The following is a 57,255-nucleotide window of genomic DNA, read 5'->3' on the forward strand; positions in this document are numbered from 1 at the left end:
AACCATGATCCCTGCCATTCACCAGCAGAGATCACGCCCAACTGCGCCAGGCCATCCCCTTCTACCTGGGAAAACAGGATGGAATCCTCTCATTGAGACTCCGCCTCTGACCACAGAGGTGAGCGATTCTGCGGGCGAGTCCATACGGGCAGGTTCATCCTCGCGACCAGGGATGGGTTGCGAAGGGTGGCCATGGGATCGCGCCTGGCCCGGGGACAGTCCGGTGACGGTCAAAGTCGGCGGTGATGCCTGATGACAGCCGTGACGGCGGCGGCACCCTTCAGCTGGTCGGCCTACAGCGTGAGGTCAAACGAGCCCACGGCGACTGGACCGGTACCGGGCTCAAAGGCTGGAAAGATCATTTGCTCGCCGCGCCATGCACATCGACCCCAGCAGGCCGCGAAGCTCAGGGGAGACGCCGCATTAGTGCACCAGCTCCGAAACCCTGTGGAGGCAGCCTCAGAGGGGTCCCGTCACCTGCGCTTCCAGATCGGAGTGTCGTCCTGCCTCCAAGTGATGTGGTCGATCACATCGACCACCCCGTTCACTCGCTCGACCATGCAGACGGCGATCCGGGCGTCGCTGCGCCGCTGCATGAGTCCGGCCAGCGTCACGACGCCCTGGTCCACTGTGGCCCGCACGTCGGAGGTCTCAGCCCACAGCGAGTGGGCCAGGATGTCCTCGCACACCTCACGGGCGATGTCGGCATCGGAGCGCAGGAACACCTGCATCAGATCGCGCCGGCTGACGATGCCCTCCAAACGGCCCTTCTTGGCGACGACTGGCAACCGCTTGACGCCGTGCTCGGCCATGAGCCGCATCGCCGACACGACCGAGGCGTAGGGGCCGATCGTCACCGCAGGGGTGGTCATCAGGTCGGCCGCGGTGTCGGTGCGGGCCCGGTTCCTGGTCTTCGGGCCCTCCTTGCTCAGGCATCGGCGCAATCTGGCACGCAACGGTGGCTGGTAGCCCTCCCTGTAGTACTGCTCCTTGAACTCTTCTTTGCGTAGCAGGTCCGCCTCCGAGATGACGCCGAGGACATGCTCTTCGCCGTCGACCACGGGGACTGCACTGACGTCATGAGCGATCAAGACCTCGGCCACGTCCTTGAACGAGGCGCCGCCGTTCACCGATACGACCTGACGGGTCATCACGTCCTGAACCTTGACTCGCATCGCATATCTCCTTGGATGGCACCCGTACCCGGTTGAGCTGACGGGCTCCAAACCTCCCCCTTCGCGTTGTTACTGCCCATTAATCCCGTCTCGGATTGGTCGTATGGGTAGATATCGGAGGTCGCCGGGCCGTTCAACCCGGGGCGTGGTCCGGGTGAGGTGAGAGGTAAATCGGTCGTTCCCGAGTTCGGCCATAGTCTCCAGTGCGCCAGGGTTACTCGAAGAGTCCAGGCGCGCCGGAGGCACACCAGCGCCTCGTCGGCCTTGACTTCGCCCGCCTCCGCGTCGACACGGAGGTGAAGACCACCGTGGTAGCGCGTGTCGGTGATGGAATCGGTTGGACCTCTCGGGCCGTTATGGAGAGGGAGGCGCATGCGACGTCCTGTCTGGCAGATGCGGAGTATGCGCCTGTCAGGAGGTGTTGCCCATGGCGGCGGTGTCTTCGGTGATGGCCGCCATCGATCGTGGCGGCCACGTGCTGCGTGTGGGTGTGCGGACGGCGATGAGGATCGGTGGCTGGGCGACTTCGATGGAGCCGAATGCCCCAAACGGGTATCGCATCGCTGGTGTAGATGTAACGCCCCTGCCGGATCTGGTGTCATTCGTGGAAGCGCGCGCCGCGGGCCTGCCTACGGTTACGCTGGCTTATGAGCGTTCCGGGGCCGGGGAGCCGCTACTGCTGGTGCACGGTATGGGATTGAGCCGGCGCACATGGGACGCCGTAGTCCCGTACCTGCGTGGCAGGCGCGAGGTGATCGCGATCGATCTGCCGGGTTTCGGACTGTCTCCTGATTGACCGGCGGGCCTGAGACAGGATCTGCCGACCACGGCGAAGGTGCTGGGCGCCGCGTTCACAGCGCTGGGCATCGAGCGCCCGCACGTGGCAGGCCACTCCCTCGGCGGGTTGGTCGCGCTGGGGCAGGGACAGGCGGGCCTGGTCCGGAGCGTGACCGCGCTGACTCCAGCCGGCTTCTGGAACGAAGCCGAACGCAGGTACGCTTTCGCCGTGCTGGCCACGGCGCAGCGCATCTCCCTGACTGTGCCGGACGGCGCTGCAGAGTGGCTGTCCGCAACCGCCGCCGGACGCGCGATCTTGGCAGGCATGCTGTACGCAGACCCCACCGCATGCCCGCCAGGGGCGGTCACGATGTGCCTGCGCTCGCTGCGCGAGTCCGTCGGGTTCGACGCCACACTACGGGCAGGGCGAACACACGGCCTGTTCAGCGGGCAGATACCCGGCGTTCCCATCACGATCGTCTGGGGAACCGCAGACCGGATCCTGCTACCGCGGCAGGCACAGCGGGCCACGGCCGTCCTCCCGCAGGCGCGGCTGATCTGGCTGCCCGGGTGCGGGCACGTACCGATGAACGACGCACCAGGACTGGTCGCCAACGTCATCCTGCAGGCAACTGAGCCGGACATCGCCGTGCCCAGGGCTGATGCCGCAGGGTCGTACGCACAACGTAGTGACTCAGCACGCCACGCGGCGGAGGATTCCGGCCCTGGCGACGACGGCCCTGGCGGCGCGGCCATCTGAGCCGAACGTTCGAGGTAAAGCCACTCACGCGAAGGGGACATGCAGAGGTCAGGCGGTTCTGACCTCGACGTGATGTGGCCTGGCCTTCTCGGCCTTCGGTACGGTCACCGTGAGCACGCCGTCGGACAACGTGGCCGATACCTGTTCGGGGTTGACCTCGCCGGGCAGGAGTACGCGCTGCTCGAAGCGGCCGGTGCTGCGCATGTGGCGGTGCGATCGGCCGGCCGTTTCTTTCTCCTTGATCTCGGCGGTCACCACCAGCTCCCGGTCGCTCATCTCCACGTCGATGTCGTCCTTCTTCACGCCCGGCAGATCGATGTCGGCGACGAAGGCATCGTCGGTCTCGGTCAGGTCGGCCATCGGTGCCCACATCTTCCATCGGGCCGCCGAGGGTCGACTGGATCAGCTGCTCCATCCGTTCGTAGAGATCCTCTACCTGGGCGAACGGGTCAGCGTGGCCAAGTAGCAGGGTGACTTTTGAAAGGTCCGGTCATGCCTCTGCTCGTGCATCGGGGTGCGCAGTGCCGAGTTCGTGGCCGATCTCCGCAGTCGGCAGACCTTCCGACAGCAGGCGTGACCAGCGTCGAGGAGACCCGGCTGATCACCTGCTGGGAGTGATGAGGCCGTAGTGGCCGTCGTAACGGTGATAGAGGAGGCTGCCCCGCCGGTACTGGCGTCGGCGAAGAAGATGAACGGCATACCGGTGGCCTCTAGACATTCCACTGCTTCGCTGACAGAGAGGACGGGTGCTGGAGCGGAGCTGACTGTGAGTGGGATCGACACCGGGCCCAGCCGGTAAGGCGCGGGTTCGACCTGCGCCAGTCGGTAACCGTCCCGGCTGTGGTAGATGACGCTGTCCTGGCCGATCTCCGCCTCGGTGAACAGGTGGAAGTCGTAGTCGAGTTGCTCCATGTCGAAGGCTGCCTCGCCGGGCGTGGCCCAGGCCAGCTCGTAGGCCTTGTGCCGGACGACTTCGCGCTTGCCGACGGGCCGGGGGAAGTAGGGCAGCGGGCGACGGTGCGGGCTGGCATGCCGCCACTCGTGGTCGGCGTCCTCTGGACGTCGCCCGCGCAGGTCCTCCCAGTCCCGGCCGGTGCGGCGCAGCCGGACTCGGAGCCGGTCGCCGAGCAGGCGGATGGCTTGGTGTATCGACTCGGCGACTCCTTGGGCGCGGATGAGCCGCCCGCTGACGTCGATGTTCGCCTGTGCGGTGCACGGACGGGCCACCGCTGGATCGGCCGAGGCGCTGAGCCTGACCCCGCGTGTTTCCACCTGTACCTCGCCGGGGTCAGGTGTGACGACGGCGTGCCTGCGGAAATCGACGGGGGTGGTGCGGATCGGCGGCACGGTCGAGTGGAAATTGCAGGCCATCGCGTTGACGGAGTGGGCCCCTGGTCGAGGATGCCGTGGCCAGGCGATCCGGGGGACCTTCGACAAGGACGACCTCTCAGCGTGCCGTCGGGATGTAGGTGACTGGTGCGGCGGAATCGTGTCGGGCGTCGGGTTTTCGGCCGTGTGTCCTACCGATTGGCGACCGCCAGCGGGAGGGGAGCACGTCAAGAACGCCGGCGGGCACGGGTCGCCGCCGCCGCCGACGCTTCAGTCGGTGTGGAGACGCTACCGCTTGAATCAGCACGCGCCCGCGACGGCCGCTGGCTAGTGACAACTGATGGTGGGCAGTGTGGATGGGTATGGGGGATCGTCCGTCCGTCGAGTCAGCGGCGCGGGTTGCCGGCCAGTTCACTGGTGGAGTTGCTGATCCGCGTGAACCGTTGCCGCTGTTGCGTAAGGAATTGGGGACCGGGCCTGGTGGTTTGTCGGGGCGGGAGGCGGCCCGGCGGTTGGCGGTGTACGGCCTCAATCAGGTGCGGCGGCGCGAGCGCACGTCGCTGGCCGGCGAGTTGACGCGTCAGCTGGCTCACCCGCTGGCGTTGTTGTTGTGGGCGGCGGGTGCGCTGGCGTTCGTGGCGGGCATGCCGGTGCTGGGCTGGGCGATCCTGGCGGTGATCGTGGTGAATGCGGCGTTCGCGCTGTTGCAGGAGCGTCAGGCCGAGCGGGCGGTGGAGGCTTTGGCGGCGTATCTGCCCGAGCGCGCCAAGGTGATCCGCGATGCCCGGCGCCAGTCGGTGGAGGTCGGCCAGTTGGTGCCGGGCGATCTCGTGGTGCTGGAGGAGGGCGACAAGGTGCCCGCTGACGCCCGGCTGGTTGACGGGGCGGTGGAGGTGGACCTGTCCATGCTGACTGGGGAGTCGATGCCGGTGGAACGGGTCGCCGGGCCGGCCCGGGAGGGGGTGGCGTTGCTGAGTGAGCCGAACCTGGTGTTTTCCGGCACGACCTGTGTCGGTGGGCAGGCCACCGGGATCGTGTTCGCCACCGGCGGGCATACCGAATTGGGCCGCATCGCCGCGCTCAGCCAGCGCACCCGCCGCCAGCCCAGTCCGCTGGAGATCCAGGTCAAAAAGGTTGCGTGGCTGATCGCCGCGGTCGCCATCGGCATCGGCGCGGTGTTCCTGCTGGTGGGCATGTGGGTGGGGCTGCCGCTGAGGGACGCGCTGATGTTCGCGATCGGGTTGCTGGTCGCCAACGTCCCTGAAGGGTTGCTGCCTACTATCACCCTGGCGCTGGCGATCGGCGTGCGGGTCCTGGCCCGTCAGGGGGCGGTCGTCAAACGGCTGAGTGCGGTGGAGACTTTGGGGTCCACGAACGTGATCTGCACCGACAAGACGGGCACTCTTACCCAGAACCGGATGCACCTGGAGGCGATCTGGACCCCTGAAACCGGTGTCGTGACAAATGGGGACCGGCTGCCGTTGCCCGGCGAGCTGGTCCGGGTGATGACCGACTGCAGCACCGCCGCCTACGACGAGGACGGCCGGTTGCAGGGAGACCCGACCGAGACCGCCCTGATCGAGGCCGCGGACGGCGCGAAGGTGAACGCCGGGACCGATGGTGCCGCCTCCGGGCTCGCGCACCGGCTGGCCGACAGGGACGCCCGGCTTGTTGCGGTGTTCCGTTTCGATCCTCGGCTGCGGCTGATGTCGACCATCACCCGGGACGCTCCTGCCGGTGGGCAGGGCATGCGCATCAATGTCAAGGGCGCGCCCGAAGCGGTCCTCGCGCGCAGTACCCTGCCTGAGGACGAGCGCGCGAGCGTGCTGGCGGCCGTCGACCGGCTTGCCCGCGGCGGACTACGGGTGCTGGCGATCGCCACCCGCCACATACCCGCCGGTGCCGCGCCACCCGCACGGCGTGAGGACGCCGAAACCGGGCTGCGGCTGATCGGGCTGGCAGGCTTGTACGACCCTCCGCGCCCGGAGGTGGCAGAGGCGGTGGGCCGCTGCCACACCGCTGGGCTGCGGGTCCACATCGTGACCGGTGACAACGGCGCCACCGCCGCCGCCGTCGCGGCGCAGGTCGGTATCGGTGTCCCACGCCAGCACGTGGTCGCGGAAGCCGAGCGGCTCACCGACCGCCACCTGGACGAGTTGCTGACCGGCGATGCTGAGATCGTGTTCGCCCGGTCCTCTCCGGAGACGAAGCTGAAGATCGCTGACGCGCTGCGCGCGCACGGGCAGGTCGTGGCGATGACCGGGGACGGCGTCAACGACGCCCCAGCCCTGCACCAGGCACACATCGGCGTGGCGATGGGCCGGTCCGGCACCGACGTGGCCCGGGAAGCCTCCACCATGGTGCTCACCGACGACAACTTCGCCACCATCGTCACCGCGATCGAATCGGGCCGCCGCGTCTATGACAACGTGCGCAAGTTCATCTTGTACATCTTCGCCCACGCCGTCCCCGAGGTCGTCCCGTTCCTGATCTTCGCGCTCAGCGGCGGGCTGATACCTTTGCCGCTGACCGTGCTGCAGATCTTGGCCATCGACCTGGGCACCGAGACCCTCCCGGCGCTGGCGCTGGGCCGTGAACCCGCCGAACCCGGCCTGATGAACCGCCCGCCCCGGCCCGCGTCCCAGGGGGTCATCTCCCGGGCCATGCTCGTCCGTGCCTGGGGTTATCTCGGCCTGGTCTCCGCCGCGCTGGTGATGGCGGCGTTCTTCTACGTGCTGTGGAGGGCCGGCTGGCATCCGGGCGACCCTACCGGCCCCGGCCATCCGCTCCACCACGCCTACCTGACCGCCACCACGGCCACCTTCGCCGGACTGGTCACCTGCCAGGTCGGCACCGCCTTCGCCGCCCGCACCGACCACGCCTCCCTCCGCCAGGTCGGTCTTACCAGCAACCCGCTGCTGCTGGGCGGCATCGCCTTCGAGCTGGCCTTCACCGCCGCCCTGATCTACCTGCCCGCGCTACAGCACCTGTTCGGCACCGCCGCCCTGCCTCTCGACGTTCTCGCCATCATCGCGGTCTTCCCCTTCATCGTCTGGGGCACCGACGAGCTCCGCCGCTGGGCACTACGCCGTCACACAACCCAACCAGCGAGCCGCTGACCCGACGAGTTCGCGGCCCGCCTCGGCAGCTTCTTGAGCAGCAGCAACCACGCCTGTTCGACGAGACGAGCCCAGCCGACACCCAGAGTATCCCCCGGCACCTCATTTCCACGGCTCACGCCCACAGGCGCGAGGTCGGGGCTCTGCAGGCAGCCCAGCGACGACGGAACTTCGGCGCGCGCCGCGTTCAGCCGGCGCTTGCACGAGCGGCATCCGGCTCGGCTGAGGATAGTGCGTAAAGGCGTAGCGAGTCCGCGTCCCGATCCACCGGGGCGGGAGCGACGGAGCGGCTCCCAGCTGAAAGGTCGTCTCCCGAGCCAAGAGACTGTGCCGGCGAACGACGACAGCAAGGCACCCGCCGACCCGGGGTGTTCAGGCTAGCAGTCCTGGCTCTCTGAGCGGAGATCCCGTTCTGGCGCCGGGGCCACTGCAGCTTTTTCGGCCGCTTTTACCCTCTCCGTCTTTGAGGGGGACTGCCGTCTACCCGCCGCCACTGGCTCGTCTCGGTTCGCCTGACGATGAGCGTCATCCGCGTGCACCCTTGACCGCGTTGCCCGTCCGGGCACGAAGCACGCGATCGGCGGCTTGTCACCATTAGGGCCGGAATTGTCAGAAGACGACCAAGACTTTCATCACGCGTGAGTCTCATCTAGTAGGCAGGGGAAAGCCCATGCGACTAAAGAGGGGAGAACCCTTCTACGGGAGAGGCATGATGGGACGGCCCATACTGGTCGGTTACGATGAGTCACCTGCGAGCACGCTGGCGTTGTGCTGGGCGGTCGAGGAGGCGCGGCTGCGTGAGTCCTCTGTTCTGGTGTGTCATGCCTGGCAGTGGCCGTATCCGTTGCGTCCTGTGGAGCGGGAGGTCCTGGCGCAGGTCGAGAAGGTCGCCGCCCATGTGGTGGACGGGGGCGTACACCGTGCTCGGAGCCTGGCCCCTGACGTGGACATCCGGCCGCGATTGGCGAGAGGGACGGCCTCAACAGTACTCCTGCAGGCTGCACGCGAGGCCGAGCTGACAGTGCTCGGCTCGCGAGGGCAAGGTGGCTTCGAAGACCTACAGGTGGGATCGGCCGCCGTCCAGGTGCCCGCGCACAGCGTCGGGCCGGTCATCGTCGTCCGGCCCGACGCGATGCCGACTGGTGACAGAACACGGATCGTGGTCGGTGTCGATGGCTCGCCCGCCAGCCTGGCGGCGTTCGGTCTCGCTTTGGAGGAGGCCGCGCTCCGCGGCGGTGCCGTGACAGCCATCTGTTGCTGGCGAGATTACGGGCCACTGGCAGGGCCGGACAGGCAGCCGTTCGTCGACTCCCAGACGATCCGAACGGGAGCAGAGGTTCGATTCCACGAAGTGACGTCCCATCTGACCTCCAGACACCCTGAGGTTGCTGTCACGACGGAATTCGTGGCCGAGCCCCCGCAGCGGGTGTTGATCGACGCGACGAAGAACGCGACGCTTCTCGTGCTCGGCACGCGAGGAAACGATTCACCCCCTTGCCTTCTGCTGGGACCGGTCACTCAGACCGCGCTGGCCGAAGCCCGATGCCCGGTGGCGGTGACCCCGCCGCCTTGATTCAGCGCCGCACCTCCACATTGTGGCCGGGCGCGATACTGGGGAGTCTCCGCCATAGGTGTGGCTCGGCCGAGTCGGCGATCGCCCGCATCCCGGCGCTCTGACCCACGTGGCGACGGCGCTGGCCCGACGGCCACGGCGTCGGCGTGGTCTGGTCGCGCTGTATGCCTGTGGTGAGATCTTCACCGAGGAGTTCCAGGACAGGCTCAGCCATCTTGGCGGATCAGCCTAGGCGCCGGATAACGGAGCGGCGAACGTCGGCTGTGCCACGAGGTCGCACTTGCCGTCGATCACCGTGGTCTGATCAATGGACATGGGCGGACCGCCCGGAGGTGGGCCGCGGCGGGCGGGACGGGTGCAGGACCCGGTCGAGGCGGACGGCGGCGTAGCCAAGAACCGACAATGCGCTGACGATCAGCAGGTCGCCCAAGGCCAGCGGCTCGGTGCTGAGCAGTTCCTGGAGCGGTGGGAGGTACAGCCCGGCGAGCTGCAGGACGAGCGCACCGGCGACGGCGACCAGCAGCATGGGGTTGGCCAGCGTGCCTGGCCGGGTACGGGAGCCGAGCGCGACGCCGAGTTGGGTGGCGCCCAAGGCGAAGAAGGCCATGCTCTGCCAGGGGCGGCCGGTCTGGTGTGCCCAGATGGCGATGCCAAGGGTGACGGCGGTGAGGACGAGGGCGATCCGGATCAGGCGCTGCCACAGCCCCGCGCCCAGGATGCTCTGGCTGGGTGGCCGCGGTGGGCTCGCCATGGCTCCCGGTACGGCGGGCTCGCTGCCGAGGGCCACGCCGGGCAGTCCATGCGTGAGCAGGTTGATCCACAGGATCTGGGCGGGAAGCAGGGGGAGGGTGAGGCCGGCGAACGGTCCCAGCAACATCACCGCGATCTCGGCTGCTCCACCGGACAGGCCGTAGACCAGGAACCGGCGGATGTTGGCGTAGACCCGGCGGCCCTCCTCGACGGCTGCGACGACGGTGTCCAGGTTGTCGTCGGCGAGTACGAGGTCGGCCGCCTGGCGAGCGACTTCGGTGCCGCGTTTGCCCATGGCGACACCGATGTCGGCACGTCGAAGCGCCGGGCCGTCGTTGACGCCGTCCCCGGTCATCGCCAGAGTGTCGCCGTGAATGCGCAGGGCCTCGATGATCTCGAGCTTCTGCCCGGGCGTGGCGCGGGCGTACACGCTGATCTTCGCATGGTCTGGCATCCCAGGATTCCGGAGGTCCACGATCGGATCACCGGCAGCGATGATGCCCAGATCAGTGGCGATGGCCCGAGCGGTGCCCGGGTGATCTCCGGTGATGAGGAGCGGCCTGATGCCGGCCTGCTTGCAGGCGATGATCGCGACGCTCGCGGCCGGACGCGGTGGGTCCAGGATCGCGACCAGCCCGAGCAACGACAACCCGCTCTCCGGCGCTGTTTCCGGAACGGTGGCCAGATCGCGGCTCGCGACCGCCAGGACTCGGTAACCTGCCCGGGCCAGTTGCTCGGCGCGCTCGGTGGCGCGCGCCAGCAGCGCCGGATCGTCGGCCAGGACAGGCGGGTGGAGCAGCACGTCGGGCGCACCCTTGCAGATCACCCGTCCGTGTCCGCCGGGAAGAAGATGCACGGTGCTCATCCGCTTGCGTTCGCTGTCGAAAGGCCGTTCGGCCACCCGCGGGAAACGCTCTTGCAGGTGCTTGCGGTCCAGGCTGAGCTTGGCGGCGGCGACGAGCAGGGCCGCCTCGGTCGGATCACCCAGTGCCGTCCACTCCCCGCCGGGGTCCTGGGGTGGCGACAACCCGGCGTCATTGCAGAGCGCGGTCGCCGCCAGCAGATCGGTGAGGCTCGTGCCGTCGAGGGAGTCGTCGCGCAGGACCTCGCCGTCAGGCGCGTATCCGGAGCCGGTGATCATGGCCTCTCCCGTGGGAGTCCAGAGGCGCTGGGCGACCATGCGACCCTCGGTGAGGGTCCCGGTCTTGTCGGTGGCGAGTACAGTCACCGCGCCGAGAGTCTCCACAGCGGGCAATCTGCGGACGAGCGCGTTGCGCGTCGCCATCCGGCGAGCTCCCAATGCCAGGCTCAAGGTCACGACTGCGGGCAGCGACTCGGGGACGGCCGCGACCACCAGGCTGATCGCGGTCACCACCATCAACTCGACAGGTTGTCCGCGGACCAACCCCAGCGCCAGCACCAGCGCGGACAGCGCCACCGCGACGCCGGCCAGCAGGCGGCCGACACCCACCAGGCGCCGCTGCAACGGCGTCAGCCCAGCGCCCTTGACCATCATGGACGCGATCCGGCCGCTCGTGGTCGCCGCCCCCACAGCGGTGACCACTGCCCGGCCACGCCCCCGGACCACGACGGTGCCCGAGGAGACCGGATCATCGTCGGCCTTGTCCACCGGCACCGACTCTCCGGTCAACGACGACTCGTCGACCAGCAATACCGCCGACTCCACCACCGTGGCATCGGCCACGATGATGTCGCCCTCTGCCAGGATCAGCAGGTCTCCCACGACGACCTCGGCCGCCGGAACCTCCGTCTGGGAACCGTCGCGGATCACGCGCGCCACCGGGGCCGTGAGCTGCGACAATGCTGTGATTGACCGGTCGGCGCGGACCTCCTGGGCGACTCCGACAGAGGTGTTGACGACGATCACGAGCATGATCACGGCCATGTTGGTCCAGTCGCCCGTGGCGATGGTCAACGCCGCCGCCACGAGCAGGACAATGATCAGTGGATCGCGAAGCTGGGTGGCCACCCGTCGCCACAGTGGGACGGGCGGCTTCTGCGGGAGCAGGTTGGGCCCATCCCGCTCCAGGCGGACCGTCGCCTCCGCAGACGACAGTCCGGAGCGTGTGGGGATCACCACGTCTTCCTCCTTGATCCGCGGTCCTCCGGTCGGCCGAGGCGCCGCATCGTCTCGCCTACCTGTTTTTGCAGGAAATGAACCGGGAGCCCAGGGACGAAGGTCCCGGTCGGCAAGGCCGGACGGCAGGCGTGGCAGGCCACTACCCGTCTGATCCGGCTTGTCCGCGAGCCTGGCGGCTCCCGAACGCGCGAGCGGCCACGTACACGGCGTCAGGCGCCGACTGCCTTGTAGCAGACACCCCGTCGCTTGGGCGGCAGCAGAGCGAGGACGGCGGTGACTAGCAGGATGTAGCTGTAGGCGGCACATGTTGCCGAGGGTGATGAGGCTGGTCGTCTCGGCTGCCCGGTGGCGCAGGCTCAGCCACCCCGCCCGGGTGGATCGGCCAGCTTGCGTGGAACGTCACCTGCGTGATGAGCGCGAGCCGCACCCACCGGTCGAGCGGGCAACCGAGCACCCAGGCGGCACCGAGAAGCTCATGCGCCATCACAGCCACCGCTCACGCGGTGTGCGGCGTGGTGTGGACCGTGCCGCCGAAGCCCTGCCGCACGAGCGCGGGTAGGTAACCGCAGTGGTCCAGATGCGCGTGACTGAGCACCACCGCCGATACCGACGATGCCGGGACCAGGAACGTGGCCCAGTTCCTGCGCCGCTTCTCCCGCTTGTCATCATGTGCCCTATGTATCGTCGTGTTTCCACTGGAGTTTGTCGATCACATCGACCACTCCGTCGACGCGTGCGATCAGCCGTACGGCGAGCAGCGCTCGGCTGCGGCGCTCCATGCAGCCGCTCAGCGTCACGACCCCCTGATGCACCTCGACGCTGACGTCCGCGGTCTCCACCAGTAGCGAACGCTTCAGCACGTCCTCGCGGAGCTCATGGGCGATGTCGGCGTCGGCGCGCACGAACGCTTTGAGCAGGTCGCGCCGGCTGACGACGCCCTGCAGCGTGCCGTCCTCAGCGACGACGATCAGGCGTTTGACGCCATGCTTGTCCATCCGGCGGGCGGCCATCACGGCTGAGGCGGTGGCGGGCACGGTCACGGCAGGTGCGGTCATCATCTGCGCGGCCGTGTTCCCGGCGGCCTTGCGCCGGACGTCGGCTCCTTCCGCGGACAGGCGGTGGCGCAGCCGGGCACGCAGCGGCGGCTTGTAGCACTCGGCGTAGTACGCTTCGCGGAACTCCTCCTTGCACAGCAGGTCCGCCTCGGACACCACACCAAGCACATGGTTCTCAGCGTCGACCACTGGCACGGCGCTGACGCCGTGAGCGATGAGCACTTCAGCGATGTCCTTGAACGGGGTGCTGCCGTTGACCGAGGCGACCTCGGTGGTCATGATGTCCTCGACTGTGACTCGCATGGCGGCTCCTCCCTCGAAACGTTTCCTGCCCTCATCCCAGCGGGGGACGCACCCATCGCAGGTAGGGGGCTAGACCAAGTAGGAGAGAAAGGGGCAGTGTCCTCGGCTCGCTAGGAGAAGTCGCTGATCAGTGGGCACGGCGGGGTGCCAGGACCTCGGTGACCTTGGCGATGGCTTCGGCGCCGGGTTTGACGTAGCGCATGGCGGTGCGGGGGGTTCTTGCGTCTGGTCTTGCCCATGATGAGTTGCAGCGGCACTTCGGCTTCGCCGAGGTGGGTGGCGGCGCTGTGGCGCAGCTGGTGCAGGTCGAGCCCGGCGTACTTCTCCAGCAGGACGCGAGCGCGGTCGTAGCCGAGGCGGGCGCGGCCGGTGCGCGGGCAGATATCGGCGGCGGCCGGGCGGCGGGCCGGGACGGGGCGCTGTTCGGAGAGGAACAACGGGCCTTGGGTACGTGAGGTGCCGTCAGGCAGCCGGAGCAGGCGAGGCAGCAGGTGGGCGGTGCCACTGTCCCAGTACACCCACTCGACGACGCCACCTTTGGACCGGACGGGGGCGCGGCGGTGCTCCAGGTCGAGGTCCTCGACGTTCAGCGCCAGGATCTCGGAGGCCCGGGCGGCGGTCTCATAAAGCATCCGCCACAGCGCCCGCTCTCGCAGGGGGATGTCGCGGCGCGACAGCAGCCAGTGGATGATGGTTTTCGCGACCGCGCGGGTCTCGTCGGCGCTCTCCTTGCGGCGTTCGGCGTCAGCCGGGACCGACGGGGCGGCCCAGTGCTTCTTGGCGTGGCACCAGGACAGCCAGGAGGCGATGGCGGCGCGGTCGATGGCCGAGGCGTAGGCGCGGTGGGTGTTGGGATTGGCCGTGCGCAAGGTGGTGAGGAAGGCGTCGGCGGCCTCGGCGAGGGTGATGTACCCGCCGCGCAGGGCGGCGACCTTCGGCGCCGAGCTCATGCCGGCCGCCCGGCGGTGAGCGCTGTTCCGGCTCGAGTGATGTACCGGATAACGTGCCGGAGTCGCGTAGCGGCCGACCAGGCGGATCGCCTGGTCGGGGGGCGGCCATGATCGCTCATGTACGTGATAATACTCCCTTATCACGTACATCTCCGCTGACCCGAGCAGGTCCCTCGGCCAGGCTGGGGGATCGTGTAGGGGATGTGTCCCATGCCGGAGGGCGTCCTACCCTGCTCTCATCCGCGACTCCGGAGGAGGGCCGGGCGCGACCACGACCGGGCAAGGGGCGTGCTGGGCGCAGTAGTCGCTGGTGGATCCCAGCAGCATGCCCGCCAGCCGGCTGTGACCGCGGCATCCCACGATGAGCAGGTCGGCCTGGGAGCCGAGCCGGGTCAGCACCTCGGCGGGGTGGCCGGGGACGACGACGGGCCGGGCCTGGACCCGCGCCTCGGCCAGTTCTCCGGCCAGGAGGCGCTCCCCCAGGGCGCAAGGTCGTCGATATCGGGAGTGATCAGTTCGGCACCTAGGGGATCCCAGGAGACGGCGTGCACGGCGTGCAGCTCAGCGCCGCGCAGCGCGGCCTCCTCGGCCGCCAGGCGCAGAGCATGGCGGGAGGGTGCCGACCCGTCCAGGGCGACGATCACTCGACCGTACGCGTGGGCGGGGCGCGGCCGGTCCGGGACGACGGTCACCGGGCAGGGCGCCTGGTGCAGGCAGCCTCTGCTGACCGAGCCGAGCAGCAGCCCGGCGACAGGGGAGCGGCCCCGTGATCCGACGACAAGCAGATCGGCATCGGTGCAGGCCGCGGTGAGCTCGGCCGCCGGCTGGCCGCGCCTCAAGCGCAACTCGGCGGTGCCCTGGCTGATGTCCTTGACGGCTTGGCGCAGAGCCTCCAGGACCACATCGTCGCCAGCGGTCATGTCTGTCTGCTCTGGCAGGACCGTCCAGGGCAGGAGGTCGGCGTGGTGCAGGCGAGCCTGACCGAGAGCCCAACTGAGCGCCGCGGCTGCCCCGTGCGAGCCGTCGAACCCTACGATGATGCGCTTCATGGCCGAGCCCCTTCCTCCTGTCGGTTGTCACATGATCTGGCGACGCAACCGCTTGTCGAGGGCGACGACAGCGGAGGCGATCAGCGCGAGCGCGCCGATATGCAGCCATGCCCCCACCGAGATCGGCGCGGTATGGAACACCTGGTTCATCGCGGGCAGGTAGGTGATGCCCAGTTGAGCGAGAATCTGCACGCCCACCCCGGCAAGCAGCCACCTGTTGGTGCAGGGACCGATTCGCCACATGGAATGGGTCAACGAGCGACAGCTGAACAGGTAGAACAGCTCGACCGCGACGAACAGGTTGACCGCCGCCGTACGCGCTTCGGCCATGTCGGCCCCACCGGCCAGTTCCCATTCGAATAGCCACCAGGTTCCGGTGACGAGCAGCGCGGACACCAGCAGGATGCGGACCATAAGGCCGCTGGTGAGCAATGGCCGGTTGGGATCGCGCGGCGGCCTTCGCATGATGCCGGCCTCTTTGGGCTCGAAGGCGAGCATGAGCCCGAGCGCGACAGCGGTGGTCATGTTGATCCACAGGATCTGCACCGGCAGGATCGGCAGCGTCAGCCCGAGCAGGATGGCTACCAGGATGGCCATGCCCTCGCCGATGTTGGTGGGCAGGGTCCAGACGATGAACTTGGTGAGGTTGTCGAACACGCCGCGGCCCTCTTCGGCGGCGGCTTCGATAGTGGCGAAGTCGTCGTCGGTGAGCACCATGTCGGCGGCGTCCTTGGCGACCTCGGTGCCGCCACGGCCCATGGCGATGCCGATGTCGGCGCGGCGCAGCGCGGGCGCGTCGTTGACCCCGTCGCCGGTCATGGCGACCACGTGGTCGCGGGCCTGCGGGGCTTCGACCAGGCGCAGCTTCTGCTCTGGCGATACCCGGGCCAGGACTGTGGCCCGCTCCACCGCTTCGGGGTACTTCTCGTTCGGCAGCGTGGCCAGGTCGGCGCCGGTGAGCACCCTGCCCTCCTGCCGGCCGCCGTCGGCAAGCAGGCCGATGTGACGGCCGATGGCAGCGGCGGTGACAGCGTGGTCGCCAGTGATCATCTTGACGGCTATCCCGGCGTCATGGCAGGCCTGAACGGCGGTCACGGCGGCGGGCCGCGGTGGGTCGAGCATCGCCTGTAGCCCGGTCAGCACCAGCGTGTCGGCCAGCATGCCTGGATTGAACTCGGCCGGCTTCATCCGGTCGGCGGGCAGTCGGGCCATGGCGGTGGCCAAGAGCCTCAGGCCGCTGCCTGCCAGTTCCTCGGTGGCGGCCAGCACGGCGGCGCGGTCCAGCGGATCGATGGCGCCGGCGGCGTCCATCTGCCCCGCGCACAGATCGGCGATCCGCTCCGCCGCGCCCTTGGCGAAGACCACGAGCCCGCTGTCGGGCAGGCCGTGCAGGGTGGCCATGTAGCGGCGTTCGGAGCTGAAGGGAATCTCTGCCAGCCGTGGGTGCGCTGAGACCAGTTCAGCCCGGTCGAGTCCGGCCTTGGCCGCCACCACGGCCATCGCTCCCTCGGTCGGGTCCCCCACCAGCGCCCACTGCCCTGCGTTGAAGGTCAGCACGGCGTTGTTGCAGCAGGCTCCGGCCAGCAGCGACCAGTACAGCGCTGCGTTTTCCTCCGGCGCCGCCAGATGCCCGGCCGAATCGAGCAGCTGGCCTTCGGGTGCGTATCCGGAGCCGGTTACCTCGACGATCCCGGCCGGGGTCCACAGGGCCCGGACCGTCATCTGGTTCTCGGTCAGGGTCCCGGTCTTGTCGGAGCAGACCACCGTCGTGCTGCCCAGCGTCTCCACCGCCGGCAGGCGCCGTACCACCGCCCGGCGCCGGGCATCCGCGTCACTCCGATGGCCAGCGTGATCGTGACCGCGGCCGGCAGTCCCTCGGGAATCGCGCCGACCGCCAGGGCCACCGCAGCGGTGAACATCTCCACCGCCGGCTCACCCCGTGCGGCCCCCACGGCGAAGGTGACCGCGGCCAGCGTCAGGATGCCCACGGTGAGGATCTTGCTGAACCGGGTCAGCTTGCGCGTCAACGGTGTGGCCAGGGCCTCGGTGGTGCCGACCAGGCGATGGATTTCGCCCAGCTCGGTCTCGGCGCCGGTGGCCACCACGATCCCGGCCCCGGTGCCGGAGGTGGCCATCGTGCCGGAGTAGAGCATGTTGCGGCGGTCGGCCACCGGCGTGTCCCGCGGCAGAGCGATCTCGTCCTTGGCCACCGGGGTCGACTCCCCGGTCAGCGCCGACTCATCGGCCCGCAACTCGGCCAGCCGCACCAACCGCAGGTCGGCGGGCACCCTGTCGCCAGCCTCCACCAGCACCAGATCGCCAGGCACGAGATCCTGCGACGGCAAGCGGCGAGCCTGCCCGCCGCGCAACACCCGGGCCTCCGTACGGATCACCGCCCGCAATCCTTCCAGCGCGGCCTCGGCCTTGGATTCTTGGATGACTCCGACCACGGCGTTGACCAGCACCACAGCGAAGATCACGACGGCGTCCACCGCCGCGCCCAGCAACCCGGTGACCGCCCCGGCAGCCAGCAGGATGTAGATGAGCGGGTGGTGGAACTGGCGCAGCCAGCGCACCAGCAGCCCGGCGCTCTTGGCCTGCGGCAGCACGTTGGGCCCGAAGCGTTGCAGCCGGAGCTCGGCCTCCCTCTCGCTCAGGCCATGGTGCAGATCCGTCTCCAGCAGCAGCACCACTTCGTGCGGCACCAAAGTGTGGTGGACGGTGTCGGAGCGCGCGACAACAGGCTGCGTCATAACCCCAGTTCACAGCATGCATGGGTGTCGGCGCAGGGACCTAGGTCCCGTGTAGCTGCTCAGAAGGTCGCTTTGTGGGCCAGGTGCCGGCGAAGCGGGTGATGAGTGGCCCTGCCACGGCCAGGAGGAGCACATAGGCGGCCACCAGCGGCGCCAAGACGGGATGCTGGGCCCCGGCCAGGTCCACTATGACGATGGAGAATTCGCCTCGGGCGATCAGCGCGGCGCCCGCGCGCAGCCGCCCGCGCGGGCCAACCCCGTCGCGGGAGGCCGCATACCGGCCGGTGAGCACCTTGGTCAGCCCGGTGACCACGGCCAGTACGAGCGCGGCCGGCAGCACCGGCAGCAGCCCGGCAGGCGCCACCGACAGGCCGATGGCCACGAAGAACACCGCGGCGAACAGGTCACGCAGCGGTTCGATGACGGCGCGGGCACGGTCGGCGGTCGGCCCGGTCAAGGTGAGGCCGACCAGGAAGGCGCCCACCGCCGCCGAGGCGTGCACGTACTCGGCCAGCGCCGCGACCACCATGGTCAGCCCGAGCATGCGCAACATCAGCTGCTCGTTGTCCGGGTGCTCCACGAGCCGCCCGATGTGGTGCCCCCACTGGGAGGAGACGGCAAACGCGGCCAGCACCGCACCGACCGCGACCAGCGCGCCCGCCGTGGCCTGCCACCAGGTGCCGCCGGAGGCCAGCACGGCTAGCACCGGCAGGTAGGCGGCCATCGCGAAGTCCTCCAGCACCAGCACCGCGAGCACCGACGGTGTCTCACGGTTGCCCAACCGCCGCAGGTCGCTCAGCAACCGGGCGATGATCCCCGAGGAGGAGATGAAGGTGGCGCCCCCCAACGCCAGAACACCGACGCCGTCCAGCCCGAGCAACCAGCCCGCCACAGCGCCGGGAACGGCGTTGACCAGGTCCACACCAGCTGAAGGCAGGTGATGACGCATGCTCGTGGTGAACTCTGCGGTGGAGAATTCCAGGCCCAGGGCCAGCAGCAGCAGCACGATCCCGATGGAGGCCCCTGCCTGTACGAACTGTCCGGCGGCAGGGACGGGCAGCAAGCCTCCCTCGCCGAGCGCCAGTCCGGCCAGCAGGTAAAGCGGGATCGGCGACAGAGTAACCCGGCGCGCCAGGGTTCCCAGGACGCTGAGGATGACCAGAATGAGGCCCAGCTCCAGCAGCAGCGCGATCGAGACGTGCACCCGCTCAGCCCCGCAGGATCCGCTTGACGCCGTCGATGCCCTCTCGTGTGCCCACCACCACCAGCACGTCTGCGGCCCGCAACGCCTGCTCGGGGCCGGGGGAGGCGATCACGTCCTCACCGCGCACGATCGCCACGATCGAGGCGCCGGTGCGGGTGCGCGCCCGCGTGTGTCCCAGCGGCCGATCCACATACGGCGAGCCCGGAGCAACCCTCACCGGTTCAGAGCTCAGCCCGGGCAGCTCCCGGGTCAGGTCGGCGAACCGCTCGGCGATCCGCGGCGCACCGAAGATCTGGGCCAGCGCCTCGGCCTCGTCCTCGTCCAGCCGGAACAGCGGCCTGCCCTCGTCCAGGTCGTCGCCGCCATAGCCGACCACCTCGAACTCGCCCGTACGCCGGGCCACCACGCCGATCCGGTCCCCCGCGTGCGTGGTGAACTCATACCGCAGTCCGACACCCGGCAACAGCACCTCGTTCACATCCATGCAGCCATCATCGCCGCAGGCAGACGCCTCCTGCGGGACGTCATCGTCGGCAACCGTTCCGTCAGGGCGAGCGCACTTGTGGCTGAATCGGGTCTGGCCGCGAGTCGCAAATGGGTCAATTTCAGGTAAAACGCGCCCAAGGCCGCCCATCGTCGGTGTCTGGTTCCAGTGCTACTGACGGTGAAGCCGGTGGAGGCCGCCGTGCTGAGGGCACAATCCGGTTCGACAGCCAGCAGGATGCCAAGGAGGCCTGACGATGGCGATACGGGTGATCGTGGGCTATGACGGATCCCCGGCCGCGGCCGCGGCGATCGATGCCGGTGCGGCGCTCTTCCCGCAGGCACACGTGTGGATCACGCACCTGTGGACGCCACCGTTCGCCAGCGAGAGCCTGCGCCGGAGGCTGTGGACGGGCGCCGCCGACATCCATCAGTTCATCGAGGCGATCGAGCGCGAAGGCGAAGCCGAGGCCCGCCGACTTGCTGACAGAGGAGTCAGGCTCGCGCGCACCACCGGATGGAACGCAGAGCCGCTGGTGCGGCGTGTCTATGGCGGCGAGGGACTGTATTTCGCCCAACTCGCCGAGGAGCTGGACGCCGACCTGGTCCTTGTCGGCTCGCATGGCCTCGGTGGCGCCCGAGCGGTCCTGGGCAGCGTTTCGGACGTAGTGGTGCACTACACGCTCCGCCCCGTCCTGGTCGTGCCCCACCCACTGCTGAGCGCCGAGCAGGCGGCGCTGGCGCACGGGCCGGTGCTCATCGGCTGGGACGGCTCGCCCGGTGCCGAAGCCGCCTTCGCGGCGGCGGGGCGGCTGCTTCCGGGACGGAACATGGTGATCGTTTCCGTGGACGGTGCGGACATCCCGTCACCTGCAGGCAGCCAATCGCCGACCGGGGGCAAAACCGTGGACCGGCTTGATGTCGCCAGCGGCTCTGGCGCATCCGGGCGCGCGGTGGCCAAGGCGTTGGGCTCGTGCGCCCGCAGCCGCGGTGCGGCGGCGCTGGTCGTCGGATCGCGGGGGCGTTCGGCGGTGCGGGAAATCCTCACAGGTAGCGTCGCGATGGCGACCCTGCACCACGCCCATCGGCCCGTCATCGTCGTACCTCGACCTCACGAAGGATCCAAGTAAGGTTCGAGCCCCTCCAAGAGCGGAGCGCCAGCGCAGCCGGCGCTCCGCGCCGACCGCCCTGAGCGGATCATGTTGCTCGTTGCCCTGGGAGGTGTGACCATGAGTGCGAACACGATCCGGGCGTCGCAATCTCGCAGGCAATGCCGGCATCGGAGCGCAGGAACATCTGGATCGCACCGGCCGGTCACCGCGCGGCAACGGCGTCTTCGCCGTCGCCGCCCAAGGCCGAATTGCACGGCAAACGAAGGGATATGCCAACCGGCTGGTCGACGTGACCCATGTGGATGGCCTGGCAATGATCAGCGCAGCCGTCGCAGGAGTGGTGAAGGCGGCGTTTCACAGGGCGCCAACCGGATTCGTGCGTCCACTGCAGCTGTGCCTCCTGGTGTGACGATGACCGGGTTGAGGTCCAGCTCGGCCACCTGCGGCAGATCCTCGAGCAGTCTGCTGATCCGTACGACCTGATCGGCCAGGGCGCGGGCGTCGACACATGGTGAGCCGCGGTAGCCGTGCAGCACCGGGGCGCAGCGCAGCTCGTTGATTATGTCGATGGCATCGACGACGGGCGGCACCCGGAAGGCCCGGTCGGCCAGCAGATCGGCCATCACCCCGCCCATGCCGACCATGACCAGCGGCCCGAACGCCGGGTAGTTCACGCCACCCACGATGATCTCCACACCTTCGGGCAGCATGCGTTGGACGATCGCGCCGGTCATCTGCGGACCGATGCGGGCCGACATGTCGTGGTACGCCTGCCGTACCTCGTCGAGGGTCCGGAGGTTGAGCCGGACACCGCCGGCCTCGCTCTTGTGCACGGGACCTGTGGCCTTGAGCACGACGGGCAGCCCGACGCGGGCGGCTGCCGCGGCGGCGGTCTCAGGGCCGTCCACGTCGATGGACTCCACCACCGTCACGCCATAGCAGGCGAGGAGGCGGGCGGCATCGGCGGGCGACAGCCAGCCGCCGTCCGGGTGCGCCGCCAACTCCGCGTGAACGATCTCTCGGGCGGTCTTCTCGTCGGCCGGCGGGGGAACGGGGACGGGTTCGACGGGGCGGCTGCGCCATTCGGCGTACCGCACGACGTGGGCCAGGGCCTGGACGGCCTGTTCGGGGAAGGCGTAGCTGGGCACGCGGCCGTCGATCAGGTCGTCGTGGCCGACGACGCAGGCCAGCACGGTCTTGGCCGCTATCTTGGTGGCGTCGGCGATGGCCTGGCGGGTGGCGCCGAGACCGTCACCGAACGGCGGGGTGTAGACAGCGAGGATGGCGTCGATGTCAGGCGAGGCGGCCAGGGCCTCGACGGTGGCGCCGAGCTCGGCGGCGGTGGCGTCGGCGGTCAGGTCCACCGGGTTGCCCAGCGCGGCGGCGGCCCGGGCGGTCAGCAGCCCGGGCGGCAGTTCGGGAACGATGAGGCCGTGGCGTTCGCAGGCGTCGGCGGCCATCGCCTGGGGACCGCCCGAGTTGCCGACGATGGCCACCCGGCGGCCCTGAGGGAGGGGCTGGGTGGCCAGCAGTTTGGCGGTGTCGATCAGTTCGGGGACGCTGTCCAGCCGAATGACGCCGGCGGCGCGGGTAAGTGCGTCCACCGCCACGTCGGGTGTGGCCGCGGCGGCGGTGTGCGAGCGCACAGCCCGCCCCCCGGCCTCGCCGCGGCCACTCTTGACCAGCAGAATCGGCTTGCGCTTGCCGACCCTGCGGGCGATGCGGGCGAACTTGCGGGGGTTGCCGAACGACTCCAGATACAGCGCGATCACGCAGGTGTCGTCGTCGTCCTCCCAGTACTCCAGCAGGTCGTTGCCACTGACGTCGGCTTTGTTGCCGACCGAGACGAACGACGAGACGTCCAGTCGGTCCAGCAGTGCCGCGCCTACGGCGCCGGACTGCGACATCAACGCCACGCATCCTCGGGTCGGGCGGTGCGGCAGGAAGCTGGCGTTGAGCCACGCTCCGGTGTTGATCACGCCGAGGCAGTTCGGGCCGATGAGCCGCATCCCGGCCGTACGGCAGAGCGCCAGCAGCTCCAACTCCACGCCTGACTGCCCGGCCTCGGCGAACCCCGACGTCAGCACGACCAGCCCAGCCACGCTCACGCTCGCGCAGTCGCGCGCGACATCCAGTACGTGCGAGGCGGGCACAGCCACGACCGCCAGATCCACACCGTGGGGTACCTTCGCGTGGCAGGTCAACCCGGCGATCTCGGTGGCGTTGGGGTTGACGGGATGGATCGGCCCGCAAAAACCGCCGTCGATCAGGTTGCGCAGCACCTTGTGCCCGACGGCTCGCTCGTTGCGGCTGGCACCGATCACCGCCACCGAGCGCGGCGCCAGGACCCGTGCCAGGGACGCTCGCTCCGCCTCGTGGTCTCGAGCCTCTATGGCCGCCAGCAGCCTGGGAGTGGGCTCGGCGGTGATGCTGACGTGCAGCGTGCCGCCTTCGAAGCGCTGCGCCACCGTCAGGCCCAGGTCGTGCAGCACCTGGATCATGGGCCGGTTCTCGGCCAGCACGTCGGCCACCAGCTCGTGCACGCCGTGCTCGGCGGCGTCCACGGCGAGGTGCTCCAGCAGCAGCGTGCCGAGGCCGTGGCCGTGCACGGCGTCGTCCAGAAGGATCCCCAGGTCGGCACGCCCCCGGTCGATCGGGATGTACTCGGCTACCGCAACCAGCCGCCCGTGCAGGCTGGCCACACGGGCGCGGCCATCATAGCTGTCACTGGTGATGCGGTCGATGTAGGCGTGGGCGGTGTTGCGGCCGCCGGTGAAGAAACGCAGGTAGGCCGAGCGCTCCGATGAGCGGGCCACCAGCTCGTGCAGGGCTTCGCGATCTGCGGGGCGCAGCGGGCGCACATGGGCGATGCCACCATCGCGCAGCAGTACGTCGTATCCGTCAGGCATGCTGGCCCCCCGTTCAGCTGCATGGCAGCCGCATATGGTCCAGATTTGACACTCCCGCAAATCAGGCGTGCTCGGCAGTGCCGGACGGCCCTGTGGCCGGGGCCGAAGGTCCCTGGCACATATGCGCCGCAGTATGCCTCTCCGGCGGAGGCGGCTCCGCGGCCGGATCCGGTGGACCAAGGTCCCAGCAAGACGGGGCCGCCCGCCCCTAGTGTCCTGAGTCAGCAATTCCTCTAGTGTTCTTGGCTATGGGGCGTCCAAGACGTCGGTGACCAGGGCGCTGATGAGGGCGGTCTTGGCCTCCTCGTCGTCCCAGGCGATCTTCGGTTTGCCCGGGTCGGTGTAGTCGTGGGCGTGGCAGTGCGCCGCGTCGATCGCAGCCGTCCCGGGCAGTTGGCGGCCCACCCGGCGGATCGCGGCATCAACTGGGTGATGGTGTCCTGGGTAGCGACCGCGTCGGTGAGCACCGCCGAATCCTGCGCCCGCTGACCACAATCCGCTGCTCGCGGGCACCGTTACCGCTTAGCTGCCCATAGATCGGCGACGGCGCCCTTTGATCGCGCACCACAACCGCCGGGCACGCGCGCTCAACTGGCGTAGGCCGCCCACCATGCCGTGCGGATGCCGGCGCAGAAACGCGCGGACTTCCACGGCCGTCCAGCCAAGCAGAACCAGGCCGAAAATGACCTCGAAGGCGGCGATTGCCAGGAGCGCGAAGGCGGTGCCGTTGATCAAGTGCGCGACTCCATGTGTCGCCCATTAGGCGTTAATCGGTGCATTCATCGGTCGAAGTCTAGATTCGTCCCCATGTGTCGCCCAGCAGAATCACCCCTTGAATGGACGACTTTTGCCTCCTAAGTAGGGATCCTTGGCTCAGCGCGGGTTTACCCAGTTATTCGCCGCCTTGCTCCCTGGTCCTGCCTCGCCAGGCGCTCTCTCCGCCTGTGCCGGCACGACCCGATGAACTGGCGTCAGGTCGCCGCGGTCGTGGTTTCTGTCATGGCTGGACGGTCCGATCCTCGCTCTTCAAACGGTGGTCGGATGTGGCTCGGGCGGGAAGGCGTAGTACGAATTAGGCCCCGCGGTCTTGCGCGGACAGGGTGCCGCCGTGGGCGTGGGAGATCTTCTGGGCGATCGGCAGCCCGAGCCCGGTGCCGCCGGCATCGCGGGCGGGGGAGGCTTCCAGGCAAGTGAACTGCTGGAAGATGACCTCCGCTGCTCAGGGGCGATGCCTTCGCCGTCGTCGAGCACCTCCAGCACCGCGGTTGTCCCTCGTCGGAGGATTTCGGCCTTTCGCGCCCTCCTGGTTAGGTGGGGAAGATCCACAAGGCTCCGGTGAGCCCCGGTAACGGCCGTATTCCGTGCCGGAAGGACGCTTACGTCGGCAAGCCACTGCATGCTTCACCATGCCGCATGCCCGCTCACGGTCGTACGGCCACGCGCCGAGGAGTCATGAGGACCCTTGGATGACGCGAAGGCGTACGGCGGTGACCTTGTACTCCGGGCACGAGGTCACGGTGTCGGCATGATCGGAGGTCAGGGCGTTCGCCCGGCTGGCGGGGAAGTGGAAACTGCAGAAGAGCTGGCCCGGCGGGATCTCCTCAGTGACGCGCGCCGGCAGCGTGGCCTGCCCGTGCCGGCTTTCGACGAGCACCGCGTCGCCGTCGCGAACGGCGTGGCGGGCGGCGTCGGCGGGATGGATGTCGAGCCGGTCCGAGGCGTCGAGCTCGATGTTTCCGGATCGCCGGGTCATGTTGCCGGAGTTGTAGTGCGCCCATCTGCGGCCCGTGATCAGGATCAGCGGGTAGTCGTCGTCGGGGCTCTCGCCCGGCGGCAGGTAGGGGCGGGCGGCGAGGTGGGCCAGGCCGTCCGGGGTGGCGAACCGGTCCAGGTAGAGCTTGGCCTCTCCGGGACGGCCGGGATCGGGGCAGGGCCACGGGATGGCGCCTTCGCGGTCCAGCCGCTGGTGGGAGATCCCGGCGAAGACGGGCGCCACTCGCCCGCATTCGGCGAGCGCCTCGGCCGGTGTCGGGCAGCCGAGGTCGGCGCCGTAGGCCGCGGCGATCGCGTGGACGATGGCGAAGTCGGTCCGTGCCTGGCCGGGCGGGGCGAGAGCGGGGCGTACCCGCTGGAACCTGCGGTCGAAGTTGACGAAGGTGCCGTCCTTCTCCAACCAGGACGCGGCCGGCAGGACCACGTCGGCGTGGCGGGCGGTCTCGGAGAGGAAGAGCTCCTGGCTGATGACGAGCGGGCAGGTCTCCAACGCCTCGACGACGCGGTTGGCGTCAGGATCGGTGGCGCACACGTCCTCCCCGATGACCCAAAGGACCCGCAGTGCACCCGAGCGTGCCGCCGCGAACATCCGCGGGATGCGCAGGCCGTCGTGGTCCGGCACACGAGTGCCCCACACCTGTTCGGCCCGGCCGCGTACCGCGGGATCGCCGACCTTGCCGTAGCCGGGTAGCAGGTCGGGCAGGGCGCCCATGTCGGAGGCGCCTTGAACGTTGTTCTGGCCTCTGAGCGGGTTCACGCCGAATCCGCGGTCGGTGCCGACCGCGCCGCGCAGGATCGCCAGGTTCGCCAGCGTGCGCACGCCGTCGGTGCCGTGCAGGTGCTCGGTCACGCCGAGACCGTAGACGATGGCCGGTCGCTCGGCCTGCCCATAGAGTCGCGCCGCCGCCACCAGATCCGCCGCGGGCACGCCGGTGATCCTGGCCACCTGATCGGGCGTGTAGTCGCCGAGGACCACAGCGAGCTCTGGCAACCCGCTGGCCCGCAGGCGAAGGAACTCCTCGTCGATGAGGCCATCGGCCAGCAGGACGTGCGCGAGGCCGTTGAACAGGGCGACGTTGGTGCCCGGGCGGGGCCGTAGGTGCACGTCGGCGTGGCAGGCGAGCCCGACGGCGCGTGGGTCGGCGACGACCAGCCGTGCGCCGTGCAGCACTTGCTGGAGCAGCCGTGCGCCGACGACCGGATGCGCCTCGACGGGGTTCGCGCCCACCACGAGCAGGCAGTCGGCCCTTTCCACGTCCTCGAAGGCGTCGGTGCCGCCCGACAGGCCGAACGCGGCGGTCAATCCGGCGGCCGACGGGGAATGGCACAGCCGCGAGCAGTTGTCGACGTTGTTGGTGCCGATGACCACCCTCATGAACTTCTGGATCAGATAGTTCTCCTCGTTGGTGGCCCGAGCCGAGGAGATCGCCGCCACCGCGTCGGGGCCCGCCTCCGCCACGGCGGCTCGAAGCCCTCGAGCGATGTGGTCGAGCACCTCGTCCCAGCTCACCGGCTCCAGCCCGGAACGTCCGCGCAGCAGCGGCTGAGTGACCCGCTCCGGAGAGTGCAGGAATCCGTGGGCGAAGCGGCCCTTGACGCACGCGTGTCCCCGGTTGACCGGACCCTCCTTGGCCGGCCGTATCCCGGCGACCTCGCCGTCACGGGTCAGCACGTCCAGGGCGCAGCCGACGCCGCAGTATCCGCAGGTGGTACGCGTGTGGGTGAGCGCGGCCAGGTGAGTCTCGATCGGCAGCCCCGGTTCGGTGAGAGCGCCGGTGGGGCAGGTGTCCACGCACCCTCCGCACGCGACGCAGTCCGAGTCCGCCCAGGGGCCGCCGGTGCCCGGTGCGACCACGGTTTCCGAGCCGCGTCCCACCAGCGTGAGCGCGAACGTGCCCTGGACCTCGGCGCACATGCGCACGCAGCGACCACAGGCGATGCACAGATCCCGGTCCAGATGGACGAACGGATGCGTGTGGTCCCGGCCCCTTCCCGCACCGCCTTGAGCGGTTTCCGGCCCGATTCCCAGCGAGCGGCACACCCGCGCCAACTCCCCATCACCTTCCAGCGCATAAGGCGGAAGCGCCGAGACGATCACCTCCACGGCGTCATGGCGCAACCGGCTCAGCTCCTCTTCCTCGACGCGCACCTCGGCACCGTCCACCGCAGGGGTGACGCATGCCGCCACCACGCGCCCGTCGAGGCGTACCAGGCAGGCCCGGCAGGAGCCCACGGGCGTCAGCCGGTCGTCATGGCAGAGCGTGGGCAGATCGACGCCCGCGACCCGCACCGCGGACAGCACCGTCGCCTCCTCCCCGAGATCGACGACGACGCCGTCCACCGTGGCCCTCATCCGCCCCACCCCCGAAGGCGGTCCCCGTAGGCGCGTGCCAGGCTCCGCACGGCGTGCGGCAGTCGGCGGCCGAACGCGCACAGACTGGCCTCGCCCATCACGTTCAGCATCCGGGCGTACGCCTCACCGGGCGGGGCGCCGACCCTGGCCTGCTCCAGCCCAAGCCGGGAGCCGACCCGGCAGGGCGAGCAGGCACCGCAGCTCTCGGCCGCGGCGAACGCCCATACGTGCCGCAGCACATCCAGCGGCTCCAGCCGCCGCTCCACCCCCACCAGCCCGGCATGGCCGAGCGCGGCGCCGTAGCCCGCAAGCCCTGCCTCGGTGAGCGGCACGTCAAGATCCTCCTCTGACAGGAACCCACCCAGCGGGCCGCCGACCTGCAACACGCCGAGCTCGCCCCCCTCCCGCAGCCCACCGCCCAGCTCGGTGACGATCCACCGAACCGGCACGCCGAGCTCGACCTCGTAACAGCCGGGCCGGGCGAACCGCTCCGAGAGGCAGACCAGCTTCGTGCCTGTCTCGCCGGGCGTGCCACGGCGGGCGTAGGCGTCACCGCCGCGGCTGACGATCCAGGGGACGGCGGCCAGAGTTTCGACGTTGTTGACCACGGTCGGCGCGTCCCAGAGCCCCTGGCTGGTCGGGTACGGCGGGCGCGCCCGCGCACAGCCACGACCGCCTTCGAGGCCCGCGATCAGCGCCGTCTCTTCCCCCGCGACATAGGAGCCGGCGCCCGCCACCACCTCCACGTCCAGGTCCACGTCGCTGCCGTGCACCCGCCGGCCGAGGTGACCGTCCGCACGCGCCTGCTCCACGGCCGCCCGCATCGCCGCCAGCGCCCGTGGGTACTCCGAACGCACCAGCACCAGACCCCTGCGAGCCCCGCAGGCGAAGCAGGTCAGCGCCAGCCCTTCCAGCACCCGCGCCGGATCGGCCTCCATCAGCAGCCGGTCGGCGTACGAGCCAGGATCGCCCTCGTCGCCGTTGGCGATCACTACGGTCTCTGGCGAGCCGCCCGCCGCCGCCCACTTGGCCGCCACAGGGAACCCCGCACCGCCCCGCCCGCGCAAGCCGGAGGCGGCGACCTGGGACTGGACGTGCTCCGGCGAACGTCGGCCGACGGTCTCCGCCCACGTCCGCCACGCGGCTTCACCCCCCACGATCCCCGCCAGCACGACCGGCTCGCCGGTGGCATCAACCACCGGGATCGGCGGGGCATGCGGCGGCACTCGACCAGCCACCTGGTCGGCCACGTCCGGGCCGACACATGGAACCTCACCGTCCAGGCAAGCCGGCCCGGCATAGCAGTAGCCGAGGCAGCGAACGGTCTGCAACGAGATGTCAGCCTCGCGATTGAGGCCGCCATCGGCCGTGACACCTAGCACGTCCTGGATGGCCGGTAGATGCCGGCCACCCTGCGCTGCGAAGCACGCCGTCGCGGCACAGACCCGCACGTGGCGCCGCCCGTGCGGGACGGCCAGGTCGGCATAGAAGGTGGCAGGCCCCAACCCGGCCGCCGCGGGCAGCCTGAACCGTCTGGCCACTTCCGGCGCCCAGCTCTCAGGCTTTTCCGCATGCTCCGCGGCACTTTCGGCAAGGGCGTCGATCAGGCGGACACCTGGCCGCCCGCGCCGCTCAGCCAGGGCGCGAAATGCATCGAAAGGGTCGCTTCACGAATTCCTTCATGCCCGCTCCTTCATTATCGGACACGCATTCACATACTCCTATCTGCGGATCTGCCCCCGGCGCGTGCGCCGGCCTCTGCCATGGCCAGGTTGGACGTGACGGAACTTTGCTTCCATTCGAGTCTTTTGGGATGACCGGGCCAGGAGCCCCCGGCCTTGTCACTTCCTCTTGGGTGAGCCCGTGCCAGGAGGCTGCTCAGGACAGCTGATCCAGCACCTGCTGCAAGGCGCGGGCGTGTCCGGCCTCGTCTTCGGCGTTGTGCGAGAAGCGTTCGGCCGCCTGGCGTCGACCGCTGCCTTGGCGCGCTTGGCGAAGGTCGGATACATGGTCTGGGACTCGTACGTCTCCCCGGCATCGCGGCGCGCAAGTTCGCGGCGTCGCCGTGGACCGGACCGCTCAGCGCGGCCTCTGTCGGCGCTCACCGCGCCGGTGGCCCCCGGTCGTGCGGGACAGCGCGCAGCAGGAGGTCCCCGCGGCCGAGGTGGTGCGCGGCGACCTGCTGGTGCTGGCCGAAGGGGACATCATCCCGGCCGACGCCCGTCTTGGGGAGGCGGCGGCGCTGCTGGTGGACGAGTCCGCGCTGAGCGGCGAGTCGGTGCCGGTGGACACGAACCCCAGCTGGGCGCCTCGGGGCAGGGCCGGTCCGCGGCGCAGAACCGGGCCGAGAAGGAACGCCGGGTCCAGACAGGCCGGGCGCACGCAGCTCTCGTCTATGACGGCGTGAACTGCGTCGGCTGGTGCCAGTTCGGGCCGACCGACGAACTGCCCCGTACCAGGCACCGGCGCGCGTATCTCACCGATCTGGACGCACTTCCGGACTGGCGGATCACATGCTTTCTCGTGGACCGCAGGTACCGGCGAAGAGGCGTCGCCGCCACCGCACTCGAGGGTGCACTGCAGGAGATCACGAGACTCGGCGGAGGAAGAGTGGAGAGCTATCCACAAGACCCGGATCAGTAGCATCCCTACACCCACCCTCCCCTCTGACACCAGGCCTGCCACAGAACACAAAATCCTGCCTTCGACCGCTGATCGGCACAACCGCCAGCGTCGGCGAATAAGGGACCACGATGGTCGAGCTTTTCGCTCGACGGGCGATGAAGCCGGATTTGCCGGGTACAGCGTGATCTGTGACAGGTGAGCTGTGATCCGTGAGCGAAGGAGCGGCCATGGCGGGCATGGATGGGCCGGTCAGTGACGCGCTGCTGAGGATGGGGCGGCATCTGCGCAAGGGAACGGTCTCGGCCGATCTGCGGGTGTTGCACCAGGTGGGTGGGCGACAAGCCGATGCCTTTTACCGGGATCGCTGGAGTCACGACAAGGTGGTGCGCTCCACGCACGGCGTGAACTGTACGGGCTCGTGCTCGTGGAAGGTGTATGTCAAGGACGGGATCATCACGTGGGAGGCGCAGCAGACCGACTATCCGAGCGTCGGGGGTGACCGACCGGAGTACGAGCCGCGCGGCTGCCCCCGTGGCGCGGCGTTCTCCTGGTACACCTACTCCCCCACGCGGGTGCGTTATCCCTACGCGCGCGGCGTGCTGGTGGAGATGTACCGGGAGGCCAAGGCCAGGTTGGGTGATCCGGTGGAGGCGTGGGCGGAGATCACGGCGAATCCGGCCAAGCGGGAGAGGTACCAGTCGGCGCGGGGCAAGGGCGGGCTGGTCAGGATCGGGTGGGACGAGGCGTGCGAGATCGTCGCGGCGGCTCACGTGCACACGATCAAGACGTACGGCCCGGACCGGGTGGCCGGCTTCTCCCCGATCCCAGCCATGTCGATGGCCTCGCATGCGGTCGGCGCCCGGTTCATCTCGCTGATCGGCGGCGCGATGTTGTCGTTCTACGACTGGTACGCGGACCTGCCGGTGGCCTCGCCTCAGGTGTTCGGTGACCAGACGGACGTGCCGGAGTCGGCGGACTGGTGGGATGCGGCGTACCTGATGTTGTGGGGCTCCAACGTGCCGGTGACGCGCACGCCGGATGCCCACTACATGACGGAGGCGCGCTATCGCGGTCAGAAGGTCGTCGTGGTGAGCCCGGACTTCAGCGACGCGGCCAAGTTCGGTGACGAGTGGCTGGCGCCGCATCCGGGGACGGACGGGGCGCTGGCCATGGCGATGGGGCACGTGATCCTGAAGGAGTTCTTCGCCGAGCGGGAGACGCCCTACTTCGTCGACTACGTCAAGCGGTTCACTGATCTGCCGTTCCTGGTGCGGTTGCGGGAGCACGAGGGGGGCGCGTTCCTGCCGGACAAGTTCCTCACGGCCGCCGATCTGGGCGAGGACGGCGCGTTCAAGACGGTGCTCGTCGACGCGCGTACGGGCGAGGCGGTGGTGCCGAACGGGTCGCTCGGCTTCCGTTACGGCGCAGGCGGCGAGGGGCGGTGGAACCTGGACCTGGGCGGGGTCGATCCGGCGCTGACGATGCTCGACGGGCGGGCGGTGGAGGTGGCGCTGCCTCGCTTCGACGTGCCCAGCGGTGTGCTGCGCCGGGGTGTGCCTGTCCGGGAGGTGGGTGGCCATCTGGTAACCACGGTTTTCGATTTGATGATGGCGCAGTACGGGGTGGCGCGTGACGGGCTGCCCGGCCGGTGGCCGGAGTCGTACGAGGACGCGGACGCGCCGTACACGCCGGCCTGGCAGGAGGCGATCACGGGGATGCCGGCGGCGAAGGCGGCGCGGATCGCCCGCGAGTTCGCCGCGAACGCCGAGGAGTCGCGCGGCCGATCAATGATCATCATGGGGGCGGGGACGAACCACTGGTTCCACTCCGACACGATCTACCGCTCGTTTCTGGCGCTGACCACGTTGACCGGGTGCCAGGGCGTCAACGGCGGCGGGTGGGCGCATTACGTCGGCCAGGAGAAGTGCCGGCCGATCACGGGGTGGGCTCAGCTGGCGTTCGGGCTGGACTGGTCGCGTCCGCCGCGGCAGATGATCGGCACGGCTTTTTGGTACCTGCACACCGATCAGTGGCGGTACGACACCTACACGGCTGATGCTGTCTCCTCGCCGCTCGGTGAGGGGGCGTTCGCCGGGCGCTCCACCGCCGATCTGTTGGCGGCCTCGGCCCGCATGGGTTGGATGCCGTCGTATCCGACGTTCGACCGCAACCCTCTGGACCTGGCCGACGAGGTGGCGGCGTCGGGGCAGGAGCCGGGCGCGTACATCGCCGGGAAGGCCGCCGCCGGTGAGCTGGGTTTCGCCGGCGAGGACCCGGACGCGCCGGCCAACTGGCCGCGCGTGCTGACCGTGTGGCGGGCGAACCTGCTGGGCTCCTCGGCCAAGGGCAACGAGTATTTCCTGCGCCACCTGCTGGGCGCCGACTCGGCGCTGCGGGCCACCGAGGCCGCCCTCGAGCAGCGGCCCGGCGACGTGACCTGGCGTGACCAGGCGCCGCGCGGCAAGCTGGACCTGCTGCTGTCGCTGGATTTCCGGATGACGTCCACGACGCTGTTCAGCGACATCGTGCTGCCGGCCGCCACTTGGTACGAGAAGCATGACTTGTCCTCGACCGACATGCATCCGTTCGTGCACGCCTTCAGCCCGGCCATCGACCCGCCCTGGCAGACGCGTACGGACTTCGCCGCCTTCCACGCCATTGCCGAGTCGTTCAGCACGCTGGCCGCCACGCACCTGGGCACGCGCCGGGACCTGGTCGCGGTGCCGCTGCTGCACGACACCCCCGACGAGTACGCCAACCCGCACGGCCGCGTCGATGACTGGCGGCGTACCGGGACGACGCCGGTGCCCGGCCGGAACTTCCCGAAGATCACCATCGTGGAGCGGGACTACGGCGCGGTCGCGGCGAAGATGGCCGCGCTCGGCCCTCTGCTGGACAGCCTCGGCGCGACCACCAAGGGCCTGACCTACCGCGTGGGCGAGGAGGTGGAGCGACTGCGCCGCACGAACGGGGCCGTGCGGGGCGGCGTGGCCGACGGGCGACCGTCGCTGGGGCGTGACATCGACCTGTGCGAGGCGATCCTGGCGCTGTCGGGCACCACCAACGGGCGTCTGGCCGCCCAAGGGTTCACCACGCTGGCCCGCCGCACGGGCACGGCGTTCGACGGGCTGGCTGATGAGCACAAGCACATCACGTTCGCCGACACCCAGGCACGGCCGGTGCCGGTGACGACCTCGCCGGAGTGGTCGGGCAGCGAGACCGGCGGGCGCCGGTACTCGGCGTTCACGATCAACGTCGAGCACCGCAAGCCCTGGCACACGCTCACCGGCCGCCAGCACTTCTACCTCGACCACGACTGGGTGCACGAGGCGGGCGAGGCGCTGCCGGTCTACCGGCCACCGCTGAACATGACCGCGCTGTTCGGTGAGCCCGGCGTGGGAGAGTCCGGCGACAACGGCATCACCGTGCGCTACCTGACGCCGCATTCCAAGTGGTCCATCCACTCTGAATATCAGGACAACCTGCTGATGCTGACGCTGTCGCGGGGCGGGCCGACCATCTGGATGAGCCCGACCGACGCCGCCAAGGCGGGCATCGCCGACAACGACTGGGTGGAGGCGGTCAACCGCAACGGCGTGGTGGTCGCGCGGGCGGTGGTCTCGCATCGGATGCCGGCCGGGACGGTGTACATGTACCACGCTCAGGAGCGCGTGGTGGACGTCCCCAAGAGCCAGACTTCCGGCCTGCGCGGCGGCATCCACAACTCCCTCACCCGCCTGTTGATCAAACCCACGCACCTCATCGGCGGCTACGCGCAGCTGGCGTTCGCGTTCAACTACCTGGGGCCGACCGGCAACCAGCGCGACGAGGTCACCGTGATCCGCCGCCGCAGCCAGGAGGTCGAATACTGATGCGCGTGATGGCGCAGCTGGCCATGGTCATGAACCTGGACAAATGCATCGGCTGCCACACCTGCTCGGTCACCTGCAAGCAGGCCTGGACCAACCGGGCGGGCACCGAGTACGTGTGGTTCAACAACGTCGAGACCCGTCCCGGCCAGGGATATCCCCGCACCTACCAGGACCAGGACAAGTGGAAGGGCGGCTGGGAGCTCAACCGCCGCGGCCGGCTGCGGCTCAAGGCCGGCGGGCGGCTCAAGAAACTCTTTTCGATCTTCGCCAACCCGCTCATGCCGTCGATCCAGGACTACTACGAGCCCTGGACCTACGACTACGACCGGCTGTTCTCCGCCCCGATGCAGGCCGACACGCCCGTGGCCCGGCCCCGCTCACTGATCTCCGGGGAGCCTATGAAGATCAGCTGGAGCGCGAACTGGGACGACAGCCTCGGCGGCGACCCCTCCCCCGACCCAGTGCTGGCCAAGGTGTCGGACCAGGTCAAGCTCGAGTTCGAGCGGGCGTTCATGTTCTACCTGCCGCGCATCTGCGAGCACTGCCTCAACCCCTCGTGCGTGGCCTCCTGCCCGTCCGGGGCACTGTACAAGCGCTCAGAGGACGGCATCGTCCTGGTGGACCAGGACCGGTGCCGCGGCTGGCGGATGTGCGTGACCGGCTGCCCGTACAAGAAGGTGTACTTCAACCACCGCACCGGCAAGGCGGAGAAGTGCACGTTCTGCTTCCCCCGCGTCGAGGTCGGCATCCCGACGGTCTGCTCGGAGACGTGCGTGGGGCGGCTGCGCTACATCGGGCTCATTCTGTACGACGCCGACCGGGTGGCCGAGGCGGCGGCCATACCGGATGAGAAGGCGCTGTACGAGGCGCAGAAGGGTGTCATGCTCGACCCCCGCGATCCCCAGGTGATCGACGCGGCCCGGGCAAGCGGTATTCCGGAGGACTGGCTGCAGGCCGCCCGCCTGTCCCCCATCCACCGGCTGATCTTCGACTTCGGCGTGGCGCTGCCGCTGCACCCCGAATATCGGACGATGCCGATGGTCTGGTACATCCCGCCGCTGTCGCCCGTCGTGGACGTGCTGGCCGAGACCGGGCACGACGGTGAGGACGCGGGCAACCTGTTCGGCGCCATCGACGCGCTGCGCATCCCGATCGGCTACCTGGCCGAGCTGTTCACCGCAGGCGATCCCGAGCCGGTGCGAGCGGTGCTGCGCCGCCTGGCTGCGATGCGCTCGTACATGCGCCGCATCAACCTCGGCCAGGAGCGTGACGAGTCGATCGCCACAGCGGTCGGGATGAGCGGCGAACAGGTCGAGGACATGCACCGGCTGCTGGCCCTGGCCCCCTACAACGAGCGGTACGTCATCCCCAAAGCCCACGCCGAGCAGGGCACCCAGCTGGAGGAGCTCGCCACCGGCTGCAGCCTCGACTACGAGGGCGGCCCCGGCATGGCCGGCCCGTTCGGCGAGGCGTCCGGACGGCCGGCGCCGATCGCGGTGGAGAGCTTCCACGCGCTGCGCGAGCGGCAGCAAGGCGAGGACCTCGGCGAGGCTGACGAGTTGCGCGGCCGGATCAACCTTCTCAACTGGGACGGCAAGGGCACACCGGAAGGACTGTTCCCCAAGAGGAGGCGGAAATGAGCGACCCACGGACCGCTCACATGGTGGCCTCGGTGCTGCTCGGCTACCCCGACGAGCGCCTGTTCGACGGGCTCGACATGCTGGACGCCGCGGTGGCCGGCCTGCCGGCGGGCGAGGTGCGCGAGCGGCTGTCGGCCTTCCTCGCCCATGCGGCCGCCACCAGCCCCTCCGAGTTGGCCGCCCACTACGTGGCCACATTCGACCTCAAACGGCGCTGCTGCCCCTACCTCACCTACTACGCCTACGGCGACACCCGCAAGCGCGGCGCGGCCCTGCTGCGCTTCAAGCACGCGCTGCACACCGCCGGGTTCGAGCTCGCCGATGGCGAGCTGCCTGACCACCTGGCCGTGGTGTGCGAGCTGTCGGCGCGCGGCGCCGTGCGCGAGGCCCAGCGGCTGATGATGGAGCACCGCGCAGGACTCGAGGTGCTGCGCGCGGCGCTGGAGAACGAGCGCTCGCCGTACGCGGACGTGGTCGCCGCCGTACTGGCCACGCTGCCCCCGGCCGGCGCGCGCGAGCAGGAGACCGCGTTGCGACTGGCGGCCGAGGGACCGCCGGTCGAAGCCGTCGGCCTGGAACCCTACGCGATCACGGAGGCGGGCCGATGAGCACGCTGCTGTGGGTGGTCGCGCCGTACGTGGCGCTGACCGTGTTCGTGCTCGGCCACATCTGGCGCTACCGCTACGACAAGTTCGGCTGGACCACCCGCTCGTCGCAGATGTACGAGTCGCGGCTGCTGCGCATCGGCAGCCCGCTGTTCCACTTCGGCATCCTCGTCGTGGCCCTCGGCCACGTCGGCGGCCTCGTCATCCCCAATACCTGGACCGAGGCCATCGGCGTGAGCAAGGAGCTCTACCACCTGTCCGCCATCGTCCTCGGCACGATCGCGGGCATCGCCACCGTGGGCGGCCTGGCCATCCTCATCTACCGGCGCCGCACCGTCGGCCCGGTGTTCACCGCCACCACCCGCAACGACAAACTGATGTACGCCGTCCTGGCCCTCACCATCGCCCTCGGCCTTGCCGCCACCGTCCTGGCCAACATCGTCGGCGGCGGCTACGACTACCGCAACACCGTCTCGCCGTGGTTCCGGTCGATCTTCTACTTCCAACCCGATCCCGCGCTCATGGCCGACGCTCCCCTGCTGTTCCAGTTGCACGCACTGAGTGCGCTGGTGCTGTTCACGATCTGGCCGTTCACCCGGCTGGTGCACATGCTCACCGCGCCCGTGGGCTATCTCACCCGGCCGTACATCGTCTACCGCAGCCGGGACGAAGGGCGACCCAGTGCCCGGCGCGGCTGGGAGCCGTCACGCTGATCACCGAACGTGCGGTCAGCCGGACGTGGAAAGCATGGTCAGCAACATGATGGTCGGCTCGACGGCCTGCACGGTGTGCGGTAGTCGCGGCGGCAAGCGAATCCAGGTGCCGGGAGTCGCCTCGACTTTGTCCTGGTCAAAGGTGAGCGACAGGCGGCCCTGGATGACCTGGATGACGACAGGCAGCGCCGAGCTGTGCTCGGTGAGCTCCTGGCCGGCGTCGAAGGCGAAGCCGACCACGCGCACCTGATCATCGCGGTACAGCAGCCGGCTGAGCGTGCCGTTGTCGGGAATCTCCAATTCGGCGGTGAGATCGGCGAACAGGGTCGCGGTGTCACTTTTCGGGGTTGCGGTCATGTCACTTCCTCGCGTGGTTGAGAGTGGATGCGGGTCATGCTCGGACGGCGACCAGGCCGACCGCGGCCAGGTGCGCCCGATACCGGCGGAAGACCTTGCGCATGTGGAGTACCCGGCGGCGGGACGGCGCGTCACGCAACGTCCGTGCGATGATCCCGAGCGCGCCTGCCAGCCCCTCGTCAGCGATCAATCGACGCGGTTCGAGCAGGTGCATCGGAGTGATGCTTTGGGCGGTGACCGTGAATCCCGCGCCGGTCAACAGGCCACGCCATTGGGACACGGTCAGCGGTCGGGCGCCGACGTGGATCGCCTGCGACAGCGCCGCGGCCACCTCCTCGGCGAGCACCTGGTCCACGTCGTCGGGTATCAGGCACAGTTCGTGGATGCCGTACCGGCCGGACGGGCCGAGCAGCCGGTGCGCCTCGGCGACGATGCGCCGTTTGGCCGGCTCGGGCTGCATGGTCAGCATGGCCTCGCCGTACACCACACTGGCGCTCGCATCGGGCAGTCCGGTGTGCGCGGCGTCGGCGGTGTGCCACCGTACCCGGGTGGCCGCAGTCCGCGGCAAGGTGGCCAGCGTGGCCACGGCAGCGCTGTCGCGGTCGACCCCGACATAGCCGGCCGACGCCGACACAAGATCGAGGATGAGCTGACCGACGGGGTCTTGACCCTGCGGGCACCCAAGTCCGAGCGGTGCCGCGCCCGGCGCGTCGAGACCAAGGGCTGAGGGCGGCACGTCCACGCCATTACGAACAGGACATCGCCGTGACGTTCGACGAACATCCGCCACGTCCTGCCGCCCCCAGCGCCAGGACGGTCCTGGCCCGATTGCTGCCGCTGAGCGCCTCCAAGCACGGCAGCCGCCCATAGCGCCTGGTTCCACGTCGAGCGCCGCGTCCTTTGCGCCATCTCAGTCGCCCGCCAGCCAGGAGATCAGCTTGTCCTCACCGGAAACCGTCGGGCTCTCGATGCCCACAAGGTTTCCGGAGCTGCAGTTCGGGCGCTTTCGATGCCTGCGTGCCCGCCTCAGCGGGCGGGAGCTCGTGCGGCGATGGTCAGAGCGCGTATCGCCGTCATGGTCAGTACCACGCAACCAGCGGCAGTGACCGACAGGAGCGCCAGGCCAAGACCGTAGGAGCCGAGCCGACCGTAGATGAAGCCCATGACCAGTGGCGGGACGAACCCGCCCAGGCCGCCCGCGGCGCCGACCAGCCCCGTCACCGACCCCACCTGGCCGACGGGCGTGACCTGAGCGACCAGGGCGAAGGTGGCGCCGCTGCCGGCGCCGAGCGCACCGGCCATGGTCAGGAACGCGATGGTGCCCACGGGCATGAGGGCGGGGGTGAGAGCTTGCACGGCGGCCATGACGGCGACCACGGCGAAGACACCGACCAGGACGGGCACCGGCCCGACGCGGTCGGACAGCCAGCCACCGGCAGGACGGGCCAGCACGGCCAGCAGCACGAACCCGGCCATGCGGTTGGCGGCATCAGCCTGCTCCAGCCCGTAGCCGGCCTGCAGGTAGGCGGGCAGGTAGACGGAGAAAGCAACGTAGCCGCCGAACGAGACCGCATACAACACACATGCCTGCCAGGAGACCGGCAGCTTCAGCGTGGCGGCCATCCGCGCCACCAACGGCTGGCCGGCTACGGTGCGGCCGGGCGCATCCCGCAGCACCAGCCAGGCCACAATCGCATACAGGGCCAGCACGGCGGCGTTGATCAGGAACGGGACGGCCGGGCCCAGAGCGCGGGTGAGCGGGAGAGTGGTCAGCGCGCTGATCGCGGTACCGCCCATGCCTGCCCCGAACACCCCGACCGCCAGCCCCCGGCGGTTTGGCGGGAACCACGCGCCCACGAACGGCACGCCAACGGCGAACGCGGTGCCGCCGATGCCCAGGAAGAACCCGCCGATCAGCAGCGCGACCAGCGAGCTCTGCCCGGCCAGGCCGAGAAACAGCACGGGCACGATGGTGGCAGCCGACACCAGGGGGAACATCACCCGCCCGCCGAACCGGTCGGTCAGCGCGCCGATGGGGATGCGGCCCAGCGAGCCGACGATCACCGGCACGGCCACCAGCAACGCCTGCTGCGCCGGCGACAGACCGAGCAGCTCCTTGTAACGCGGGCCCAGCGGGCTCAGCAGCGCCCACGCCCAGAAATTCAACGCAAACCCTAACGTCGCACACGCAAGCATCATCCAGGGCGTCCGCGCCGAACCCGCCGAGCTGCCACCGGCCGTGCCGCTGCCGAACTGTTCACCGGCCATCACGGATCTGTCTCCTTCGCCGAACCACGTGCGCCGATCCAGGTGCTGATCCACGCGGGTGGGTCAGCACCTGGCTCGGCTACCCACATTTCGATCGACGACGCCGCAGACTTCATCCAAGGTTGTTTCCGGCGATCTATCTGGTCAGCCCGTAGGGTCGTCAACCGTGATGGACGGCGGCAGATAACCACATCAGCAGGCGGTCGCCGGGGAAGAGTCGTTCGTCATGGATGTCGTGGACAGCGCCTCAAGTCCTGCAAGTAACGACCGCTTATGAAACGCCTCCCTGCTCCGTTCGGCGGACTGTATGGGCATCTTCTGTCTGCGGCTGCGACAACGCCCTCACCCCGCGTCAAGCGGATCACGCCCGCACCCGTGCCAACGGCCGCCACCCGATCGCCTTCTTCGATGACGACGATGTCGCCCGGCACCAACTCGGCCGTGTCGATCTCGTGGGTGGACCCGTCACCCACGGCCTTCGCCCGCTGGGGGATGTACTCCGCCAGTGCCTCCACCGCTCGCTCGGCCTCGATTTCCTGAACGAAGGCGAAAGCGGTATTCAGCACGACGGCGGCTGCGACGACCAGCTAACCGACGATCAGTAGCAACGCCGCTGCGATCGACAGCACCCGGGCGAGCGGATGGGTGAATGACGCCCCGGCTCGCCCGGCCAGCGCCGCGTGCCTCGCCGTCGCAACTCGTTGCGGCCGTATTGCAACAACCGCCGCTGTGCCTCCGCGGTCGACAGCCCGCGACGCGAACTGTGTAGATCGCATAGGAGCAGCTCTGTCCCAACCCGCGCGCATGCCCGGCGTGGACAGGGCATCGCCGGACGGATTATCGGCCGGGCTCTGTCTGCGGAATGATTCGTAGACATCGAGCAATACCGGTCGCTGCCGCATGGTGATGGTGGCATCGGCCAGGATGGCGGCCGGGACGCTCCGATACCTGCGGCCTGCGATGACTTCCAGCTGTGCGCAGAGCATTTGGGCCGACACTCGCAAGCCGTGGGCGAGTGGACGAAGGATCAAGCCGCACGGCGACCCCCAACCGCGCCTGGCCCGGTTCCAACCAGGGGCGAGCACCTTGGCGGGCGCGCAGGTTGGAGTCAAGAGCGGCCTTTGGAGGTACGCGAGCCGCCCCGAAGGGCCGTTCGACCCGCTATTGACAGAGCGGCGACAACGGCCACGGCCGCAGCCACAATGATCGTCTTGCGCATGACTTCCACCTCGACTACAGATTGTAATACTCGATTGCGATCTGTAGTATTGCCGATCCGATCGGTCTGAATCCCGCGCGTTTACCCGGATTCGTCAAATCGCTGTCGCGGTCGTCATCACGACGTTCATCGCCCGCCCCCGGACGTAGCACGCGCGCCTCCGTGCCGCAGCGCGACGCCCACCCCCCTTCGAGAGGTGGGCGCTATGGCTTCTTGCAGGCTACTTGAGGTAGGGGTTGCGCTGGACGATGGGGAGGTTGCCGAGTCCGAGGGTGGCGCCGGCGTTGGCGAGGGCGAGGCCGACCAGCACGATCGAGTAGATGATGTGGTCGTCCATGAACGGATTGTTGGCCAGGGGCAGCTCGGCCGCCCACATGAGGACCAGCATGATGCTGCCGGTGACGGCGGCGATCCTGGTGCCGACGCCCAGAATCAGCGCCAAGCCGATGCCGAGCAGTCCGGCCATGAACAGCCAGTCCACCCAGGCCTGCCCGGCCAGCGAGCTGAAGAAACCGCCCAGCGCGTTCTCGCCAGTGCCCTTGAGGAACCCGGTCGTCGGGCTCCCGCCGGAGATCCAGGCGCGGTTGGCCGGAGTGGATCGACCGGCAGCACCGTCACCCGAGCGTCTTACAGACGCTGCAGGGCATGGCAGGTTTCCAGGACGGCCGGATGCTCGGTGGCCTGCGTGATCACGTGCGGGTGGGGTCGGCCGGCGGGCAGGACGGCGCCGCGCAGCGCCAGCAGGTCGGCCTCCGAACCGGAGCCGGTGAACACGATCTCGTGCGGGCGGGCACCGAGCAGGGCGGCGACCTGCTCGCGAGCCCGCCCCAGTGCCGCTCGGGGCCGCTCACCATAGGAATGGCTGCTGGACGGGTTGCCGAACAGGCCACCCAGCTGCCGGGCCACCTGCTCGGTTACGCGCGGGTCGACGGGGGTGGTGGCGTTGTAGTCGAGGTAGACCGGGCCGTCGGCCAGCCCCGGATGCGGCCGAGCGTGCGGCACCGGGTGGGCGGTCACGCCGGTGCTCCGACCTCGACGGGCAGCTCCGACAGCCGCCATTCCAGCATGCCGTCGCTGAGCCGGATCGCCCGCCGGCCGCGGTCGGTCAGCAGCCGGACCGCGTCGTAGGCCAGCACGCAGTACTCGCCGCGGCAGTAGACGACGATCTCGGCGTCGGCGGGCAGCTCGCTGATCCGCTCGGCGAGCTCGGCGACCGGGATGGACACCGCGCCGGGGATGTGACCGGCCAGGTACTCCTCCACCGGCCGTACGTCCAGCACCACCACCTCGCCCGCCTGGGCGCGCTCGAGCAGTTCCTCCCGGCTGACATCGTCCGCGCCGTCCTCGCCGAGGTAGGCCTGGCGTGCCGGCGCGACGGCGGCCTGGTGGGTCTCGGCGACCTTGCGCAGCAGCGCGAACAGCTGGGCGACGTCGTCGCCGGCCAGCCGGTAGTGGATGCGCACGCCGTCGCGGCGGGTGGTGACGAACCCGGCCTGCTTGAGCGTCTGCAGGTGGGCCGACGCGGTGGTCAGGTTCAGCCCGGCGGCATTGGCCAGGGCCTCGACGGTGCGTTCTCCCTGGGCGAGCAGGTCGAGCAGTTCCAGGCGCTTTCCGCTGGCCAGCGCCTTACCGCTGGCGGCGAACGCCTCATACAGGTGGGCCTTGGCCTGGGCAGGGGTTGCGTCACTCATCCAATCCTCCATTAATCTATGGAATATCGTAACAATTGAGAGCGGTGCGCGTTCCCTCCCGCACCGCCGGGGCCAGATCGTGGAGGACATCGTGGGATTCGCCGAGGACCACCTGATACCGCTGGTGGACAAGGGGCTGGGCAACAGCGCCTACCTGGTCGATCTGGGTAACGGCCGCGCGCTGGCCGTGGACCCCAGCCGTGACCTGCGCGCGCTGCACTCCGCCGCCCGTCGTCGCGGGCTGACGGTCGCTTATGCGGCCGACACCCACCTGCATGCCGACTTCCTGTCCGGCGCCGTGCAGCTCGCCCATGACACGGGGACGACCGTGCTGGCCTCCGCGGCAGGCGAACGCGCCTTCCCGCACCAGGGGCTGGCCGACGGTGACGAGGTCGACCTGGGAGGGCTGCGGCTGCGCGCGCTGGCCACGCCAGGCCATACCGACGAGCATCTGTCGTTCCTGCTGCTGGACGACTGCCACGAGCTGGGGGTGTTCACCGGCGGGTCGCTGATCGTGGACTCGGCTGCCCGCACCGATCTGCTCGGCGCCGAACGCACCGAGGAGCTGGCCCGCGCCCAGTACCGCTCGCTACGTCGGCTGGCCGCGCTGCCGGACGCGACTCCGGTGTGGCCCACCCATGGCGCGGGCTCGTTCTGCTCGGCCCCGCCCGGCGCCGAGCGCACCACCACGATCGGCGCGCAGAAGCAGACCAATCCGCTGCTGGCCGCACCGGATGAGGACACCTTCGTGGAGCGGCTGGCGGTGAGCCTGGGCTCCTACCCCGCCTACTTCGCGCGCCTGACCGAGGCGAACCGGCGCGGCCCCGCCGTCCTGGCCGGCACACCGCCACTGCCGGCACTCGATACCGGGCAGGTCAAGGCGCTGCTCGCCGTCGGCGGCCAGGTGGTAGACGTACGGCCTGCCGCCGAGTTCGCGGCCGGGCACATCCCCGGCGCGCTGTCCATCCCGCTGCGGGATCAGTTCGCCACCTGGCTGGGCTGGTTGCTGCCCGACACCACGCCTCTGGTCTTCGTCGCTGGCGACGGGCAGGACCTGGCGGAGGTCGTGTGGCAGGCGTACAAGATCGGTTATGAGCGGCTGTCTGGGCACCTGGCCGGCGGCATGCCCGCCTGGCTGGAAGCCGGCCACCCACAGACCACCACCGCGTTCGTTACCGCCGACCAGACGCCGGACGGCCCCTATCTCGACGTGCGGCAGGAAGCCGAGTACGCCGCCGGGCACGTGCCGGGCGCCTTGCACCTCGAACTCGGCGACCTCGCCAGCCATGCAGGCGACGCCCCGGCCGGTGTGGTGGTGGCCTGCGGGCACGGCGAGCGCGCCATGACCGCCGCGAGCCTGTTGGAACGCGCCGGGCACGCCGGCTTGACCGTCCTAGACGGCGGCCCGGCCGACTACGCCGCCGCCCACGGCACGAAGCTCGACGCCACTGAGGGCGGTGCCCGGTGAGCACCCGCACGGCCGCGCCCGTGCGGCTCGGCTTGCGGGAGAACTGGCTGCAGTTCACCCTGCTCGTCGTCGTCAACGTCTGCGTGGGCGGCCTGGTCGGGCTGGAGCGCACCACCGTGCCGCTGATCGGCGCCGACGTCTTCGGGCTGACCAGCGACCTGGCGGTGTTCTCCTTCATCATCGCCTTCGGCCTGACCAAGGCGGCCACCAACCTCGCCGCCGGTGCGCTGACCGCGCGCTTCACCCGCAAGCAGCTTCTGCTGACCGGGTGGCTGATCGGCACGCCGGTGCCGTTCATGCTCGCGTGGGGGCCGTCGTGGTGGTGGATCGTGGCGGCGAACGTGCTGCTCGGCCTGAACCAGGGCCTGGCCTGGTCAATGACCGTCAACATGAAGATCGACCTGGTCGGCCCGGCCCGCCGCGGCCTGGCCACCGGCCTCAACGAAGCCGCCGGCTACACCGCGGTCGGCGTCACCGCGCTGCTGACCGGCTACCTGGCCACCGCCTACGGGCTACGTCCGGCTCCCGAGCTCATCGGTGTCGTCTTCGTCGCCACCGGCCTGATCCTGGCGCTCATCGTGCGCGACACCGCCGCCCACGTCGCCCTCGAACTCGCCCAGCACCCCAAGCCGCTGCCCGACGGCGAGAACACCGGGCTGGCCGCCACGTTCGCGCGCACCTCCTGGCGGGAGCCGTCGCTGCGCGGCGCCAGCCAGGCCGGGCTGGTCAACAACCTCAACGACGGCCTGACCTGGGGTGTCTTCCCGCTGCTGTTCACCGACCACGGGCTCGGCCTGGCCGCCGTCGGCCTGATCAAGGGCCTATATCCGATCCTGTGGGGCCTCGGCCAGACCCCCACCGGCCACCTGGCCGACCGCCTCGGCCGCAAACCCCTCATCGTCTACGGCATGCTGGTGCAGGCTGGCGGATTCGTCCTCGCGCTGGCGCTGCTGGAGCGCCCGCTGCTGGCCGGGATCCTGTCCGCCGTGGCGCTCGGCCTGGGCACGGCCATGGTCTACCCGGCGTTGATCGCATCGGTCTCCGACCACGCCCATCCGGCCTGGCGCGCCAACGCGCTGGGCACCTATCGGTTCTGGCGCGACATCGGTTATGCCGCCGGTGCCCTCGTCGCGGGCATCCTGGCCGACGCCCTCGGCCTGGAGGCCACCGTCGTCGCCGCCGCGGTGCTGACCGCCGCCTCCGGCCTGCTCGCCGCCCGCTGGATCACTGAGCACCGTGGTCACTGAGTCCGGCAGCTGCTCCCGAAAACGACCTGCGCTGGTCAGCCGGGGTGCGACGGGCCCGCTTGGTCTTTCGGTTCAGGCTTTGGCGCGCCAGTGAGCGTCGCGCCCGGCAGCTGAGCTGCCGGGCGTGGCGGGTTCAGATGCCGAACTCCTCAAGTTCCGCGAGCAACTGGGCCTTGGTGAGCGCCCCGGTCAGCCGTTTCTTCTCCACCCCGTCGACGAACACGATCAGCGTCGGCAATGCCATGACCTCGAACCGGCCCGCCAGCTCCGGCGCGTGGTCCAAATGCACCATGCCCACTCGCAGCCGGCCCGCCAGCTCCGCCGCGACCTCCTCCAGCACCGGGGCGAGCGCCTTGCGCGGCGCGCACCCGCTCGCCCAGAAGTCCACCAGGAACGGCTGCGTCCCCGCGCCCGTCAGCTCGCCGTCGAAGCCGGCCACGGTCAATGCGAGGGGCGTGGTGTCCATAGCGTTCCTCTCTGCTGTCCGTATCGATGACGACCATGGCCGCCCCTCGCCACGCCGCTCACTCATCGCCATCACGCAGGGCCGTACCGATGATGTGGAAGGAGACCGGGGTCCGCGCGGGCGGGAACAGGAAGCGGTCCAGCTGATCGATGCGGAACCCGGCCCGCCGCAGTTCGGCCTCGGCGTCGCGGCCGAGGTGGCAGCCGCCGACCAGATGCGGCCAGATGGTGGCATCCAGCACGTCTTGTACCCGGGCCAGGCCGGTCGTGTCGGCTCGCACGTGCTCCAGGAAACGAAGCTGCCCGCCGGGCTTGAGCACCCGCCGCGCTTCGGCCAGTGCCGCGCCGACGTCGGGCAGCGAGCACAGCACCATGCACATCACCACCGCGTCCGCGCTGTGATCGGCCGCGGGCAGGCGCTCGGCGACGCCGGGCACCACTTCCACGGGGACCGCTGTCTCGGCGGTGGCGGCCTGCGCCTGCGCGCGCAGCCGTGGCTCCGGTTCCACCGCCACCATCCGCGTCACTTCGGGCGGGTAGTGCGCGAAGTTGGCGCCGTGCCCGGCGCCGACCTCGATCACCTCGCCGGACAGGCCGGACAGCAGTTCGCGGCGGCGTTCGGTCATGCCGCCCCGGTCCATGCCGGCGGCCATCTTGGGATACATCCGGCCGAACAGCGGCCGCCGCCTGCTCGTGTTCACCGTGCTCATGGCGGTCACCAGACCACCGGCAGCGTGGTCAGCCCGCCGGTCAGCGTCCGCTTGTCGAAGGTCAGCTCCTCCACCGCGCAGCCCAGCTCCAGGGTGGGGAAGCGGGCGGCGAGCTGGGAGAAGACGACCTGCAGCTCGATGCGGGCCAGCGGCGCGCCGACGCAGTAGCGGGCGCCGTGCCCGAAGATCAGGTGCGGCACGGCGGGCCGGGAGAGGTCGAAGCGGTCGGGGTCGGCGAACACGCCTGCGTCGTGGTTGGCGGCGCCGGTGTCCAGCAGGACCAGGTCTCCGGCGCGGACGTGCACGCCGGCGATGTCCAGGTCTTCGCGGGCGTAGCGGGGGATGCCGCCGCCGCCCAGGCTCGGGGCGCGCAGGATCTCCTCCACCGCGGCGTCGATCCGGGACGGGTCAGTGACCAGCGCCTGCCATTGGCCGGGCGTGGCCAGCAGCCACAGCACGCCCTTACCGATCGCGGTGACCGTGGTCTCGTGCCCGGCGAACAGCAGGAACATCCCCATCGCGGCGGCCTCGTCATCGCTCACCCCGTCGGTGGCGGCCAGCCGGGAGATCACATCGGCCTCCGCATCGCCGGCGGCGCGTTTGCGGGCCACCAGCTGCTGACCGTAGGTGAACAGCGCGCCCAGCCCCTGAGCTGATCGGGCGCGGTCGGTGACGTCGGCGGTCTCTTGTGTCCAGGCGCGGAACTGCTCACGGTCCTCGTACGGGACGCCGAGCAGCTCGCAGATGACCGCGATCGGCAGCGGCAGCGCCAGCGCGGCGTGCAGGTCGGCGGGCGGACCGGCCTTCTCCAGCTCATCGAGCAGCTGGGTGGTGAGCTGCTCGACGCCGCCGCGCAGCGCGCGCATCCGCTTGGGCGAGAAGTGCGGCTGCAGCAGCGAACGCATCCTGCGGTGGTCGGCCTGCTCGGTGTCGAAGCCGCCCAGCGGGCCGCCGAACAGCTCTGACTCCCCCGTCCGGGAGGCGCGTTCGGGCTCAGGGTGGGCGCGGCCGAGCCGGGCGTCGTCCAGCAGGGCGCGCACCTGTTCATACCCCGTCACCTGCCAGCCGGGATGACCGACCGCGGTGCGGATGGCGTGGATGGGGCCCGAGGCCTGCAGCCGGCGCAGCAGCGGCGGCGGCTCCAGCGGGCCAGGCTGCTCGAACGGCAACTGAACGGGGGCGGACGGCATGGAGTCCTCCATGAGGTAGACGCGAGTTTGTAGACTTCGACGTCTAAAACGCTACATGTATACTTTGCCTTCTACAAGCGGAGGGCTGATGGACCACCCCGAAGCAGGCGGCGAGGCCGTTGCGGTACCGCCGGTGCGGCGGTTGCGCCGCGCGGAGCGGCGTGAGCAGATCCTGGACGCGGCCACCCGCGCCTTCGCCCGCGCCGGATACGCCGTCACCGGCCTCGACGACATCGCCGCCGAGGCCGAGCTCACCCGGGCCATGCTGTATCGCCACTTCGACTCCAAGGCCGACCTGTACCGCGCGGTGCTCGACCGCGCCTGCACCCGGCTGGCCGAGGCCACCGGTGCCGACGACTTCGGCGACGACGCCATCCCCGCCCTGCTGCGCGCCGCCGCCGCCGACCCCGACGGGTTCCGGCTGCTGTTCCGCCACGCCGCCCGCGAGCCCGACTTCCGCGACCTGATCGACTCCATCACCGCCGCCTCCCGCGAAGTCGGCCGCCGCAACCTGGCCCGCGTCATCCCGGAGGGCCCGTGGCTGGACTGGGCCGCCAACCTCATCCCCGCCTTCACCCTGGAGGCCGTCATCGCCTGGCTGGATGCTGGCCAGCCCGACCCCGACCAAGCCGCCGAGCGCATCACGGCGGCCGTACACGGCGTCATAGCCGCCGCGCACCCCTCCGCCTATCCCCCTGCGTGACGGGCGAAATGTCGCCGCCTTCTGGTTGTCTGTGATGCATGACGACGGTCAACTGGGAGCGCGAGCCCGGGGAGAAGGTCGAGGAATTCGTCGCGGCACTGCTGCTGCTCAAGCACGCGCACGGCAACCGGATCACGCCCTCCCGAGGCGACCGGGGCGTCGACATTTCTGGAACCCCGACGGCTACGACATCTACCAGGTCAAGCGCTACAGGCCCTCGAGGAATCTGAGTGCAGAAACTGGCGGTAGTGATGCTCATGGGCCGCTATCACAGCTGCGGTCCTCGGGTCATCCATTAATGCCTGTACCGCCAGCCCAGCGAGTGGCCTTCTTCGAGGTCAATCCCTTTGCATGAGAGCTGGCTGATGGCCTGCGCGAAGCTCTTGCAGGTCGGGGATGTGGTTGTAGAGGGTGCCGACCGAGACGCCGAGCAGCTTGGCGATGGAGGTGAGCGAGCGTTCGGGGTCGGGCAGCAGGTCGCGGGCGGCCTTGAGGAGTTCGGGGGTGACGACGGTGGGGCGGCCGCCGGTGCGGCCGCGGGCACGGGCGGCGGCCAGGCCCTCGTGGGTGCCGGCCACGATGAGCTCGCGGATGAACTCGGCCAGGGCGGCGAAGACGTGGAAGACCAGCCGGCCGCCGGGGGTGGTGGTGTCGAGCTTCTCGTGGAGGCTACTGAAGCCGATCTCGCGGCGGCGCAGCTCGGCGACCATGGTGATGAGGTCGTGCAGGGAGCGGCCGTAGCGGGCCAGCTCGGGCACCACCAGTGTGTCACCGGCGGACAGGAAGGCGTGGCAGGCCGTCAACTCCGGGCGGAGGGCGTTCTTGCCGGACTTCTTGTCGGCGAAGATGCGTCGGCAGCCTGCGGCGGTCAGGGCGTCGATCTGGCGGTCCAGGCTCTGGCTGCGGGTGGAGACGCGGGCGTAGCCGATGCGGATCTCGCTGCGGTGGGCGGGGAAGGCGGCCAGCGGGTCGGCGGGGAGCTGCAGGGCGTCGGTCACGCCGGTCATTCTCTCAACAAACGGTGTTTAGAGGTTCTTGAACCACCAGAGTTGTTGAAGGAGTTTTTGAAGGCTTGGGAGGCCTCCGGTAGCCCGTTTTCAAGATCTTCAAAAAACGAAGGTTTTCTGAAGCCTCAGGATAAGGGCCGATCGCTGCGGATTCGCGCGGGGGCCGGAAACGGGGGGGTCAGAGGAGGCCAGCCTCGTGTACCAGGATCGCTGCCTGCACCCGGTTGGCGAGGCGCAGTTTGGCCAGCGCGCGGCTGACGTGTGCCTTGACGGTCGTCTCGGTCATGGACAGCTCGCGGCCGATCTGCCGGTTGGACAGGCCGCGGGCGACGGCGAGGACGACTTCGTGCTCGCGGTCGGTCAGCTCGCCGAGAAGTCTGCGGGCGTCACCGGTCTTGGAGGGGTGGCGCCGTTCGGTGAATGCGCTGATGAGTCGCCTGGTCACGGTGGGGGCGAGCATGGCGTTCCCGGCGGCGACGGTGCGGACGGCGGTTGCGAGGTCACGGGGCGGGGTGTCCTTCAGCAGGAACCCGACGGCGCCAGCTCGCAGCGCCTCGTGCACGTACTCGTCGAGGTCGAACGTGGTGAGCATGACGACCTTCGGCGCGCCGGGCGAGGCGGCGATGCGGGCGGCGGCGGCCAGGCCGTCGGTGCCGGGCATCCGCACGTCCATGAGGACGACGTCGGGGCGGCACCGGGCGGCTGCAGCGATCGCCTCCTCCCCGTCGCCTGCTTCGGCGACGACGGAGATGTCGCCTGCCGACTCCAGGATCATGCGCAGCCAGGATCGCACCATGAGCTCGTCGTCGACGACCAGGACCCTGATCATGCTGGCTCCTCGACGCGCTCGAGCGGGAGCCGAGCGGTGACAGTGAAGCCGCCCTCGGGGCTGAGGCTGGTACGGAGCCTGCCACCGAGCAGGGTCACCCGCTCGCGCAGGCCGAGCAGCCCGAGGCCGCCGCCGGGGAGAGATTCGGCGGGGCGCGGGCCAGCGGGCGGGCCGTTGTCCACGATCACCTCCAGCCCGCCGGGACCGTAGCGCAGGACGACGTCGACGTCGCACTCGCCCACGTGCTTGTGGACGTTGGTGAGGGCCTCCTGGACCACGCGGTAGGCGGCGCGCTGCGCGGCCTCCGGAACCGGCCGGGGGGCTCCCTCGTCCCGGCGTCGCACGTGCAGCCCCGCGGACCTCGACTGGCCCAGCAGCCTGTCGAGGTCGGCGAGCGACGGGGGCGGGGCGTGGCCGTCGGGGGACTCCTGGGTGCGGAGCACGCCGAGGACCTCGCGCAGGTTCGCCAGCGCCTCCCTGCCGGTGGCCCTGATACTCGCGATCTCGGCGGCCGTGCGTTCGTCCGGGACGCTGACCTCCAGCGCGCCGGCGTGTAGCACGATCAGCGACACCCGGTGGGCGACCACGTCGTGCATCTCCCGCGCGATCCGCGTGCGTTCCTGCGCCCGGGCCTGTTCTGCCCGGGCCGCCTGCTCTCGCTCCAGCCGCGCGGCGCGTTCGTGCAGCGCTGCCAGCACCTGCCTGCGTGCGCCCACCCACAGGCCCGCCACCAGCGGCAGCACGACCGCCCAGACGAGATTTGCCCCCACCTCCTCCAGCGACCAGCCCTCACCAGGCGGCGCCAGGACGGGTCGTACGGTGACAAGGACGGTCGCGGCCGCGACGTAAACAAAAACCAGGCGGCGCCGCGGCGCGGCCGTCACCACGTAGTACGTCGCCACGGCCAGGACGTGCCACTGCCCGAACAGCACGCAGGCCGCCGAGCCCAGCACGATCAGCGGCCAGCGCCACCTGCGCCCGGCCCACGCCGCCGCGCCGCATGCGACGGAGAACAGTACCCGCAGCAGATCTGTGGCCGCCTCGTACGCCTGGCCGGGTAACGGCAGGACGATCGACAGCACGGCCACGGCCAGGCCGACGGCCCAGGGGGCCACGCGATCGACGACATGGGCCACCTCGCCGAGCAGGCGGCGTTCGAGCGACGTACTTCCCACGCCCCCGAGCGTATGGCCAGGCGGCCCCGGCGAACGCGGTCCGTTCGCCACAGCATCCCCTACGAAAGTAGGAGCCCTTGAGCCGGTCCGGGTCGACGTTCGGACGAGGCGCTTTCCTGGAGACCGGCGGCAGAGTGCTCCGCATGCACACCAGAACACGACGTCTTGCCGTGGCAGCCGTTGCCGCCGGAGTCCTTGCCTCGTCTCTTGGATCGCCCGCTGCTGCCGCCGCGGGCCGGACGGCAGACTCCCGGTACTCCAGCACGGATTTCCGGCACGCTCTCGACGCCCTCCGCGCCGCGGGCGTGGTAGGCGTACAGGGGCGCGTCATCACCGAGGACGGCCGCCAATGGACGGCGGCCGCCGGCGTCGCCGACACCAGGACCAAGCGGCCGGTGCCGGCGCACGGCCATTACCGCATCGGAAGTAACACCAAAACCTTCGTGGCCGTCGTCGTCCTCCAACTCGCCGCAGAGGGCAGGCTCGGCCTGGACGACACCGTGGACAGGTGGCTGCCCGGCGTGGTCCGGGGCAACGGCAACGACGGGCGAAAGATCAAGATCAGACAGTTGCTCCAGCACACCAGTGGCCTGTACGACTACCTCGCCGACCTGGGGCCGCGCGACGCCGAGTCATTCGAGCAGGAGAGACTGCGGCGCCACACGCCGGGGGAACTGGTCGCCGCGGCCATGCGCCACGCACCGGCGAGCCAGACCTGGTCGTACTCGAACACCAACTACGTCCTGGCCGGCATGATCATCGAACGGGTGACCGGCCGACCGTGGGACCATGAGGTGGAGCGCCGTGTCATCCGCCCGCTCAGGCTCAGGGACACGAGCGTTCCGGGAGCCGAGACAGGGCTGCCCCGCCCGTACGCGAGGGCGTACCAGCAGTGGCGGCCCGGCGGCCCGATGACCGACGTCACCGTGCACAGCCCCACCTCCTACGGCGCGGCCGGTTCCATGATCAGCACCACGGCGGACCTGAGCCGGTTCTTCCGCGCGCTGCTCGGCGGCAAGCTGCTCAAGCCCGCCCAACTCGCCGAGATGAAGAAGACCGTCGCGGTGTCCAACGGCGTCGCCACCGGCTACGGCCTTGGGCTGTTCCAGAACAAGCTGTCGTGCGGCGGCACGTACTGGGCCCACGGCGGCAACACCGCGGGCTACATCAGCCGCGAAGGCTTCACCGCCCACGGCCGGCGCAGCGTGGCGCTGTCCATCAGCGGCGCCGCGGGCAAGAGCGTCGAGGACTACCAGAAGCTGCAGACGATGACCGACCAGATCGTCGACGACGTCCTCTGCGACCGGGAGGGGTCGTGATCGAAGCGGTGGGCCTCACCAAGAGGTACGGGGCCACCACCGCAGTCGACGGCCTGTCCTTCAGCGTCCCGCCGGGGCGGGTCACCGGGTTCCTCGGCCCGAACGGCGCCGGGAAGTCCACCACCATGAGGATGATCCTGGGCCTGGACAACCCCACGACGGGGCACGCGCTCATCGCCGGCCGCAGATACGAGGAGCTGCGCCATCCCTTGCGCACTGTCGGGGCCCTGCTCGACGCCACCTGGGTGCACCCCAACCGTTCGGCCCGTACGCACCTGCGCTGGATGGCCAGGTCGAACGGCATCCCCATGCGACGGGTCGAGGAGGTGCTGGAGGCGGTTGGGCTCGGTCCTGTCGCCGGCAGGCTCGCGGGTGGCTTCTCGCTGGGCATGGCGCAGCGGCTCGGCATCGCGGGGGCGCTGCTGGGCGATCCCCAGGTGCTGGTGCTGGACGAGCCGGTGAACGGGCTCGACCCCGAGGGCGTGCTGTGGATCCGCGGGCTCATGCGCCGGCTGGCCGACGAAGGGCGCAGCGTGCTGGTGTCCAGCCACCTGCTGTCGGAGATGGCGCTCACCGCACACGATCTGGTCGTCATCGGACGAGGGAGGCTGATCTGGCAGGGCGGCGCCGAGGAGTTCGTCGCCCAGGCGACCGATACCAGTGTCCGGGTCCGCACGCCGGACGCCGCCACGTTACGAGCGCTGCTGGAGCATGAAGGGGCGAAGGTACGCGCCGAAGGTGACGCGCTGATCGTCAACGGCGCGCTCAGCTCGGCGATCGGCGAGACATGCGCCGCAAACGGGATCGTGCTGCACGAACTGAGCCTCCAGCGCGGGTCCTTGGAGGAGGCGTTCATGCGGCTGACCGGCGATGCGGTGGACTACCACGCCCAGCCCGCCGTGAAGGGAGCCCGGCCGTGAATCTCGCCGCCGCCGAGGGCATCAAGCTCATGTCCACCGCCTCACCCAAGGTGCTCGCCGCCGCCGCGGTGATCGTCCCCATCGCCTTTGCCGCGCTGGCCGCTGGCAGCGCGGGAGATCCCGCGACGATCACTGTCGGCGTCAGCCAGGCGGGTTTCCAGCTCGGCATCGCGCCGATCCTGGCGCTGGCGATGGCCTCGATCACCACCGAGTACCGCTACGGCACCATCAAGGCGACCTTCCTCGCCGTGCCGAGACGCGGCTCGGTCTTCACCGCCAAGACCGCCGTGGCCGCTGTCACGTCCGGCGTGCTCGGCCTGCTGTCCGCGTTCGGGTCACTCGCCGTCGCGGCCCTGGTGGCACCTGAGGCCGACCTTGCGCTGGACACGGAGGCCGACTGGCGGAACGTGGCGGGCGTCGCCGCCTACTACGCGATCGCCGCCGTCATAGCGGTCGCGATCGGCGCGCTCGTCAGGCACACCGCGGCCGCCCTGACCCTGCTGCTGGGCTACGCCATGTTCGCCGAGTCGCTCGTCCCGGCGATCCCCGGCATCGGCGTCGAGATCCACCGGTGGCTCCCGTTCAACGTCGGCAAGCAGTTCCTCATCGGCGCCCCGGATCCCGCCGCAGCACATCCCGGCCCACCCGCCCCACCCCCGTCGACGTCCCTGCTCAACCCGTGGTGGGCCCTCGCCTACTACGCGGCATTCGCCCTCATCCTCCTCGGGATCGCCGTCGTGACGGCGAAGCGGCGCGACACCTGACAGCACCCAGGGCAGCGACCGGGAGGCCGCCGCCCTGGGTCTTTCTAGAGCGGGTCGCCGGTGTGGAAGGGCCGCAGACTGTCTCCAGCTTCGGCGCGGGAGAAGGCGTAGCGGCCCAGGAAGTTGATGTGGTCGTAGGCGATCGGCGACAGCCGGGCGCACATCTCGTCGGTGACGGGGAAGCCCTGCCCGCGCAGTTGGGTGACGGCGGCGTCGAGGTAGAGGCTGTTCCACCACACCACGGCGTTCAGCGCCAGACCGAGAGCGCCGAGTTGGTCTTCCATGCCTTCGCGGTAGCGCTGGCGCAGCTGGCCGCGGTTTCCGAAAGCGATCTTCCGCGCGAGCCGGTGGCGAGCCTCCTGCACGTTCAGTTGGGCGCCGATCATCCGCCGGTAGCCCTCATCATGCAGGAACTGCAGCAGGTGCAGGCTTTTGAAGATGCGGCCGTAGTGCGCGAACGCCTCCCCCAGGCCGGTGGGGCGGCCGTCGGTCGACAGCATCAGGATCAGGTCGTAGGCGCGCACCGTACCCATCGTCAGCGAGCCGGCGACGCGCAGCATGTCGCCCCAGTGGGAGGACGATGTCGGAGTAGCTAGCGGTGTCGGTAACGATGGTCTCCGGCCGAGGTCCGCCGTCCAGGTTGAAGATGGCGTCCAGGATGAACAGCGAGTCACGCAAGGTGCCGGGCACAACCAGCCCGCCGATACCCATCACTTGGTCGTTGACAACGTTCAGCCAGGTCGCGCCACGCTGGCGGCCGAAGTAGAGCGGGTTGTGCCCGGCGTGCAGGCTGGCCACCGGCACGACGAAGCGCAGCCCATCGGCCGAGGCGATGTGCCCGCTGCCCGAATGCCGGACGATGTCGATGCCGGACTGGGCGGCAATGAGGCGGGCGTTGGCGGCTGCGATCGTCTCGCCGCGCAGGTAGCCCTGGTCGACCTGCTGCAGCCGGGCCCGCGTGAGGGCGGGCACATTCGGCTTCTCGATCGGCACTAGGCCCACGTTGCACGCCTCGGCCACGATCAGCGCGGCCAGGCTCATCGGGAAGTCCTCCATCGCGGTGTCGGCTCCGGAGACGTGCGTAAAATCGGCCGGCAGGCCGGTGCGGTCGAACACCTCCAGCAGCAGCTCGGGAAAGTCCACCCGCGGCAGCATGCCGCCGACCAGCGTCCGTAGTTCCTTCATCAGCGGCGGCTCGGCCAGGGCGCCGAGTTTCTCCAGCCGCAGCCGTCCGCCGACGAACTGCACCGCGGTGTTGCCGCCAAGCCCATCCAGCACCCGCATGTAGGCGGCCTCCAGCGCGCTGGCGAGCTCGGCCAGATGCCCGGCCGGCTCCAGCTCGTGTTCCAGTGAGGCCAGCACCTGCGGCCGCGCCCGCTCCCACGCCTCCCCGGCCAGCAGCCGGGCGCGGGGGTCGCTCCAGCGTTCGGAGCCCTCGGCGAACACATCGCGCCGCCGCAGCGCGCCGTGCAGGTGCATCAGCGCGCACAGCACGAACGCCGCCTTGTCGACCTGCCCGGTAGGCAGGTCCGGGTTGCGGTAGACCAAGCCCCGCCAAGAGCCGGTGATCAGCTCGTCGTGGGCGGCGATGTCGACGGGCGCGTAGCGGCGGCGGCTCCTGGCCATGGCCGCCGCGGTGCGCACCATCGCCAACACCGGTGCGCCCGCCTCCACTGCCCGCAACCGGATCACCTCCAGCAGCGGCTCGATGAAGCCCTGCACCGTCCGGTAGCGCTTGACCAGCTCAGCCCGCCACTCGGCCGCCGCGTCGTCGTCGGTAACCGGCACGAACTCCACCACCGTCTCCACCGCGGCCGCCAGCCTCTCGCGCGGCACCACCTCCTCGATCGCCTTCCACACCTCCACCAGCGACACCAGCCGATCCTCCGTCGCCTCCGGCGCGGTGATCAGCACCTCCATCGCCGAGGCCATCGTGCGGGCCGCCTTACGCAACTTGGGAAAGGTGCGCAGCTGCTCGGCCTTGCCCGCCCGCTCCGCCTTGGCCAGCAAGTTCGTGCGATCGCTTGACCCACTTTTGAGGACAAATGGCAGTCCTACGGCCGGAAAGCCAGGACTGTCAGGAAGGGGTGAGAGATACCCGGCGGTAACAGGCCAGACTGCATGACACGATGACCAGGAACCCGCATGCGGGGCTGCCATCACGACACCCGAGCTGGGCCGGCTCCTCTCAGAGCTCCGAATTCGGAGCCCGGGGACCTTCCGCTTCACAGCGGGACCTGCCAACGCAGCCGCGTTCCTCCAGTCTCCGGGGTCTCCAGGCCCGCAGCGCCGCCCAACCGCGCGGCCCGTTCCTCGATGTTGCGCAGGCCGCTTCGACGCTCCGTCTCTTCTAGGCCGACGCCGTTATCTGTGACCACGAGAACGAGTTGGGCGCCCGCGGCCTCGACGAGAACATCGGCACGGCCGGCGTGGGAGTGGCGAACCACGTTCGACAAGGCCTCGCGCAACACGGCCAGCAGATGCTCGGCGACCGGCGCAGAAACCATCGTGTCGATCTGCCCTTCCATGCGCAGGCCCGGCATGAAGCCCAGATGGCCGGCGGCGCCCTCCACCAACTCCACGATCTGCCCGCGCAAGCTGGGCATGGCCTCCTCGCCAGAGCCCTGCAACGCGAAGATGGACGAGCGGATCTGCCGGATCGTCTCGTCCAACTCGTCGATCGCGTGCTGGACTCGCTTGGCCGCTTCCGGCCGCTCTATCAGCCGGATCGTGCTCATCAATGTCATCGCCGTGGCGAACAGGCGCTGGATGACCACGTCATGCAGATCTTTGGCGATGCGATCGCGGTCCTCCAGCAGTCCGAGCCGTTCGGCATCCCTGCGCGACTCGGCCAGCTCCAGCGCGATCGCCGCCTGACCGGCGAACGCCTGCAGCATCTGCTGATCCGCCCCGCTGAACGGCAGCCGGCCGCTCCGCTTG

General features: G+C 69.7%; 49 protein-coding genes and 4 pseudogenes (1 of these 53 only partly in view). 19 read left to right on the top strand and 34 right to left on the bottom strand.

Features of this window, described 5'->3' with window-relative positions; all coding sequences use genetic code 11:
• Nucleotides 1–473: 473 nt before the first annotated feature.
• Nucleotides 474–1,175, bottom strand: coding sequence for a CBS domain-containing protein (locus ACIBVN_RS51820; RefSeq protein ID WP_349456493.1), 702 nt, complete (start codon nt 1,173–1,175; stop codon nt 474–476).
• A 529-nt stretch (nt 1,176–1,704) separates the two neighbouring features.
• On the opposite strand from ACIBVN_RS51820, the pseudogene ACIBVN_RS51825 reads away from it, so the two are divergent.
• A pseudogene (locus ACIBVN_RS51825) lies at nt 1,705–2,712 on the top strand (alpha/beta fold hydrolase).
• 48 nt (nt 2,713–2,760) lie between these two features.
• On the opposite strand, the gene ACIBVN_RS51830 reads toward ACIBVN_RS51825, so the two are convergent.
• On the bottom strand, nt 2,761–3,072 hold the full coding sequence (locus ACIBVN_RS51830) for an Hsp20/alpha crystallin family protein (RefSeq protein ID WP_397148811.1): 312 nt from the start codon (nt 3,070–3,072) through the stop codon (nt 2,761–2,763).
• Nucleotides 3,073–3,144: 72 nt separating this feature from the next.
• Nucleotides 3,145–4,083, bottom strand: coding sequence for a sigma 54 modulation/S30EA ribosomal C-terminal domain-containing protein (locus ACIBVN_RS51835; RefSeq protein WP_397148813.1), 939 nt, complete (start codon nt 4,081–4,083; stop codon nt 3,145–3,147).
• Nucleotides 4,084–4,493: 410 nt separating this feature from the next.
• Here ACIBVN_RS51835 and ACIBVN_RS51840 point away from each other — a divergent pair, with 410 nt between their 5' ends.
• Nucleotides 4,494–7,160, top strand: coding sequence for a cation-translocating P-type ATPase (locus ACIBVN_RS51840; RefSeq protein WP_397148815.1), 2,667 nt, complete (start codon nt 4,494–4,496; stop codon nt 7,158–7,160).
• Nucleotides 7,161–7,869: 709 nt separating this feature from the next.
• Nucleotides 7,870–8,733 (top strand): universal stress protein, encoded by an 864-nt coding sequence (locus ACIBVN_RS51845; RefSeq protein WP_397148817.1) that lies wholly within the window; start codon nt 7,870–7,872, stop codon nt 8,731–8,733.
• A gap of 304 nt (nt 8,734–9,037) precedes the next feature.
• Here ACIBVN_RS51845 and ACIBVN_RS51850 read toward each other — a convergent pair whose 3' ends face one another.
• Complete coding sequence (locus ACIBVN_RS51850) at nt 9,038–11,584, bottom strand: cation-translocating P-type ATPase (RefSeq protein WP_397148819.1); 2,547 nt, start codon at nt 11,582–11,584, stop codon at nt 9,038–9,040.
• 316 nt (nt 11,585–11,900) lie between these two features.
• On the opposite strand from ACIBVN_RS51850, the gene ACIBVN_RS51855 reads away from it, so the two are divergent.
• Nucleotides 11,901–12,143 carry a hypothetical protein gene (locus tag ACIBVN_RS51855; protein WP_397148911.1) on the top strand — a complete coding sequence of 81 codons (243 nt, stop codon included), beginning with the start codon at nt 11,901–11,903 and terminating at the stop codon, nt 12,141–12,143.
• Nucleotides 12,144–12,258: 115 nt separating this feature from the next.
• On the opposite strand, the gene ACIBVN_RS51860 is transcribed toward ACIBVN_RS51855, so the two are convergent.
• The 8 genes from ACIBVN_RS51860 to ACIBVN_RS51895 form a co-directional block, all read right to left on the bottom strand.
• Nucleotides 12,259–12,942, bottom strand: a complete 684-nt coding sequence (locus ACIBVN_RS51860) for a CBS domain-containing protein (protein ID WP_397148821.1) — start codon at nt 12,940–12,942, stop codon at nt 12,259–12,261.
• Nucleotides 12,943–13,052: 110 nt separating this feature from the next.
• Entirely contained in the window at nt 13,053–13,892 is an 840-nt protein-coding gene (locus ACIBVN_RS51865) for a tyrosine-type recombinase/integrase (RefSeq protein ID WP_397148823.1), read from the bottom strand.
• Between the two features lie 225 nt (nt 13,893–14,117).
• Complete coding sequence (locus ACIBVN_RS51870) at nt 14,118–14,375, bottom strand: universal stress protein (protein ID WP_397148901.1); 258 nt, start codon at nt 14,373–14,375, stop codon at nt 14,118–14,120.
• Complete coding sequence (locus ACIBVN_RS51875; protein ID WP_397148825.1) at nt 14,285–14,941, bottom strand: universal stress protein; 657 nt, start codon at nt 14,939–14,941, stop codon at nt 14,285–14,287. Before ACIBVN_RS51875 ends, ACIBVN_RS51870 begins: the two co-directional genes overlap by 91 nt.
• Before the next feature lie 27 nt (nt 14,942–14,968).
• Nucleotides 14,969–16,729, bottom strand: a complete 1,761-nt coding sequence (locus ACIBVN_RS51880; RefSeq protein WP_397148827.1) for an HAD-IC family P-type ATPase — start codon at nt 16,727–16,729, stop codon at nt 14,969–14,971.
• Nucleotides 16,675–17,694 (bottom strand): HAD-IC family P-type ATPase, encoded by a 1,020-nt coding sequence (locus ACIBVN_RS51885; RefSeq protein WP_397148829.1) that lies wholly within the window; start codon nt 17,692–17,694, stop codon nt 16,675–16,677. The genes ACIBVN_RS51880 and ACIBVN_RS51885 overlap by 55 nt, the downstream gene beginning before the upstream one ends.
• Before the next feature lie 40 nt (nt 17,695–17,734).
• The gene (locus ACIBVN_RS51890) at nt 17,735–18,898 is read right to left on the bottom strand and encodes a cation:proton antiporter (RefSeq protein WP_397148831.1); all 1,164 of its coding nucleotides are present in this window, start codon (nt 18,896–18,898) and stop codon (nt 17,735–17,737) included.
• A 4-nt stretch (nt 18,899–18,902) separates the two neighbouring features.
• Complete coding sequence (locus tag ACIBVN_RS51895) at nt 18,903–19,382, bottom strand: cation:proton antiporter regulatory subunit (RefSeq protein WP_349456478.1); 480 nt, start codon at nt 19,380–19,382, stop codon at nt 18,903–18,905.
• A 256-nt stretch (nt 19,383–19,638) separates the two neighbouring features.
• Here ACIBVN_RS51895 and ACIBVN_RS51900 point away from each other — a divergent pair, with 256 nt between their 5' ends.
• Nucleotides 19,639–20,511, top strand: a complete 873-nt coding sequence (locus ACIBVN_RS51900) for a universal stress protein (RefSeq protein ID WP_397148833.1) — start codon at nt 19,639–19,641, stop codon at nt 20,509–20,511.
• Between the two features lie 299 nt (nt 20,512–20,810).
• Here the strand turns inward: ACIBVN_RS51900 and ACIBVN_RS51905 are convergent, their stop codons facing one another.
• The 6 genes and pseudogenes from ACIBVN_RS51905 to ACIBVN_RS51930 all read right to left on the bottom strand — a co-directional run bounded on the left by ACIBVN_RS51905 (nt 20,811) and on the right by ACIBVN_RS51930 (nt 29,168).
• The gene (locus ACIBVN_RS51905) at nt 20,811–23,402 is read right to left on the bottom strand and encodes a GNAT family N-acetyltransferase (protein WP_397148835.1); all 2,592 of its coding nucleotides are present in this window, start codon (nt 23,400–23,402) and stop codon (nt 20,811–20,813) included.
• A gap of 264 nt (nt 23,403–23,666) precedes the next feature.
• A pseudogene (locus ACIBVN_RS51910) lies at nt 23,667–23,890 on the bottom strand (IS5/IS1182 family transposase); the annotation flags it as partial.
• A 34-nt stretch (nt 23,891–23,924) separates the two neighbouring features.
• On the bottom strand, nt 23,925–24,137 hold the full coding sequence (locus ACIBVN_RS51915) for a hypothetical protein (protein WP_349456506.1): 213 nt from the start codon (nt 24,135–24,137) through the stop codon (nt 23,925–23,927).
• 337 nt (nt 24,138–24,474) lie between these two features.
• Nucleotides 24,475–24,609 carry a hypothetical protein gene (locus ACIBVN_RS51920; protein ID WP_397148903.1) on the bottom strand — a complete coding sequence of 45 codons (135 nt, stop codon included), beginning with the start codon at nt 24,607–24,609 and terminating at the stop codon, nt 24,475–24,477.
• 243 nt (nt 24,610–24,852) lie between these two features.
• A complete protein-coding gene (fdhF, locus tag ACIBVN_RS51925) occupies nt 24,853–27,528 on the bottom strand; it encodes a formate dehydrogenase subunit alpha (protein ID WP_397148837.1) in 2,676 nt (891 codons plus the stop codon).
• Nucleotides 27,525–29,168: an NAD(P)H-dependent oxidoreductase subunit E gene (locus ACIBVN_RS51930; RefSeq protein ID WP_397148905.1), complete on the bottom strand. Its 1,644-nt coding sequence runs from the start codon at nt 29,166–29,168 to the stop codon at nt 27,525–27,527. The genes fdhF and ACIBVN_RS51930 overlap by 4 nt, the downstream gene beginning before the upstream one ends.
• Nucleotides 29,169–29,653: 485 nt before the next feature.
• On the opposite strand from ACIBVN_RS51930, the gene ACIBVN_RS51935 reads away from it, so the two are divergent.
• From ACIBVN_RS51935 to narI, 6 genes are all read left to right on the top strand, one after another.
• On the top strand, nt 29,654–29,935 hold the full coding sequence (locus ACIBVN_RS51935; protein WP_397148839.1) for a hypothetical protein: 282 nt from the start codon (nt 29,654–29,656) through the stop codon (nt 29,933–29,935).
• Nucleotides 29,932–30,171, top strand: a complete 240-nt coding sequence (locus ACIBVN_RS51940) for a GNAT family N-acetyltransferase (RefSeq protein WP_397148841.1) — start codon at nt 29,932–29,934, stop codon at nt 30,169–30,171. Before ACIBVN_RS51935 ends, ACIBVN_RS51940 begins: the two co-directional genes overlap by 4 nt.
• 209 nt (nt 30,172–30,380) lie before the next feature.
• Complete coding sequence (locus ACIBVN_RS51945; RefSeq protein WP_397148843.1) at nt 30,381–34,025, top strand: nitrate reductase subunit alpha; 3,645 nt, start codon at nt 30,381–30,383, stop codon at nt 34,023–34,025.
• Entirely contained in the window at nt 34,025–35,665 is a 1,641-nt protein-coding gene (gene narH, locus ACIBVN_RS51950) for a nitrate reductase subunit beta (RefSeq protein ID WP_397148844.1), read from the top strand. Before ACIBVN_RS51945 ends, narH begins: the two co-directional genes overlap by 1 nt.
• Complete coding sequence (gene narJ / locus ACIBVN_RS51955; RefSeq protein ID WP_397148846.1) at nt 35,662–36,273, top strand: nitrate reductase molybdenum cofactor assembly chaperone; 612 nt, start codon at nt 35,662–35,664, stop codon at nt 36,271–36,273. The genes narH and narJ overlap by 4 nt, the downstream gene beginning before the upstream one ends.
• A complete protein-coding gene (narI, locus tag ACIBVN_RS51960; RefSeq protein WP_397148848.1) occupies nt 36,270–36,983 on the top strand; it encodes a respiratory nitrate reductase subunit gamma in 714 nt (237 codons plus the stop codon). Before narJ ends, narI begins: the two co-directional genes overlap by 4 nt.
• Nucleotides 36,984–36,998: 15 nt before the next feature.
• Here the strand turns inward: narI and ACIBVN_RS51965 are convergent, their stop codons facing one another.
• The 4 genes from ACIBVN_RS51965 to ACIBVN_RS51980 form a co-directional block, all read right to left on the bottom strand.
• Nucleotides 36,999–37,340, bottom strand: coding sequence for a cupin domain-containing protein (locus ACIBVN_RS51965; RefSeq protein ID WP_397148850.1), 342 nt, complete (start codon nt 37,338–37,340; stop codon nt 36,999–37,001).
• A gap of 34 nt (nt 37,341–37,374) precedes the next feature.
• Nucleotides 37,375–38,208, bottom strand: coding sequence for a class I SAM-dependent methyltransferase (locus ACIBVN_RS51970; RefSeq protein ID WP_397148907.1), 834 nt, complete (start codon nt 38,206–38,208; stop codon nt 37,375–37,377).
• Between the two features lie 158 nt (nt 38,209–38,366).
• Entirely contained in the window at nt 38,367–39,608 is a 1,242-nt protein-coding gene (locus tag ACIBVN_RS51975; protein ID WP_397148851.1) for an MFS transporter, read from the bottom strand.
• Between the two features lie 224 nt (nt 39,609–39,832).
• Nucleotides 39,833–40,081 carry a hypothetical protein gene (locus ACIBVN_RS51980; RefSeq protein ID WP_397148909.1) on the bottom strand — a complete coding sequence of 83 codons (249 nt, stop codon included), beginning with the start codon at nt 40,079–40,081 and terminating at the stop codon, nt 39,833–39,835.
• On the opposite strand from ACIBVN_RS51980, the gene ACIBVN_RS51985 reads away from it, so the two are divergent.
• Complete coding sequence (locus tag ACIBVN_RS51985) at nt 40,017–40,148, top strand: hypothetical protein (RefSeq protein WP_397148913.1); 132 nt, start codon at nt 40,017–40,019, stop codon at nt 40,146–40,148. The genes ACIBVN_RS51980 and ACIBVN_RS51985 overlap by 65 nt on opposite strands.
• Nucleotides 40,149–40,206: 58 nt before the next feature.
• Here the strand turns inward: ACIBVN_RS51985 and ACIBVN_RS51990 are convergent, their stop codons facing one another.
• The 4 genes and pseudogenes from ACIBVN_RS51990 to ACIBVN_RS52005 form a co-directional block, all read right to left on the bottom strand.
• The gene (locus tag ACIBVN_RS51990; RefSeq protein WP_397148853.1) at nt 40,207–40,524 is read right to left on the bottom strand and encodes a cation-transporting P-type ATPase; all 318 of its coding nucleotides are present in this window, start codon (nt 40,522–40,524) and stop codon (nt 40,207–40,209) included.
• A gap of 523 nt (nt 40,525–41,047) precedes the next feature.
• Nucleotides 41,048–41,431, bottom strand: a pseudogene (locus ACIBVN_RS51995) (hypothetical protein); the annotation flags it as partial.
• Nucleotides 41,432–41,454: 23 nt separating this feature from the next.
• Nucleotides 41,455–41,844, bottom strand: coding sequence for an aminotransferase class V-fold PLP-dependent enzyme (locus tag ACIBVN_RS52000; protein ID WP_397148855.1), 390 nt, complete (start codon nt 41,842–41,844; stop codon nt 41,455–41,457).
• A complete protein-coding gene (locus tag ACIBVN_RS52005) occupies nt 41,841–42,518 on the bottom strand; it encodes an ArsR/SmtB family transcription factor (protein WP_397148857.1) in 678 nt (225 codons plus the stop codon). The genes ACIBVN_RS52000 and ACIBVN_RS52005 overlap by 4 nt, the downstream gene beginning before the upstream one ends.
• 91 nt (nt 42,519–42,609) lie before the next feature.
• Between ACIBVN_RS52005 and ACIBVN_RS52010 the strand changes: the two genes are divergently transcribed.
• Nucleotides 42,610–43,986: a rhodanese-like domain-containing protein gene (locus ACIBVN_RS52010; RefSeq protein WP_397148859.1), complete on the top strand. Its 1,377-nt coding sequence runs from the start codon at nt 42,610–42,612 to the stop codon at nt 43,984–43,986.
• A complete protein-coding gene (locus ACIBVN_RS52015; protein WP_397148861.1) occupies nt 43,983–45,233 on the top strand; it encodes an MFS transporter in 1,251 nt (416 codons plus the stop codon). Before ACIBVN_RS52010 ends, ACIBVN_RS52015 begins: the two co-directional genes overlap by 4 nt.
• A gap of 133 nt (nt 45,234–45,366) precedes the next feature.
• Here ACIBVN_RS52015 and ACIBVN_RS52020 read toward each other — a convergent pair whose 3' ends face one another.
• Genes ACIBVN_RS52020 through ACIBVN_RS52030 form a run of 3 tightly spaced genes read right to left on the bottom strand, consistent with a single transcriptional unit; the run spans nt 45,367 to nt 47,598 of the window.
• Nucleotides 45,367–45,699, bottom strand: a complete 333-nt coding sequence (locus ACIBVN_RS52020) for a thioredoxin family protein (protein ID WP_397148863.1) — start codon at nt 45,697–45,699, stop codon at nt 45,367–45,369.
• A 58-nt stretch (nt 45,700–45,757) separates the two neighbouring features.
• On the bottom strand, nt 45,758–46,408 hold the full coding sequence (locus tag ACIBVN_RS52025; RefSeq protein WP_397148865.1) for a methyltransferase domain-containing protein: 651 nt from the start codon (nt 46,406–46,408) through the stop codon (nt 45,758–45,760).
• Between the two features lie 5 nt (nt 46,409–46,413).
• The gene (locus ACIBVN_RS52030; protein ID WP_397148867.1) at nt 46,414–47,598 is read right to left on the bottom strand and encodes a cytochrome P450; all 1,185 of its coding nucleotides are present in this window, start codon (nt 47,596–47,598) and stop codon (nt 46,414–46,416) included.
• 88 nt (nt 47,599–47,686) lie between these two features.
• Here ACIBVN_RS52030 and ACIBVN_RS52035 point away from each other — a divergent pair, with 88 nt between their 5' ends.
• Both ACIBVN_RS52035 and ACIBVN_RS52040 read left to right on the top strand, forming a co-directional pair.
• Nucleotides 47,687–48,301 carry a TetR/AcrR family transcriptional regulator gene (locus tag ACIBVN_RS52035; RefSeq protein WP_397148869.1) on the top strand — a complete coding sequence of 205 codons (615 nt, stop codon included), beginning with the start codon at nt 47,687–47,689 and terminating at the stop codon, nt 48,299–48,301.
• A 38-nt stretch (nt 48,302–48,339) separates the two neighbouring features.
• Nucleotides 48,340–48,531 (top strand): hypothetical protein, encoded by a 192-nt coding sequence (locus ACIBVN_RS52040; RefSeq protein ID WP_397148871.1) that lies wholly within the window; start codon nt 48,340–48,342, stop codon nt 48,529–48,531.
• Nucleotides 48,532–48,639: 108 nt separating this feature from the next.
• On the opposite strand, the gene ACIBVN_RS52045 is transcribed toward ACIBVN_RS52040, so the two are convergent.
• From ACIBVN_RS52045 to ACIBVN_RS52055, 3 genes are all read right to left on the bottom strand, one after another.
• Nucleotides 48,640–49,299, bottom strand: coding sequence for a recombinase family protein (locus ACIBVN_RS52045; RefSeq protein WP_397148873.1), 660 nt, complete (start codon nt 49,297–49,299; stop codon nt 48,640–48,642).
• A gap of 187 nt (nt 49,300–49,486) precedes the next feature.
• A complete protein-coding gene (locus ACIBVN_RS52050) occupies nt 49,487–50,137 on the bottom strand; it encodes a response regulator (protein ID WP_397148875.1) in 651 nt (216 codons plus the stop codon).
• Complete coding sequence (locus ACIBVN_RS52055; protein WP_397148877.1) at nt 50,134–51,312, bottom strand: sensor histidine kinase; 1,179 nt, start codon at nt 51,310–51,312, stop codon at nt 50,134–50,136. The genes ACIBVN_RS52050 and ACIBVN_RS52055 overlap by 4 nt, the downstream gene beginning before the upstream one ends.
• A gap of 143 nt (nt 51,313–51,455) precedes the next feature.
• On the opposite strand from ACIBVN_RS52055, the gene ACIBVN_RS52060 reads away from it, so the two are divergent.
• Genes ACIBVN_RS52060 through ACIBVN_RS52070 form a run of 3 tightly spaced genes read left to right on the top strand, consistent with a single transcriptional unit; the run spans nt 51,456 to nt 54,315 of the window.
• The gene (locus ACIBVN_RS52060) at nt 51,456–52,631 is read left to right on the top strand and encodes a serine hydrolase domain-containing protein (protein ID WP_397148879.1); all 1,176 of its coding nucleotides are present in this window, start codon (nt 51,456–51,458) and stop codon (nt 52,629–52,631) included.
• The gene (locus ACIBVN_RS52065; RefSeq protein ID WP_397148881.1) at nt 52,628–53,551 is read left to right on the top strand and encodes an ABC transporter ATP-binding protein; all 924 of its coding nucleotides are present in this window, start codon (nt 52,628–52,630) and stop codon (nt 53,549–53,551) included. The genes ACIBVN_RS52060 and ACIBVN_RS52065 overlap by 4 nt, the downstream gene beginning before the upstream one ends.
• Complete coding sequence (locus ACIBVN_RS52070) at nt 53,548–54,315, top strand: hypothetical protein (protein WP_397148883.1); 768 nt, start codon at nt 53,548–53,550, stop codon at nt 54,313–54,315. Before ACIBVN_RS52065 ends, ACIBVN_RS52070 begins: the two co-directional genes overlap by 4 nt.
• A 44-nt stretch (nt 54,316–54,359) precedes the next feature.
• On the opposite strand, the pseudogene ACIBVN_RS52075 reads toward ACIBVN_RS52070, so the two are convergent.
• Nucleotides 54,360–56,475, bottom strand: a pseudogene (locus tag ACIBVN_RS52075) (Tn3 family transposase).
• 65 nt (nt 56,476–56,540) lie between these two features.
• On the bottom strand, nt 56,541–57,255 hold the 3' portion of the coding sequence (locus ACIBVN_RS52080; protein ID WP_397148885.1) for a GAF domain-containing protein. The gene runs 980 nt beyond the window's last position; only the last 715 of its 1,695 coding nucleotides appear in the window; its start codon lies off the right edge, out of view; it ends in the stop codon at nt 56,541–56,543.

The sequence above is a fragment of the Nonomuraea sp. NPDC049400 genome (assembly GCF_044466425.1).
Classification (GTDB): Bacteria; Actinomycetota; Actinomycetes; order Streptosporangiales; family Streptosporangiaceae; genus Nonomuraea.

What these genes read in the sequence shown, in the direction of transcription:
- ACIBVN_RS51835 (WP_397148813.1), bottom strand. Translation starts at nt 4,083, where the DNA reads ATGGCCTGCAATTTCCACTCGACCGTGCCGCCGATCCGCACCACCCCC.
- narH (WP_397148844.1), top strand. Translation starts at nt 34,025, where the DNA reads ATGCGCGTGATGGCGCAGCTGGCCATGGTCATGAACCTGGACAAATGC.
- ACIBVN_RS51875 (WP_397148825.1), bottom strand. Translation starts at nt 14,941, where the DNA reads ATGAAGCGCATCATCGTAGGGTTCGACGGCTCGCACGGGGCAGCCGCG.
- narJ (WP_397148846.1), top strand. Translation starts at nt 35,662, where the DNA reads ATGAGCGACCCACGGACCGCTCACATGGTGGCCTCGGTGCTGCTCGGC.
- ACIBVN_RS51820 (WP_349456493.1), bottom strand. Translation starts at nt 1,175, where the DNA reads ATGCGAGTCAAGGTTCAGGACGTGATGACCCGTCAGGTCGTATCGGTG.
- ACIBVN_RS51945 (WP_397148843.1), top strand. Translation starts at nt 30,381, where the DNA reads ATGGCGGGCATGGATGGGCCGGTCAGTGACGCGCTGCTGAGGATGGGG.
- ACIBVN_RS51845 (WP_397148817.1), top strand. Translation starts at nt 7,870, where the DNA reads ATGATGGGACGGCCCATACTGGTCGGTTACGATGAGTCACCTGCGAGC.
- ACIBVN_RS52050 (WP_397148875.1), bottom strand. Translation starts at nt 50,137, where the DNA reads ATGATCAGGGTCCTGGTCGTCGACGACGAGCTCATGGTGCGATCCTGG.
- narI (WP_397148848.1), top strand. Translation starts at nt 36,270, where the DNA reads ATGAGCACGCTGCTGTGGGTGGTCGCGCCGTACGTGGCGCTGACCGTG.
- ACIBVN_RS51985 (WP_397148913.1), top strand. Translation starts at nt 40,017, where the DNA reads ATGACGACGATGTCGCCCGGCACCAACTCGGCCGTGTCGATCTCGTGG.
- ACIBVN_RS51895 (WP_349456478.1), bottom strand. Translation starts at nt 19,382, where the DNA reads ATGGATGTGAACGAGGTGCTGTTGCCGGGTGTCGGACTGCGGTATGAG.
- fdhF (WP_397148837.1), bottom strand. Translation starts at nt 27,528, where the DNA reads ATGAGGGCCACGGTGGACGGCGTCGTCGTCGATCTCGGGGAGGAGGCG.
- ACIBVN_RS51885 (WP_397148829.1), bottom strand. Translation starts at nt 17,694, where the DNA reads ATGACGCAGCCTGTTGTCGCGCGCTCCGACACCGTCCACCACACTTTG.
- ACIBVN_RS51905 (WP_397148835.1), bottom strand. Translation starts at nt 23,402, where the DNA reads ATGCCTGACGGATACGACGTACTGCTGCGCGATGGTGGCATCGCCCAT.
- ACIBVN_RS51860 (WP_397148821.1), bottom strand. Translation starts at nt 12,942, where the DNA reads ATGCGAGTCACAGTCGAGGACATCATGACCACCGAGGTCGCCTCGGTC.
- ACIBVN_RS51865 (WP_397148823.1), bottom strand. Translation starts at nt 13,892, where the DNA reads ATGAGCTCGGCGCCGAAGGTCGCCGCCCTGCGCGGCGGGTACATCACC.
- ACIBVN_RS51830 (WP_397148811.1), bottom strand. Translation starts at nt 3,072, where the DNA reads ATGGCCGACCTGACCGAGACCGACGATGCCTTCGTCGCCGACATCGAT.
- ACIBVN_RS51965 (WP_397148850.1), bottom strand. Translation starts at nt 37,340, where the DNA reads ATGACCGCAACCCCGAAAAGTGACACCGCGACCCTGTTCGCCGATCTC.
- ACIBVN_RS51990 (WP_397148853.1), bottom strand. Translation starts at nt 40,524, where the DNA reads ATGCCACCATCACCATGCGGCAGCGACCGGTATTGCTCGATGTCTACG.
- ACIBVN_RS52035 (WP_397148869.1), top strand. Translation starts at nt 47,687, where the DNA reads ATGGACCACCCCGAAGCAGGCGGCGAGGCCGTTGCGGTACCGCCGGTG.
- ACIBVN_RS51975 (WP_397148851.1), bottom strand. Translation starts at nt 39,608, where the DNA reads ATGGCCGGTGAACAGTTCGGCAGCGGCACGGCCGGTGGCAGCTCGGCG.
- ACIBVN_RS52005 (WP_397148857.1), bottom strand. Translation starts at nt 42,518, where the DNA reads ATGAGTGACGCAACCCCTGCCCAGGCCAAGGCCCACCTGTATGAGGCG.
- ACIBVN_RS51900 (WP_397148833.1), top strand. Translation starts at nt 19,639, where the DNA reads ATGGCGATACGGGTGATCGTGGGCTATGACGGATCCCCGGCCGCGGCC.
- ACIBVN_RS52030 (WP_397148867.1), bottom strand. Translation starts at nt 47,598, where the DNA reads ATGCCGTCCGCCCCCGTTCAGTTGCCGTTCGAGCAGCCTGGCCCGCTG.
- ACIBVN_RS52025 (WP_397148865.1), bottom strand. Translation starts at nt 46,408, where the DNA reads ATGAGCACGGTGAACACGAGCAGGCGGCGGCCGCTGTTCGGCCGGATG.
- ACIBVN_RS52020 (WP_397148863.1), bottom strand. Translation starts at nt 45,699, where the DNA reads ATGGACACCACGCCCCTCGCATTGACCGTGGCCGGCTTCGACGGCGAG.
- ACIBVN_RS52060 (WP_397148879.1), top strand. Translation starts at nt 51,456, where the DNA reads ATGCACACCAGAACACGACGTCTTGCCGTGGCAGCCGTTGCCGCCGGA.
- ACIBVN_RS52040 (WP_397148871.1), top strand. Translation starts at nt 48,340, where the DNA reads ATGACGACGGTCAACTGGGAGCGCGAGCCCGGGGAGAAGGTCGAGGAA.
- ACIBVN_RS51970 (WP_397148907.1), bottom strand. Translation starts at nt 38,208, where the DNA reads ATGGGCGGCTGCCGTGCTTGGAGGCGCTCAGCGGCAGCAATCGGGCCA.